At 69.5% G+C, this 57671-nt stretch carries 47 protein-coding genes and 2 pseudogenes; 22 read left to right on the forward strand and 27 right to left on the reverse strand.

Annotated elements, in window-relative coordinates; all coding sequences use genetic code 11:
* Positions 1-176: 176 nt before the first annotated feature.
* Positions 177-365 (forward strand): annotated as a pseudogene (locus BKH32_RS14390) (transposase family protein); the annotation flags it as partial.
* A gap of 199 nt (positions 366-564) precedes the next feature.
* On the forward strand, positions 565-954 hold the full coding sequence (locus BKH32_RS14395; protein ID WP_256691129.1) for a transposase family protein: 390 nt from the start codon (positions 565-567) through the stop codon (positions 952-954).
* Positions 955-1532: 578 nt separating this feature from the next.
* On the opposite strand, the gene BKH32_RS05940 is transcribed toward BKH32_RS14395, so the two are convergent.
* Together BKH32_RS05940 and BKH32_RS05945 are read right to left on the reverse strand one after the other, a co-directional pair.
* Positions 1533-2402, reverse strand: a complete 870-nt coding sequence (locus BKH32_RS05940) for a glycosyltransferase family 2 protein (protein WP_075249081.1) — start codon at positions 2400-2402, stop codon at positions 1533-1535.
* A 531-nt stretch (positions 2403-2933) separates the two neighbouring features.
* Positions 2934-4958, reverse strand: coding sequence for a DUF885 domain-containing protein (locus tag BKH32_RS05945; protein WP_075249082.1), 2025 nt, complete (start codon positions 4956-4958; stop codon positions 2934-2936).
* Between the two features lie 694 nt (positions 4959-5652).
* On the opposite strand from BKH32_RS05945, the gene BKH32_RS14400 reads away from it, so the two are divergent.
* The 3 genes from BKH32_RS14400 to BKH32_RS14405 are packed head-to-tail and all read left to right on the forward strand — an operon-like array spanning position 5653 to position 8195.
* On the forward strand, positions 5653-5787 hold the full coding sequence (locus BKH32_RS14400; protein WP_256691130.1) for a hypothetical protein: 135 nt from the start codon (positions 5653-5655) through the stop codon (positions 5785-5787).
* On the forward strand, positions 5787-6398 hold the full coding sequence (locus BKH32_RS05950) for an NAD(P)H-dependent oxidoreductase (protein WP_075249083.1): 612 nt from the start codon (positions 5787-5789) through the stop codon (positions 6396-6398). The genes BKH32_RS14400 and BKH32_RS05950 overlap by 1 nt, the downstream gene beginning before the upstream one ends.
* 3 nt (positions 6399-6401) lie before the next feature.
* A complete protein-coding gene (locus BKH32_RS14405) occupies positions 6402-8195 on the forward strand; it encodes a DUF817 family protein (RefSeq protein ID WP_256691131.1) in 1794 nt (597 codons plus the stop codon).
* A gap of 91 nt (positions 8196-8286) precedes the next feature.
* Here the strand turns inward: BKH32_RS14405 and BKH32_RS05965 are convergent, their stop codons facing one another.
* From BKH32_RS05965 to BKH32_RS05980, 4 genes are all read right to left on the reverse strand, one after another.
* Positions 8287-9177 (reverse strand): DUF5926 family protein, encoded by an 891-nt coding sequence (locus tag BKH32_RS05965; protein ID WP_075249084.1) that lies wholly within the window; start codon positions 9175-9177, stop codon positions 8287-8289.
* 147 nt (positions 9178-9324) lie between these two features.
* The gene (locus BKH32_RS05970; RefSeq protein ID WP_256691132.1) at positions 9325-10947 is read right to left on the reverse strand and encodes a DUF5129 domain-containing protein; all 1623 of its coding nucleotides are present in this window, start codon (positions 10945-10947) and stop codon (positions 9325-9327) included.
* 49 nt (positions 10948-10996) lie between these two features.
* Positions 10997-12019 (reverse strand): DUF5129 domain-containing protein, encoded by a 1023-nt coding sequence (locus BKH32_RS05975; protein WP_075249085.1) that lies wholly within the window; start codon positions 12017-12019, stop codon positions 10997-10999.
* A 290-nt stretch (positions 12020-12309) separates the two neighbouring features.
* Positions 12310-12708, reverse strand: a complete 399-nt coding sequence (locus BKH32_RS05980) for a RidA family protein (protein WP_003788269.1) — start codon at positions 12706-12708, stop codon at positions 12310-12312.
* A gap of 199 nt (positions 12709-12907) precedes the next feature.
* Between BKH32_RS05980 and BKH32_RS05985 the strand changes: the two genes are divergently transcribed.
* From BKH32_RS05985 to BKH32_RS06000, 4 genes are all read left to right on the forward strand, one after another.
* Positions 12908-13963 carry a hypothetical protein gene (locus BKH32_RS05985; RefSeq protein WP_075249086.1) on the forward strand — a complete coding sequence of 352 codons (1056 nt, stop codon included), beginning with the start codon at positions 12908-12910 and terminating at the stop codon, positions 13961-13963.
* A 220-nt stretch (positions 13964-14183) separates the two neighbouring features.
* Positions 14184-15866, forward strand: coding sequence for a phosphoglucomutase (alpha-D-glucose-1,6-bisphosphate-dependent) (gene pgm, locus BKH32_RS05990; protein ID WP_075249087.1), 1683 nt, complete (start codon positions 14184-14186; stop codon positions 15864-15866).
* 149 nt (positions 15867-16015) lie between these two features.
* Positions 16016-16546: a GNAT family N-acetyltransferase gene (locus BKH32_RS05995; protein ID WP_081376711.1), complete on the forward strand. Its 531-nt coding sequence runs from the start codon at positions 16016-16018 to the stop codon at positions 16544-16546.
* A 157-nt stretch (positions 16547-16703) separates the two neighbouring features.
* Entirely contained in the window at positions 16704-17804 is a 1101-nt protein-coding gene (locus BKH32_RS06000; protein WP_178384566.1) for a YwiC-like family protein, read from the forward strand.
* A gap of 156 nt (positions 17805-17960) precedes the next feature.
* On the opposite strand, the gene hisC is transcribed toward BKH32_RS06000, so the two are convergent.
* Positions 17961-19118: a histidinol-phosphate transaminase gene (gene hisC, locus BKH32_RS06005; RefSeq protein ID WP_075249089.1), complete on the reverse strand. Its 1158-nt coding sequence runs from the start codon at positions 19116-19118 to the stop codon at positions 17961-17963.
* A 46-nt stretch (positions 19119-19164) separates the two neighbouring features.
* On the opposite strand from hisC, the gene BKH32_RS06010 reads away from it, so the two are divergent.
* Positions 19165-19572: a phage holin family protein gene (locus BKH32_RS06010; protein WP_075249090.1), complete on the forward strand. Its 408-nt coding sequence runs from the start codon at positions 19165-19167 to the stop codon at positions 19570-19572.
* A gap of 146 nt (positions 19573-19718) precedes the next feature.
* Here BKH32_RS06010 and BKH32_RS06015 read toward each other — a convergent pair whose 3' ends face one another.
* Positions 19719-21524 (reverse strand): hypothetical protein, encoded by a 1806-nt coding sequence (locus BKH32_RS06015; RefSeq protein ID WP_075249091.1) that lies wholly within the window; start codon positions 21522-21524, stop codon positions 19719-19721.
* Between the two features lie 161 nt (positions 21525-21685).
* Positions 21686-21913: a hypothetical protein gene (locus BKH32_RS06020; RefSeq protein ID WP_075249092.1), complete on the reverse strand. Its 228-nt coding sequence runs from the start codon at positions 21911-21913 to the stop codon at positions 21686-21688.
* Between the two features lie 179 nt (positions 21914-22092).
* Between BKH32_RS06020 and BKH32_RS06025 the strand changes: the two genes are divergently transcribed.
* Positions 22093-22458 (forward strand): hypothetical protein, encoded by a 366-nt coding sequence (locus tag BKH32_RS06025; RefSeq protein ID WP_075249093.1) that lies wholly within the window; start codon positions 22093-22095, stop codon positions 22456-22458.
* Positions 22459-22859: 401 nt separating this feature from the next.
* Here BKH32_RS06025 and BKH32_RS06030 read toward each other — a convergent pair whose 3' ends face one another.
* Positions 22860-23531 (reverse strand): class I SAM-dependent methyltransferase, encoded by a 672-nt coding sequence (locus BKH32_RS06030; RefSeq protein ID WP_075249094.1) that lies wholly within the window; start codon positions 23529-23531, stop codon positions 22860-22862.
* A 216-nt stretch (positions 23532-23747) separates the two neighbouring features.
* Between BKH32_RS06030 and BKH32_RS06035 the strand changes: the two genes are divergently transcribed.
* Positions 23748-24506, forward strand: a complete 759-nt coding sequence (locus BKH32_RS06035; RefSeq protein WP_075249122.1) for a siderophore-interacting protein — start codon at positions 23748-23750, stop codon at positions 24504-24506.
* Between the two features lie 113 nt (positions 24507-24619).
* Here BKH32_RS06035 and BKH32_RS06040 read toward each other — a convergent pair whose 3' ends face one another.
* Positions 24620-25090: an XRE family transcriptional regulator gene (locus tag BKH32_RS06040; protein WP_075249095.1), complete on the reverse strand. Its 471-nt coding sequence runs from the start codon at positions 25088-25090 to the stop codon at positions 24620-24622.
* A gap of 175 nt (positions 25091-25265) precedes the next feature.
* A complete protein-coding gene (locus BKH32_RS06045; protein ID WP_075249096.1) occupies positions 25266-25706 on the reverse strand; it encodes a GNAT family N-acetyltransferase in 441 nt (146 codons plus the stop codon).
* Between the two features lie 237 nt (positions 25707-25943).
* Between BKH32_RS06045 and BKH32_RS06050 the strand changes: the two genes are divergently transcribed.
* Positions 25944-26354 carry a hypothetical protein gene (locus tag BKH32_RS06050; protein WP_075249097.1) on the forward strand — a complete coding sequence of 137 codons (411 nt, stop codon included), beginning with the start codon at positions 25944-25946 and terminating at the stop codon, positions 26352-26354.
* Between the two features lie 871 nt (positions 26355-27225).
* Here the strand turns inward: BKH32_RS06050 and BKH32_RS14410 are convergent.
* From BKH32_RS14410 to BKH32_RS06070, 3 genes are all read right to left on the reverse strand, one after another.
* A complete protein-coding gene (locus BKH32_RS14410; RefSeq protein WP_256691149.1) occupies positions 27226-27927 on the reverse strand; it encodes a hypothetical protein in 702 nt (233 codons plus the stop codon).
* 222 nt (positions 27928-28149) lie between these two features.
* Positions 28150-28551 (reverse strand): hypothetical protein, encoded by a 402-nt coding sequence (locus BKH32_RS06065; protein ID WP_256691150.1) that lies wholly within the window; start codon positions 28549-28551, stop codon positions 28150-28152.
* Positions 28552-28688: 137 nt separating this feature from the next.
* Complete coding sequence (locus BKH32_RS06070) at positions 28689-29756, reverse strand: hypothetical protein (protein WP_256691152.1); 1068 nt, start codon at positions 29754-29756, stop codon at positions 28689-28691.
* Between the two features lie 991 nt (positions 29757-30747).
* Between BKH32_RS06070 and purB the strand changes: the two genes are divergently transcribed.
* The gene (purB, locus tag BKH32_RS06080) at positions 30748-32193 is read left to right on the forward strand and encodes an adenylosuccinate lyase (RefSeq protein WP_075249101.1); all 1446 of its coding nucleotides are present in this window, start codon (positions 30748-30750) and stop codon (positions 32191-32193) included.
* 208 nt (positions 32194-32401) lie between these two features.
* Entirely contained in the window at positions 32402-34102 is a 1701-nt protein-coding gene (locus tag BKH32_RS06085; protein ID WP_075249102.1) for an RNA-binding domain-containing protein, read from the forward strand.
* Between the two features lie 253 nt (positions 34103-34355).
* Here BKH32_RS06085 and BKH32_RS06090 read toward each other — a convergent pair whose 3' ends face one another.
* From BKH32_RS06090 to BKH32_RS06125, 8 genes and pseudogenes are all read right to left on the reverse strand, one after another.
* On the reverse strand, positions 34356-35600 hold the full coding sequence (locus tag BKH32_RS06090) for a thiopeptide-type bacteriocin biosynthesis protein (protein ID WP_075249103.1): 1245 nt from the start codon (positions 35598-35600) through the stop codon (positions 34356-34358).
* Positions 35597-38238 (reverse strand): annotated as a pseudogene (locus BKH32_RS14075) (lantibiotic dehydratase). Before BKH32_RS14075 ends, BKH32_RS06090 begins: the two are co-directional and overlap by 4 nt.
* The gene (locus BKH32_RS13910; protein WP_075249104.1) at positions 38235-39461 is read right to left on the reverse strand and encodes a PqqD family protein; all 1227 of its coding nucleotides are present in this window, start codon (positions 39459-39461) and stop codon (positions 38235-38237) included. Before BKH32_RS13910 ends, BKH32_RS14075 begins: the two are co-directional and overlap by 4 nt.
* Positions 39462-39558: 97 nt before the next feature.
* Positions 39559-39762, reverse strand: a complete 204-nt coding sequence (locus tag BKH32_RS06105) for a thiocillin family RiPP (protein WP_075249105.1) — start codon at positions 39760-39762, stop codon at positions 39559-39561.
* A gap of 195 nt (positions 39763-39957) precedes the next feature.
* A complete protein-coding gene (locus BKH32_RS06110; RefSeq protein ID WP_075249106.1) occupies positions 39958-40695 on the reverse strand; it encodes a hypothetical protein in 738 nt (245 codons plus the stop codon).
* Positions 40685-42517 carry a bacteriocin biosynthesis protein gene (locus BKH32_RS06115; RefSeq protein ID WP_075249107.1) on the reverse strand — a complete coding sequence of 611 codons (1833 nt, stop codon included), beginning with the start codon at positions 42515-42517 and terminating at the stop codon, positions 40685-40687. Before BKH32_RS06115 ends, BKH32_RS06110 begins: the two co-directional genes overlap by 11 nt.
* Position 42518: 1 nt before the next feature.
* Positions 42519-43247, reverse strand: a complete 729-nt coding sequence (locus tag BKH32_RS06120) for a cyclodehydratase (RefSeq protein ID WP_075249108.1) — start codon at positions 43245-43247, stop codon at positions 42519-42521.
* Between the two features lie 66 nt (positions 43248-43313).
* Positions 43314-44705 carry a YcaO-like family protein gene (locus tag BKH32_RS06125; RefSeq protein WP_075249109.1) on the reverse strand — a complete coding sequence of 464 codons (1392 nt, stop codon included), beginning with the start codon at positions 44703-44705 and terminating at the stop codon, positions 43314-43316.
* A 263-nt stretch (positions 44706-44968) separates the two neighbouring features.
* Between BKH32_RS06125 and BKH32_RS06130 the strand changes: the two genes are divergently transcribed.
* A complete protein-coding gene (locus BKH32_RS06130; protein ID WP_075249110.1) occupies positions 44969-45694 on the forward strand; it encodes a response regulator transcription factor in 726 nt (241 codons plus the stop codon).
* A 45-nt stretch (positions 45695-45739) separates the two neighbouring features.
* On the opposite strand, the gene BKH32_RS06135 is transcribed toward BKH32_RS06130, so the two are convergent.
* Entirely contained in the window at positions 45740-46753 is a 1014-nt protein-coding gene (locus BKH32_RS06135; protein WP_075249111.1) for a hypothetical protein, read from the reverse strand.
* A 146-nt stretch (positions 46754-46899) separates the two neighbouring features.
* Between BKH32_RS06135 and BKH32_RS06140 the strand changes: the two genes are divergently transcribed.
* The 6 genes from BKH32_RS06140 to BKH32_RS06165 all read left to right on the forward strand — a co-directional run bounded on the left by BKH32_RS06140 (position 46900) and on the right by BKH32_RS06165 (position 56239).
* A complete protein-coding gene (locus tag BKH32_RS06140) occupies positions 46900-47181 on the forward strand; it encodes a metal-sensitive transcriptional regulator (RefSeq protein ID WP_075249112.1) in 282 nt (93 codons plus the stop codon).
* Positions 47182-47265: 84 nt separating this feature from the next.
* Positions 47266-47535 (forward strand): heavy-metal-associated domain-containing protein, encoded by a 270-nt coding sequence (locus tag BKH32_RS06145; protein WP_075249113.1) that lies wholly within the window; start codon positions 47266-47268, stop codon positions 47533-47535.
* 90 nt (positions 47536-47625) lie between these two features.
* Positions 47626-50430: a heavy metal translocating P-type ATPase gene (locus BKH32_RS06150; protein ID WP_075249114.1), complete on the forward strand. Its 2805-nt coding sequence runs from the start codon at positions 47626-47628 to the stop codon at positions 50428-50430.
* Between the two features lie 1111 nt (positions 50431-51541).
* Complete coding sequence (locus BKH32_RS06155) at positions 51542-52948, forward strand: MalY/PatB family protein (protein ID WP_075249115.1); 1407 nt, start codon at positions 51542-51544, stop codon at positions 52946-52948.
* A gap of 131 nt (positions 52949-53079) precedes the next feature.
* Complete coding sequence (locus BKH32_RS06160) at positions 53080-54288, forward strand: PLP-dependent transferase (protein WP_075249116.1); 1209 nt, start codon at positions 53080-53082, stop codon at positions 54286-54288.
* A gap of 115 nt (positions 54289-54403) precedes the next feature.
* Positions 54404-56239, forward strand: a complete 1836-nt coding sequence (locus tag BKH32_RS06165) for an alpha/beta hydrolase (protein WP_075249117.1) — start codon at positions 54404-54406, stop codon at positions 56237-56239.
* Positions 56240-56453: 214 nt separating this feature from the next.
* Here BKH32_RS06165 and BKH32_RS06170 read toward each other — a convergent pair whose 3' ends face one another.
* The 3 genes from BKH32_RS06170 to BKH32_RS13565 form a co-directional block, all read right to left on the reverse strand.
* Complete coding sequence (locus BKH32_RS06170; protein WP_143222736.1) at positions 56454-56945, reverse strand: hypothetical protein; 492 nt, start codon at positions 56943-56945, stop codon at positions 56454-56456.
* Positions 56946-56968: 23 nt separating this feature from the next.
* Positions 56969-57331, reverse strand: a complete 363-nt coding sequence (locus BKH32_RS13560) for a hypothetical protein (protein ID WP_143222738.1) — start codon at positions 57329-57331, stop codon at positions 56969-56971.
* A gap of 115 nt (positions 57332-57446) precedes the next feature.
* Complete coding sequence (locus tag BKH32_RS13565) at positions 57447-57668, reverse strand: hypothetical protein (RefSeq protein ID WP_143222739.1); 222 nt, start codon at positions 57666-57668, stop codon at positions 57447-57449.
* Positions 57669-57671: the final 3 nt, after the last annotated feature.

Below are 57671 nucleotides of genomic sequence, written 5' to 3' on the forward strand. Positions count from 1 at the left end.
TCTGAGTATTTCGCTGCTGGCATGGTCTCCATCCTATCGACTCACGGGAAGAAAAACTCCCCCAGTCCGAGAAACACCACGCACTCCAGTTAATAGTGTGTCGCTAAATAGGATGGCGGCTTGCTCTTGAGAGAATCTTTGGTGTCTAAGCCAATCCAACCAAGAAGCAAACCGCCATGTCGAATAGTAGCACGAGGATCACTCGCGATGATGTCCTGGACCTGTGCGAGGCCATTCACGCTTCCGGCCCCCTGCCGGTGTTCGGGGCGAGGGTGCTGGGCCTGTTCCTGTGCGTGCGCCTGACCCTGACCTACCTGCGCCACAACCTGCCCCAGGAGCTGCTCGCCGAGGCCTACAACGTCTGGCAGGCCACCGTCTCCCGAGTCATCAGTGCCTACACTCCTCTGATCGCTCGGGCCCTCCAAACGTCTGTGCCGACAGTGGAGGACCTGGACCCCACGGCCCAGCTGATCATCGACGGCACCCTCCTGGAGTGCTGGTCCTGGGCTGATCATCCTGAGCTTGACTTAAGGCAAGCACAAGACCACGGGGCTGAACGTCCAGGTGGCCTGCACCCTGTCAGGGACCCTGGCCTGGGTCTCCGACCCCCAGGACGGACGCACGCACGACGCCCAGGCCCTGCGCCGCCGCGGCCTGCTCGACGTCCCCACCACCGACCTACCCAACGGGACGCCACCACCCAAGCATATTGGCGACAAGGGGTACATCGGACTGGGAATGATCACCCCGAAAAGAAAACCCCCACACCTATCTCTTCACCCCGACGACAAGGCCTATAACAAGACCGTCAACCAGGTCCGCTACAAGATCGAGCGAGTCATCGCCAACATCAAGACCTGGAGAGTCCTACACACCGGCTACAGAAAACCACTAGACACCTTCCCAGAAACCATCACAGCCGTCCTCGGACTCATATTCACCTACACCCCATGAATAAACCTCGAGGCCTGTGCGACTTTGACCTTGGTGGCCCTTGCGCCGGCAGTTCATCTGTACCTGGGTACCAACACAGAGTCGGCACTCAGCCCTAACCTCCGGCAGACTGTCCGGCGATTCGGCGGGAGTACACGTACATAACAAGTGCCGAATAGAAGAATCTTAACCATGTGCACGTAGAGGTGAAATCCACTGCCCGACCTCGGTAGGGTCTGCGTGCGGTGAATTCACGTCGTATTAGCGGATCAACATAACGCACGTTCACACATTGCCATCATGAAAGGCAAAGTGCTAAACAGCACCTCGTTGGCTCTGCGCTGCTCACGATCCTCAGCCCCTAATACCCGGATGAACTCAGATCCACGACAATCCTACCACGATAGTCACAGCATCAATAAATCCGCCTAGTTTTTATGGAGGTGGCAATGAAAGAAAGGTTCGCTGTCTTCACCAAGCCCGAATTTCCAACAGAGTAACGATTAGTTGACAAGTCCCAACAGAACTTCCTACCCCTCGTGTCGAGGGACGATTCTGCACGTCAGGCGATGCCTTCTAAGGACAGCACGCCGCGCTCGTCAGCGGTCTCCGGTCGGCGAGTCATCGGCGTCGTGCGGCTTCTCGGCGGGCCGGGCGACGTCGTCGGCCTTGGGGGGCTGCGGCACGGCGCGGTAGGCGATGAAGTGGTCCTGCTCGGCGGCCGCCCTCTCGAAGAAGGCGCGCTCCACGCGGTGGCGACGCAGCTTGCGCCGGGTCACGGCCCGCAGGACGTCCTTGTACTGGGAGGCGCGGTGCATCGTTCCGGCCCGGTCGTTACCGGTGACGCGGTGGGTGATGTCGCAGGGGACCTCGATGACGGCCAGCCCGGCCACGAGGACGTCGATGGTCAGGCCGACCTCCACCCCCCAGCCGTCGGCCAGGGGCACCGCCTTCTCATAGGCCTCACGGCTCAGGCATCGCTGGCCGGACAGCGGCGCCACCGGCAGCCACCCGGTGGACAGCGAGATGGCCCGCCTGGCGGCACGCACGACCCGGCCACGGCCACCGGCGCCGGACTGCTTGGGGGGAACCGCGATGGACATGTCGGCCACGCCGTCGACGACCGGGGGCACCAGCTCGGCGCAGGAGGCGGCCGAGTCCCCCAGGTCGGCGTCGACGAACAGCAGCAGCCGGGCGGGGCCGTCGGAGTAGTCGCGCATGGCGACGACGGAGGCCCCGGTCTCCATGGCGGAGGCCTTCCCGCGTGAGACGGAGTGGCGGACCGTCACGGCCCCGGCGGCGCGGGCGTGATCCTGGGTTCCGTCGGTCGAGCCGTCGTCGACGACGATGACGAGGTCCACCCGCGGGATGGAGCGGCAGGCCCGAACGGTGGTGGCGATGCGCTCAGCCTCATCCTTGGCAGGGATGACCACGGCAACGCGCTGGTCGGGCCGCTTGGTGGAACTCACTCCCCCAGGGTATCCAGACTCTCGGCCTCCAGCCGATACCTGAGCGCCCCGTTATCGCGCGCCTTTTTTGTGAGGCCCGTCAAGTTCTTCTATCTCGTACCGCGCGGCGCGGAATCCTCAGGCTCCGAGCGCAGCGGACGCACGCCGGCCGGGCCCCGCGCACGTCGCGCCGGCCACTGCGACACGCCGACATGCCGCGAGGAGGACGACCATCGTTCCACGCAGACATTCCTCAGTGGTTTTGTGTCAAACCTTCATCATGGGACCACGGTCCCCGGAGAAACTGAGAAATCTTGCAGCAAAGTATCATCTTCCCTCGTTCGGACGCTGAAGTGGCCTGTTTCGGCATGTCACACCCAGTTTTCGTGGCACAGTGGGGACAAGGAGCCCGTCAACGGAGCCGGGTTCCGCCGGCGCATTTCGCGTCCTTCCGTGTGCCGGGGCGACTCCCCTGCCGCCCCGGCACGCTTTGGCCCTCACCGCAGGCCGCCCAGCCCGCAGCACTCCCCGCCTCTGCATCTTTCGTGCAGGTCAGTGCAAGGCGCTTGCGAGCAGATCGAGCCCCACGCTGCCCAGGTCGATGCCCCGGTTGTGGAAGGCGCGCAGGTCCAGCTCGCCGCCCTCGGTGCGGGCCCGCGCCTGGGCGCGGCGCCGACCGGCCCGCCAGACCCGCTCCCCCACCGCGTAGGCCAGCGGCTGGGCCGGCCACCCCAGGTGCCGGGAGACCTCGAAGCGCAGGCGACCCTCGGAGATCACGGTGTGGTGGCGCAGCACGGCGGTGACGGTCGCCCGGTTCCAGTCGCGGCAGGCCCCCGGGAGGGCGGCGACGTCGTCGGGCACGGGGAGCCGGGAGTGGACTCCCAGGTCCACGAGGACGCGGGCCAGACGCCAGCGGCGTGCCGCCAGGCGGCCGAAGCGGTCCTCGGGCATGGGCATGAGGCCGAGCTCGTCGGCGAGGGACTCGGCGTACAGGCCCCAGCCCTCGTCGCACCCGGGCACGGACCCCAGGTAGCGCTGCCAGGCGGTCAGGCGCGTGCTGGTGGCGTGCGCACCGACGTGGACGTGGTGCCCCGGGACCGACTCGTGCAGGACCGTGGTGCGCTCCATCCACGGCCACACCAGCTGCTCGCCGTCGGCCAGGGAGCGCATGACGACGCCGGGCCGGCGCTCCCCGCCGGTACCTCGCGGCTCCTCGTAGCGGACCGCGCCGTCGCCGGGCTCCCCGAGGCGCACCCGGGGGCGGCCCAGACCGTCGGGCGGGTCGAGGATCCGGCCGACGACGACGTCCCAGGCCTCGTCAGCCACCTCCTGCGCCCAGACCGTGTAATCTTCCGCGCGCAGGGCACGGGTCAGGTCGGCGCGCAGGTGCCGGTTGAGGCTGCCGGCATTGGCGCCGGGTCCCAGGACGTCGACGGCGATGGCGTCCTGCTCGGCGATGACCCGCCCCAGCTCCTCGGTGGCCCAGGCGTATGTCTCCTCGGGGTCCACCCGGGTGCCCAGGATGCGGCGCATCCACAGGGCGTGGCGCTGCGGGCCGACCCCCTCGGCCTGGGGCGCCCGCGGTGAGAGCGTCGTGCGCAGGTGCGAGGCGAAGTCCAGCGCGGCGCGGCGGGCGACGATGTCGGCCTCCTGGAGCTGGACGTGCAGGGTGGCCGGCAGGTCCTCGGGCAGCGCCTGGGTGCGGCGTCGGGCGAGGTCGCGCGCCTGCCCGGCGACGACGTCGACCTGACTGAGCGGGGCGATCGCACCGGCCTCGGCGGAGGCGGACAGGGAGGCGGCCAGCCCCTCCAGGGCGGCGGGCAGCGCCTCCAGGCGGGTGCGGTGCAGGTTCCAGGCGTCCTCCCACTTGGCCTCGGCCTCGGCGAGGTCCGCCTCCTCGGAGCCGGCGCGGTCGGGGGCCGCAGCGGGCCGGTGCAGCTGGCGAGCGATCTGCTGGAACGGCGAGGAGAGGAAACCAAGGTTGCCGCCCTCCTCCCCGGCGGAGATGAACTGGATGGAGGTCTCCAGACGCTCCAGGAGGTGGCGGCGCAGGAGCTCGTCGGAGCCGGTCGAGTGGTCGACGGCGGCCACGCGGTGGCGCAGGGAGCGCTCGGCACTGAGACGCTCGACCAGCCCCGCGGGCGAGTAGTCGGGCAGGATGGCCCCGCCGGGCAGGCCGGTGCGGGCGGCCGCCTCGGGGTCGTGGGCGCACAGGAGCAGCGCATACTCGTCGGCAAGGTCGCGCAGGACGACGCCGGCCGCCGCGGTCTCGGAAGGCGAGTGGACCGAGGAGCGGGTGGCGGCCTGGGCGGAGGTGTGAGCGGCGGGCGCTGCGGAGGCGGCTGCCTTGATCTCGCGCACGCTCAAGGGGGCGCCGGCCGTGCGGGCGGCCCGCCAGGTTCCTGAGCTCGGGTGCTGCGGATGGACCGGTGGCCGCTCGGGCGGCCCGGTGCTCACCGGACTGGTGGCGGGGGCGGGCGTGACGTCCGCCGTACCGGCGGGGGCGTCCTGCGTGTGGGAGCCGGTCGGAGGTGCAGCGGGTCCGGTTGGAGAGTGCTTCGAGGAGTGATCGGTCATAACAAGCAGGCCTTTCGCTTCGCTCGCCGCATGGCGTGCGGGCCCGGCGGCGACATTGCCGTCTCACCAGGGTGCCAGGACGCGGAACAAAGGTCCATAGGCACCGCGGATCTGACGACGAAGAGGATCGGATGAATTGGTGGGCGCCGTCAGCCCTGCTCGAAGGCGGCGGGCGCGGGCCGGCGATCAGCGGGTGACTACTGGGTAGCGGTCGAGAGACATCGATGGCGGCCGGCCGATGAGCAGGGGCGCAGCAGGCTGACGCGCATGGCCGTCGACCGCGGCGCACAGCCGCAAGCGGTACGGGTCATCAGTGCTCCTCTCATCCCGGACGGGGCGAGGCGCCCCGGCGTGGGGCGCTCGTCGTGCCGTTATCGTGCTGTGATGGACGTGACACGATTGAAGGACGCCGGGCCGGCAGTGTCAAGGATCTGCGGCCACGGTTCACCCATACCGATATCCGCGCAGGTCAGAGGCGTCTTGGCGATTGTCAAGCATCGCTGCGCTGCCGCCATTGGCAGCGCTCACAGGCGAGCGCCGCCCCGTCGTCGAGTCGCATCCACCAGGCCCGGCCCGACCGCATCGTGGCCACTCGTCATTGACAGCGAGAGCCGGGTGTGCGCAACGCAGCCCCGCACGCGCAGAATGTCCCCGACATGCCAGCGAGGTCTCGGAGACACGGCGTACGTTGGTCGTGCCCGACACCGCACGCCGTCCGCTGAGCCCGTGGCACCGGCTCTCGCGGATGCCCACCGACAGCGCCACCACCGCCGACGTCACCTTCATCCGCGCAGCCCTGCGCGCCATCGTCACGATTGGAGACAGCTGATGACAGCCAAGAAGACCCTCAAGAAGACGGGCGACCGCACTCTCATCGTCTACGCCCACCCCTACGACGGCTCTTTCAACCACGCCGTGCTCGAGGCCGCCACCTCCGCCCTGGACAAGGCCGGCCGGCCCTACGACGTCGTCGACCTCTACGCCGACGGCTTCGACCCGCGCATGCCCGCTGAGGAGCTGGCCCTGTTCAGCGAGGGCGGCACGCTGGACCCGCTGGTGAGCCACTACCAGAAGCTCATCGAGAGGGCCTCACGCATCATTGTCATCTGCCCGATCTGGTGGAGCGAGGTGCCCGCCATCGTCAAGGGCTTCGTCGACAAGGTCATGAAGCAGAACTGGGCCTACCACGCGACGGCCTCCGGGGTGAAGGGCCACCTCACCCACATCCAGCAGGTGCTGGTGCTCACCACCTCGACCGCCCCGACCTGGTTCCTGCGCCGGTTCTGCGGCAACTACGTCGGCTCGGTGTTCCTGGGCGCCGCCATCAAGCAGCTGGGCATGCGCGGACGGAGCTGGGTCAACTTCGGCAAGGTGGGCAAGGTCAGCCGCCGCCAGCACAAGAAGCATCTCAAGAACGTCGCCCGGCTCGTGGTGAAGTGATGCATGAGCCCCACCGCGAGTATTGCCGCAGAGCGCCAAGCCGACCTGGACTCGGGACGAGACGAGTCCCGAACACTGGCAGAGGTCCTGGCCATCAGCCACTCCACGCTTCTGACGCAGGTAGTGCCGGAGGCGCCCGAGGCGCTGGTTGAGGCGGCCAAGCACGCCGACTCGCTCGGCATCCTGGCCCGGATGCAGACCATGGGCGAAGCGCTGTATACGCACCTGGGTCGCTCCGCCTGTCTGGATCTCGCCGACCACTCGGCCGATACCGTCCGGGGCTGGGCGGTCTTCGCCCTGGTCGCTCAGAAGAAGGACGCCGACGTCGACACGCTGTTGGCCCTGGCGCGACCGGCCGCGGACGACCCGCACTTCGGAGGGCGCGAGTGGTCATGGATGGCAGTGCGTCCGCACCTGGCGCCCCGGCTCGACGAGGCGATCGGCGCGCTGCAGCCATGGACCTCGGAGCCCTCGGAGCGCATTCGGCGCTTCGCCAGCGAGGCGCTGCGTCCACGCGGTGTGTGGGCTCGGCACATCCCCGCGCTCAAGAAGGAGCCCGAGCGGGGGCGTGCGCTACTCGAGCCACTGCGCGCCGACTCCTCCCGCTATGTGCAGGACTCCGTGGCGAACTGGGTCAACGACGCCGCCAAGACCCAGCCCGCCTGGGCCAGGGAGCTCTGCGGGCGCTGGCAGGAGGAGTCGCCCACCCCGACCAGGACCGCCCTCTCAGGAGTCACGCGCCACCACCGAGCCGGGCATTTTTCGCGTAGCCCTACGGAATTTCTGTTGGGCACCGCGAAGAATGCCCGGCTCGACGAGAAAGGGAAAGGGTCAGAGGTTGACCTGGCGGGAGATGATGCCGGCCTTGGCGCGGCGGACCGCAGGGCTCAGCAGGCTCTCATCCACCAGGGCGACGTCACGGCACGGCATACTTCGGTCGTGCCCGATACCGCGCGCCTCCCTCTGAGTCGGTGGCGTCTGCTCCCCCGCCGCCTGGTCCAGTTCACCCTCCTGGAGCTGGCCTGCTGCGCCTTCGCCATCGCCATCTTCGTCGGGCTCGCGGCCAGTGCCCTGATCTGGAAGTACACGAATCCACCGATCGCCCGCTACGACGCCCTGCTGGTCTACGTCGTCATGGTGCAGATCGCTTTCGTGGCCCTGAAGCAGGAGACCTGGCGCGAGCTCGGCGTCATCTGCGCCTTCCACCTCATTGGGCTGGCGCTGGAGGTGTTCAAGGTCCGCACCGGCTCCTGGGCCTATCCGGACGCGGGGGTGGTGCGCATCGGCGGGGTGCCGGTCTTCTCCGGATTCATGTACGCCTCCGTCGGCTCCTACATCTGCCAGGCCTTCCGGCGTCTCGACCTGCACGTGGGCGGCTTTCGGTGGTGGCCGGTGAGTCTGTTGGCCGTGGCCGCCTACCTCAACTTCTTCACCCATCACGTCATCGTCGACCTGCGCTGGGTGATCGCGGCCGGTTTCCTCATCGCCCTGTGGGGAAGCGCCGTCCACTTCAGCGTCGGCGGGGACCGCTACTGGATGCCGACGACGGTGGCCTTCATCCTCATCGGGGGATTCCTCTGGCTGGCGGAGAACCTGGCCACGGCGTTGAGCGCCTGGCGCTACCCCGACCAGGCCGACGGCTGGCACCTGGTGCATGCCGGCAAGTTCGGCAGCTGGGCGCTGCTCATCTCACTGAGCTTCGTGCTCGTGGCCGCCGTCAAGGCGAAGGAGGGCACCCTCTACGGGCGCGGCCTGCCGCGCGTGACGCGCCGGCGCCTGCGCATCGCCGAGACCTGAGCACCACCGAGCCGGGCATTCTTCGCGTAGCCCTACGGAATTTCTGTTGGGCACCGCGAAAAATGCCCGGCTCGACGAGAAAGGGAAAGGGTCAGAGGTTGACCTGGCGGGAGATGATGCCGGCCTTGGCGCGGCGGACCTCCGGGCTCAGGGGGCTGGAGTCGGCCAGTGCGGCCTCCAGGCGCTTGCCCATGGCCTGAAGCGGCTTGGTGAGCTCCTCGGCCTCCGTGCCGGGGACGAGCTCCCACACCGGGATGGCCAGGCCGTTGGCCCGGAAGGCGCCGACGAAGCGCGCCCCCTCCTCCAGGTCGGACTCGCGCGCGGCGTGGATGCGGGCGAAGGCGTTGAAGAACTCGTCCTCGTCCTCCCCGCGCGCCCAGCGTACGAACTCCTTGGTGCCCAGTCGGCACCAGTAGGCGTGCTCGACGCCGGGCACGGGCCGGGTCGGGGCGATCTCCTCCTTGGCGCGCTCGATGGCCTCCTCAATGACCTGGCGGGCCTGCGCATCACCGGCCCCGGCCTGGGGGTCGATCCAGAAGTCGAAGGTCTCGCGCACGGAGACCACCGGCGGCTCACTGGTGTCGAGGATGTCCTGGAGGCGCGGGCCGGGCTCGGGCAGGCCATCGGCGCGCAGGGCCTGACCCTCGGGCAGCTCGAGAGTGGCCAGGACGGCTGCGGCGACGTCGCGGGAGGCGTCCCCGGAGTGCATGGAGGTCTGCATGGCCACGAGGACCTCGCCGTCAGAGCGCTTGAGCCCCTGAACGAACTCGGGAAGGAGCGTGACGAGCTGGACCTGCACCCCGCCGTACTCCTCGGTCAAGCGCACGGTGGCCGTGGCGGCCGGGATGATCTGGGCCATCGCCACGAGGTCCTCCTCGGCCGGCAGACCGGCGAAGGGGCGGGCGACGAACTCGATGCTCTGCTTGCGGGGCTTGGCCGACGCGGCGGCCGGACGGCGCCCGTGGCGCTTCTTCTTCGACATGCCCGTCAGCCTACCGGCCCCGTGGCGCCCCACCCAGGCCGACGACGGCCCGTCGCCGCCCCATGACGCGCCTCACGGAGGCTCGCACCTGCTCGCACCACCATCGAGGCCCGACAGCATCCGGCGGACCAGCCCGGCCGCCCCGGCTCAGAAGCTCGAGGAGGAGCCGGCCCCGGAGAAGCCGCCGCCGCTGTAGCCGCCGGAGAAGCTGCTTCCCGAGAAGCTGGACCCGGAGCTGCTCGACGGCGTGTAGGAGGAGGCCGTGCTGTAGCCCACGACCAGATCGGAGATCGGGGTGAAGGAGCTGTAGGACCCGCCGGCGCCGGAGCCCGAATCGAACGAGCCGAAGGCGGAGATGGCCGGTGAGGAGGGGTTGAGGCGGATCGTCGAGTGCGGGTTGTAGCTGCCGTGTCCCCCGCCCAGGTACCAGTAGCCGGCGTAGAAGGCGTCCTTGGACGAGCGCGAGTCGTAGCGCCGACGACGCTCGTCACCGTACCTGGAGGTGTCGGCGTCAATGGCCTCGCGCGCGAGCCGGGCGGCCCTCGTCTTCGTCTCGTCGGCGATCTCGTCGAGCTCGTCAAGAGCGGCCGAGGGCTGGAGCGAACCGTTCTCCAGATCGGAGGTCATGATGTCCAGGCGCTGCTTGCAGGAGTGAACCCAGTCCCGCTCCTCCTTGGAGCGCTCCGGGATCGCGCCTCTGTTGGCGACGACGGAGCTGTCGATCTGGTGGCACAGCCGCCGCAGCGACTGCAGGTCCTCCAGGACCGGCCCCTGCTCGTTGCTCCAGACGCGGTCCCAGCCGTGCGACCGGCTCAGGAAGGTCGCGGTGTTGGCGATGACGTCGTCGAGGGAGTCCAGGCCTTCGGAGCGCTTCTCCAGCTCAGTGGCCCGTTTGAACGGCGACCTGCCGAACCACTGGGCGCCATGGGGGTTGCCGAACTCCATCCATGAGCGGGTGACCTCCTCGTACTCGTCGAGGAACCACCGGTAGCGGGCCATGACCTGGGCACCGTGCGGCTCATCCTCGGGGATCGTGCCGGCCAGGAGCTCGGTGGTCTCGTAGTCGTGGGTGACCTGCGAGTAGTGACGCAGCGCCTCGTGCGCCCGACTTCGCGCCGTGAAGCCGCGCCACAGGTAGTACACGAGCCAGGTGATGCCTGCGAGGGCTGAGATTCCGGGCAGGATGTAGGTCATGATGATGCCACCGCCACCGGCCCGGCCGATGACATCGGCGGTCTTGGCCGCCATGGAGACGGTGCCCCCGTACCAGTCGGCCTGCCGGTACTGGTTCTTGGCGGCGTCCTGGATGGCCGCCTGCTGCTCCAGGGGGACCGCAACGTCCTCACCGAAGTAGCAGCCCACCTTGCGCGCCTCCGGGGCGACCGCCAGGATCACCAGGCCGTCGCTCCAGTAGTTGGGGTTCGACGTCGAGATCCACGGGACGTCAGTGTCGCTGGCATGCGAACGGGCATACTCCAACACCGAGTCATTGAGGTTGTTGACGTCCCAGCCCGGAACCGTGAGCACGGCGACGTGGACGTTGTCCCGGAATCGCATCTCCTGGATCTCCCTGGCCAGCGACTCGGCCTGAAACACTCCGGCCTCGTCATGGACCTCCACGGTGGGGCGATGACTCTCCCCGAAGGGCCAGATCACCATGATCGGCAGGACGGCGATGAGAGCCAGGCTCACCACGATGTTGGCGATGAAGGCCGTCACTGACAAGATTCCGCCAAGCCCGACGACGCGGGACTGTTTCACGTGCTTCACCGGCACTTCCTCTTCCTCGCGTGAGCCCGGCCTTCGTGGCGAGCCGACGTCAGTATCCCGGGAAGGTCCCGTCCCCAAGATATCCCACACCGGCATTCAGGGACCGCCGCGAGCAGACGTCGCCCACAGGCGCGACAGCGCTCCCCACGACGCCAGAGCTGACCGGGTTCCAGTAGCCGGCGTTCCTTCCGGGTCCGACGACGCCCGGCGAAGCGTGGGCGGCCGACCGAGGCGGCAACCCGGCAGCGGAGCCCCCGAGGGGCCGACCGGCACCGGCCGCGCAGAGCGACAGGCCGCTCCCCGCCCGGCGAACATCTGCCGCTATCCAGGCGAGCTCATCAAGGGCCGCGGAGGGTTGCAGCAGGCCTGCCGACAGCTCGGCGGTCATCTCACTGAGGCGCTGGTGGTGGGCCCGGACCAGCTCGCGCGCCTCCACCGTGCCGCAGGGGGTGAACGCGCAGGAGTCGATCCACTGGCACAGGCCCAGGAGCAGGTTGAGCTCATGAAGAACCGGTTGCTGCTCCTCGCGCCAGAGTCTCTCCCAGTCGGAGGACAGGCTCAGGAACGCGGCGTTGCTGGCGATGATGTCGTCGGTCGAGTCCAGTGCGGCCGAGCGCCGCTTGATCTCACAGACCCGCTGGAACACTCCCGGCTCGAACCACTGGGCGCCCCGGGGGCTGCCGAGGTCCTGCCACATCCGGGTCAAGTTCTCGTACTCGTCGCAGAACCAGCGGTAGTGGGCCATGACCCGGGCGCCGCGGGTCTCGCCTTCAGGGATGAGGCGTGCCTGGAGCTCGGTGGCCTCGTAGTCGTCGGTGACCCGGGAGTAGGCGCGCCGGGCCTCCCGGTCCATCCGGCGCGCGGACAGACCGCGCCACAGGTAGTAGATGATCCCGCCGGTACCGACATTGGCCAGGAGCTTCGAGACGGGGAGAAGGCCAGGCGCCCAGGCCGCCGCAGCCACTGGTGAGAGGAGCGCGACCGCCAGGCCCGCCGTCATGATGGCGCAGAAGGACAGCAGCGAGCGGATCCCGCCGAGGCGGACGACGAGAGGAAGGCGCATGGGCGACATCTTCTTCCTCTCATGAAGCCTCGAAGCGGAGTCCTGGTCGGTTGCTGGCTCAGCGGCCACCAGCCACGCCTCATCCTTACCCGCGGTCACGCCGCCTGCCATGGGGAGAGCAACACGGATCAGTCAGCCTGGCCTCCCGCAGTCATCCGGGTGGGCCTGGCCCGTACTGCACGAGGGTCGGGGCGTACTGGCCAGGGGTTGTGCGTACTGCACGTAGGCGGGGCCTTCGTGGAGTGCCCCCAACCCTCCTCCAGTAGCACCCGACCCTCGTGGAGTAGGCCGGGACCGGCTCAGGACCGGGCGGCGATGGCCTCGATCTCGACGCCAGCCCCCAGCGGCAGGGCGGCCACCCCGAAGGCGGCCCGGGCCGGGAGGGTCTCGCCGGTGAAGTAGCGGGCGTAGACCTCGTTGACGGCGGCGAAGTCGGCGATGTCGGCGAGCAGGACCGTGGTCTTGACGACGTCGTCATACCCGAGCCCGGCCTCGGCCAGAATGGCGCCCACGTTCTTGAGGACCTGCTCGGCCTGTGCCTGGATGTCGCCCTCGACGAGCGCGCCGGTGGCCGGGTCGAGCGGCACCTGCCCGGAGACGAAGACGAGCGAGCCGGCCCCCTGACCGGTGGAGACGCCCTGAGAGTAGGGGCCGACGGCGGCGGGGGCGTTGGTCGTGGCGATACGGCTGACGGTCATGGTTCCTCGTTCCTGCTGGACGCTGGGGTTCGGCCGCGTCCCCGGTGAGCGGAGCGGCGGCCCGGGTGGCAGCGCAGTAGCGCCGACGCCCGGGCCAGACTACCCATGGTCCTGCGCACCACCTGCTTCTTAACCTCGGAGGCAGCCGGCCTTTCTCAAGCCGACGCCTCCCTGCTGCTCCTACGTATGAAGGACCGCCATGAAACTGCCCAGCATCCCCTCGCGCGATGACCTGACCTCCCAGGCCCGCGGCCTCGCCGGTCAGGCCGTCTCCGGTGCCGCCAAGGCCGCCGACACGGTGTCCCGGGCCGCAGTCGACACGGGCCGGGCGGCTGCCCACACGGCCGCCCGCACGGCAGCTCAGACCTCCCAGCGCCTCGGCGTCGACCGGCTTCCGGGCCTGTCCGGCCTGTCGCGGCTGGCGCAGGATGACGGAGCCCCGGCCGACACCGACGCCGGACCACGGATCACAGGCACCCCCTTCACCCGGGCCCTTGTCACCGCCTTCGCCGCCGACCCTCACACACGCACCGCCGGGAGCTACTTGATGGGCGCAGGGCTCATGCGCACCGGCTTTCGTATGGGAGGCCGCGAGCGCAAACAGCTCAAGAACAACGGATTCGCCCCCGAGGCCACCGGCGCCAACGGCCTGCCCGAGCTCAACGTCACCGAGCTCATCCACGTGCACGGCCGTCGCGTTCCCAACATCATACGAAAAGCCTCGTCACGGTTCTTCAAGCGCAGTGCCCGCAGAATACATGACGCGGGCTTGGCCACCGGCTCGCTGCACTGGATCGGCGTCTCGGAGCAGGAGCAGGCCCGGGGGGCCATGGGGTGGACCCGCCTGTGCGTGGACACCGATCAGGGTCATCGGTTGGCCGCGCAAGGGAGGGACTGTCACCTCGATATCTTCATCGCGTCAGTGGGCCAGGCCCCCAGTGAGTACGCCGCCGACATGGCCTGCCTCCTGCCGCAGGGGCTACCGGCCGAGGCGTGGCAGGCCCTGACCGCCGACCCGACCCGCCCGGTGAAGCGTCTGCACCTGCTGGGTCAGGATCGCGTCGCGGTGGACACCGGCACGGACACCTACGCGCTCTTCCACGACGTGCCCCACCCAGTGCGTGGCTCGCTGCTCATCATGGGCAACCGGGCGAGGCGGGCCGAGCTGTGGCTGACGGACCGCGAGAACGCCGACCTCGAGTCTTTCACAGACATGCTCGCGAATGCGCTCGAACTGCTCCTGATCTTCCCCTGACGCCGGGAGAAGCGCCCCGCAGCACCCGCCACCGCAGGTCTCATCCCGCCACCCGGGACCTACGGCACTTCCGTACAGGCCTTCGCGGCGAGTCCTCCCACAACACCGTCGTCGTCGAGCGCCCCGTCCTCGCCGATCACCATGTCCGGCCTCGGAGCGGCCAGTGTTTCGCACAGCGAAACGGGCTGATTCAATCAGTGGCACGTGACACACTGTGCCCATGCACGCACGCGCAGGACAGCCAGCACAGCCCGAAGACCTCATCGACGTCGACGAGGTCGTCTCCGCCTACTACGACCTCGTCCCCGACCCCGCTATCCCGGCTCAGAAGGTCGTCTTCGGTACCTCCGGGCACCGCGGCTCCTCTCTGGACACCGCTTTCAACGAGGCCCACATCGTGGCCACGACCGCCGCCATCGTGGAGTACCGCCGCTCCCAGGGCACCGACGGCACCCTCTACCTGGGCCGAGACACGCACGCCCTGTCCGAGCCCGCCTGGCGCACCGCCGTCGAGGTGCTCGCCGGTGCCGGGGTGACCACCGCCGTCGACGCCCGTGGCGCCTACACGCCCACCCCGGCCGTCTCGCACTCCATCCTCCTGGCCAACGGCGCCGGGACCGAGGCGGGGGTGCGCACGAGCGGGCCCGGCCTGGCCGACGGCATCGTGGTGACCCCCTCCCACAACCCGCCGCGCGACGGCGGCTTCAAGTACAACCCGCCCACCGGCGGCCCGGCCGGCTCGGAGGCCACCACGTGGATCGCCAACCGCGCCAACGAGTTGCTCGCCTCCGGGTGGCAGGACGTCCCGCGGGTCCCGGTCGCCGAGGCGCTCGACGGCCCCCACATCATCAAGCACGACTACCTGGAGACCTACGTTGCCGACCTGGAGAGCGTCATCGACCTCGAGGCGATCCGCAAGGCCGGCGTGCGCATCGGGGCCGACCCGCTGGGCGGCGCCTCGGTGGACTACTGGGGCGCGATCGGTGAGCGCTACGGCCTGGAGCTCACGGTGGTCAACCCCGAGGTGGACCCGGCCTGGCACTTCATGACCCTGGACTGGGACGGCAAGATCCGCATGGACTGCTCCTCCCCCAACGCCATGGCCTCGCTGCGAGAGAAGATGACGCCCGACGCCGAGGGCAGGACCCCCTATGACGTCGCCACCGGGAACGACGCCGACTCCGACCGCCACGGCATCGTCACCCCGGACGGCGGGCTGATGAACCCCAACCACTTCCTGGCCGTGGCCATCGAGTACCTCTTCACCCACCGGCCCGGCTGGCCCTCCGAGGCCGCCGTCGGCAAGACGCTGGTCTCCTCCAGCCTCATCGACCGGGTGGCCGCTGCGATCGGGCGCACCCTCATCGAGGTGCCGGTGGGCTTCAAGCACTTCGTGCCCGGGCTGCTCGACGGCTCGATCGGCTTCGGCGGCGAGGAGAGCGCGGGGGCGTCCTTCCTGCGCAAGGACGGCACCGTGTGGACCACGGACAAGGACGGCATCATCCTGGCCCTGCTGGCCAGCGAGATCATCGCCGTCACCGGCAAGTCCCCCTCTCAGCTGCACGAGGAGCAGGTGGAGCGCTTCGGCGCCAGCGCCTACGCCCGTATCGACGCCGCCGCCTCCAAGGAGGAGAAGGCCAAGCTGGCCGCCCTGACCCCCGAGGACGTGACCGCCACCGAGCTGGCCGGCCAGGCGATCACCGCCCGGCTGGTCAAGGCACCCGGCAACGGCGCCGCCATCGGCGGACTCAAGGTCACCACCCAGGACGCCTGGTTCGCTGCGCGTCCCTCGGGCACGGAGGACGTCTACAAGATCTACGCCGAGTCCTTCCAGGGCGCCGACCACTTGGCACTGGTCCAGGAGGAGGCCAAGAAGGTGGTCGCCGCCGCTCTGGGCGGCTGACGGCCACCCCGCCGAGCCGGGCATTTCTCGCGTAGCCCCACAGAATTTCTGTCGGGGGCCGCGAGAATTGCCCGGCTCGGCGTCTGCGGGACGCGCGGAGACGGTGGCGAAGGCTCGACACCCGCCTACCGACTGGCGAAAATATGGGTATGGGCACCACTGACTCCCCGGTCCTCCACATTCGCACGGCTCGGACGGCCCGGGCGGAGCAGGCGCAGGACGCGGCCATGGCCGCCGCCCTGGAAGCCATCTGCTTCCCACCGGAGTATGCGGCCGGTCCGGCCACGATCGCCGAGCGGATGGCCACCTACACCGACCACTTCTGGCTCATCGAGGACGAGGGCGGCATGCTGCTGACGCTGGTCAACGGACCGTGCACCCACGAGCGCGATCTGAACGACAAGATGTACGAGACCCCCGCGATGCACGACCCCGACGGGGCCTGGCAGATGATCCTCGGTGTCGCCACGGCACCCGCGGCCCAGGGACAGGGGCTGGCCACCCGACTGCTGCGCACCGTCATTGAGACAACGCGCGTCCACGGCCGTCAGGGCCTGGTACTCACCTGCCTCGACGACCTCGTGCCCTTCTACGCGCGCCTGGGTTTCGTCGACGAGGGCATGTCCGCCTCCCACCACGGCGGTCTGCCCTGGCACCAGATGCGGCTCACCCTGGCCTGACTGCCCCACCGAGCCGGGCATTTTTCGCGTAGCCCAACAGAATTTCCGTGGGGCTACGCGAGAATTGCCCGGCTCGGCGTCTGTCTGCCTCCCGCCGCCCTGCCCACGGAGACATTCTGCGCGGCCGCGCGCAGGGGCGAGCGATTAGGGTGAGGGCGTGAGCCAGTCCCGCCCGTCGAGGCCGTCCAAGCACCACGTCGAGCACTCCTCCGCGCACACTGCTTCCGCGCGCCCGGCACAGGCCGCCGGATCGGCGGGCTCCCTCGCGTCTCCCGCGCCCTCCGACACCACTGCGCCGCGCCGCGCCCCCTCCCAGCAGTCGCGCCCCGGCCCGCAGGACGACATCATGCTGGCCACTGGCAAGCCCCGGCAGGCCGAGCGGCCCAAGCCGCCCACTCAGGAGCAGATCCGCCGCCAGCCCGGCCGCAAGGCCTGGGTGCCCAACCAGCACGGGGCCTGGTCGATGCTGGTGCTGCCACCGATCGTCGGCTGGGTCGTGGGCGGCTTCAGCTGGGTGAACCTCCTGTTCCTGCCGGCATGGTGGGGCAGCTACCTCACCTACTGGTCCTGGTCGCAGTGGCTGCGCACCCGCTCGGCCCGCAAGCGCGCCCTCATCATGCTGCCGCTCCTGGTCTACACCGGCTGGACGGCCTCAATGGCGCTCATCACCCTGCTCGTGGCCCCCTACCTCATCCAGTGGGCGGTGCCATTGCTGCCGCTGTTCGTCATCGCGCTGCACCAGGTGTGGCGCGGTCACGAGCGCTCACTGCTCTCGGGGCTGTCGACGACGATGGCCGCCTCCCTCATGGCGGCCGTCACCTACAGCCTGGCGGTGCGCGGCGACGGCGGCTTCCTGGGTCTGGGGACACCGAGCTCCCCCCTGCCGGGGGCCTCCCCCAGCGGTGCCCTGACGGGCTGGTCCTGGATGTGGCTGGTCACCGCGCTGACGGCCGCCTACTTCTGCGGGACGGTCCCCTACATCAAGTCGATGATCCGCGAGCGCTTCAACTACACGCTGCTGGCCGGCACGGTGGCGGCGCACGCGCTGGTGGCGGTGGTGACGTGGTGGCTGGCGTCGTCGGGGATGCTGCCGTGGGGGCACGCCGTCCTGTGGGTGGTGCTGACCGTGCGGTCGCTGGTCATGCCGCTGTGGCAGTGGCAGCTGGTGCGCACGCGCCACCGCCCGCTGCGCCCGGGGACGATGGGCGTCGTCGAGGTCGTCATGTGCGCGGCCTTCCTGGTGACCATCTCGGTGTGAAGGTGACGGCCGCCCACTCGGCTCGGACCATACGATCGACGACGTGGTGACCATCGCGATCCGAGGGCAACGGCAACCCTGGGGCCCGTTTGGAGGCAAGACGCCACCCGACGCCGTCGGCGGGGCAGTCCGAACCAGCCGCTCGGCCGTGCGGCCTCAGTGCTCGGCGCGCCAGGTGGCCGCGGCCGCCAGGACCCTCTCGTTGTCCGACATCGTCCCGACCGAGACCCGCACGCCCTCGCCGGCGAAGGGCCGCACGAGGATGCCGGCGGCGCGGAAGTGCTCGGCCAGCGCCGTCGTCTCGGTCCCCACGCCGAGCCAGAAGAAGTTGCCCTGGGTCTCGGGCACCTGCCAGCCCTGGGCGCGCAGGGCCTCCACGACCCGGTCGCGCTCGGCGGCGACGGCGGTCGAGCGCTCGGCGGTGCGGTCCAGCTCGGCCTCCCCCAGGGCTGCGGTGGCGGCGGCCTGCGCGGGCAGGCTGACCCCGAAGGGCGTGGACACCGAGCGGATGGCGGTGGCCAGGCCGGGGGCGCAGATGAGGTAGCCCACGCGCATCCCGGCCAGGGCGTGGGCCTTGGAGAAGGTCCGTGAGACCACGAGGTTGGGGGCTCCGGCCAGGAGGGTGAGGGCGTCGCCGGCCCGCGGGTCGGTGACGAAGTCGAGGTAGGCCTCGTCGATGAGGACGACGACGTCGCGCGGCACCCCGGCCACGAGCTCGGCCAGCTCCTCGGCGGTCAGGATCGTGCCGGTGGGGTTGTTGGGGGTGCAGGCCATGACCACGCGGGTGCGGGGGGTGACGGCCGCCAGCATGGCGGGCACGTCGTGGCGGGCGTCGGGGGTCAGCGGGACGCGCACGGCCCGGGCCCCGGCGACCGCCACACAGATCGGGTAGGCCTCGAAGGATCGCCAGGGGATGACGACCTCGTCGCCGGGCTCGCAGACGGCGTCGAGCAGGTGCTGGATGAGGGCGACCGAGCCGTTGCCGACGACGACCTGCTCTGCCTCCACGCCCCAGCGGCGGGCGAGGGCCTGCGTGAGCCCCTCCCCGGTCATCTCCGGGTAGCGATTGACTCCGGTGGCGGCGCGGGTGATGGCCTCGACGACTGCGTCCTGCGGCGGGTAGGGCAACTCGTTGGAGGAGAGCTTGGCGATCTGCGCCGCCGCGGCGGCGTCAGGGCGGGCCCCAGGCACGTAGGCGGGCAGGGCGGCGACGTCGGGGCGGATGCGCACTGTTGTCGAGGGGTCGGCCTGCGAGCCATGGGCGGGGGCCGCCGGCTCCGGTCCGCCGGGCACTGGGGTCGGTGCAGGAGTCATGCCCCCATCTTGGCACCGGCACAGGTTGCCCAGGCACAATGGGCCCATGGAGATCGTGGCACGAACTGTCGGAAACGCGGCCGGCCTGTGGCTGGCCACGCGCCTCCTGTCCGGGCTGAGTGTGCCCGAGGGCGTGAGCACCTCCCACATGTGGCTGAACCTGCTGGTCCTGGGCCTGGTGCTGGCGCTGGTGAACTCGCTCATCAAGCCGGTGGCGAAGTTCCTGACCTTTCCGCTCTACATCGTCACCTTCGGGTTGTTCGCGCTGGTGGTCAACGGTGCGATGCTCTCGCTGACGGGCCGGCTCACCGACCACATCGCGGCACTGGGCGCCGGCGGCTCGGTGCCGCTGGGGCTGGAGGTCTCCTCCTTCGGCTCGGCGGTGGCCGGCTCGATCATCATCTCGGTGATCTCCTCGATCATCGCCGCGATGCTCGTGCGCCGCGAGGACTGACGCCGACGACGCCGGAGGTGCGCCGGACGGCTCAGCTGATGCCGGCCGGCGTCGCCCAGTGCTTCCCGGAGCAGGCCTGCCGGGAGGCGCCGCTCGCGGGTCGGTCTTCGCCGGCTTCGCGCGCCCACAACCATGACCTCACACACCTAGTGCTCGCCCGTCGACTGCGGGCTCGGGGTGGGCCGAGGGTAGGAGGGTTGCGCCGACGGCACCTTGCCCCGGTAGGTGCTGCCGCCCTGGTAGACCCCGTTGGGGTCGGTGTTGCGCTGGATCGCGAAGGTGTACTCGGTGGCGGTTGTCCCCTGCTCGCCGGCGCCCGAGGCGTGTGAGAAGGACTTGTTCCATTCGGCCAGCTCGGGCGCCTTGTCCTCCAGCCCCTCGGCGGCCTGGGCGTAGACGCTGGAGGAGTGGGGGTAGCCGCTCGTGCTCATCTGGTGGGTGTCGAGCATGGCGACCTGCCGGTTGGGGCCGGTGGGTGTGGGGGCGGCGTCGAGCCCGGGGACGGCGTCGCCGGTGTTCTCCAGGTGGAGGGCGTGGACGTCGTCGGGGATGTCGGCTCCTGCGGTGGGGGCGCCTGCGGTGAGGACCGTGGTGATGTTGTAACGCTCCTGGATCGCGGGGTCGGCGGCGATGTTGGAGACCGTGATTCCGCCCTGGGAGTGGCCGTAGAGGGCGACCTCCTCCCCCGGTTGGATGCCGGCCTGGCGCATGGCGGTGACGACGCCGCTCTCCATGGCCGTGGGCGCGCCCCCCACACCCTCGAGGTTGGTGAGCAGGTCCTGCGGTTCGCCGTCACCGACGGTCCAGTCGGTGGTGCCGGGGACGTAGACGACCCAGGAGACACGGCCGTCGGCGTGCTCGACCCGCTGGATGGAGATGACCCCGGCCTCCTCGTAGCCCTGCCCCAGGGAGTTCTTGGAGGACTGCACCTCCTGGCAGTGGGTGATGGTCTCGGAGATGCTCTGCGGGGACTTGGACTCCTTGCCCTTGCCGGTCATACCGGGCTTGACGGCGCTGGCGAGCCCGAAGGGGTCCTTGGCGGCGGGCGGGAGCACGGTGGCTCCGCTGCCGCCGACGGGGGTGACCGTGATGCCGCTCTGGGTGCCGTAGATTCCCGCCCCCAGCGAGGCGGCGTTCGCGCCCAGAACCATGGCGACGCGCTGCATGGGCGTGAGGCTCTTGGTGTCGACGGTCTGCGTCCCCACGGTGACCTGTCCGGGCAGGCGCTGCTTCGCCCAGGGGTCGAGGCGCTGGGAGACCTGCTGGAGATAGGTTTGGACCGTGGAGGCCTCCCGCCCGGTCTTGGCGTTCTTGAGCCAGCGCGTCAGCAGGACGATCCTGACGAGGTCCTCCTTGACCCACTGCTCGGTGGTCGGGTCGCTGAGCAGGAGCTGGAGGGCCTCGACTGCGGCCTGACTGTCCTCGTTGTCCTCCAACAGCTTGTAGAGCAGCCAGCTCGCCGCCGGTGACGACGCCAGCAGCGCTGAGATCGTGGGGAACTGTGCGGCGGTGGTGGCCCCCAGCGCCATCTGGAGGAGGCCGGAGTCGAAGGCCCGGACGTCCACGGGCCCCACAAGACCATTGACGGGAGCGGCTTTCCCCTCGGCCAGGCTGTGGGCCTGGGAGCAGGCGGTGACGTCGGAGGCGATGCCACGCAGAGTATCGGCGACGGCCTGGAGCGACCCCGGCCCCATGCTCAACGCATCCAGGGCCTGAAGAGCCTCGGACTTCTCCAGATCGATTCCCCCCAGGATCGGGTTAGGAATACTAGGCGGGGAAATAGGCGGAGGCGGCGCCATATTCACTTCGGTGACCGCGTTGGCAATGAGTGTTCGCGCATCATCCAGGGAGCCGGCCGCCGAGGTGAGGCTGCTGGCCAGGGAGTCGAGGTCAGCCGTATTCACGGAGACGGAGCCGCCCGCCACCACCACCGCGGGGCCCACACCCCACATGATCCAGTTGTGGCCGCTATCCTCCGGGGCCGGCCCGGTGGGCGGGGCGGGGGAAGTCTTCGGCTTCGGGGGCGGCGATGTGGAGGACGGCGATTTCGTCGCGTGGGGGTCCTGCTTCCAGACGGGGTACGGGCCGCTGGAGCCGTCCATGGCAACCGGGCTCATGACGAGCTCGTTCCAGTCGATGAGTTTCGAGACTCAACGACACCGACCTTGGAGGAGGCCGTGTCATAGCGCGTCGCCAGCGCAGTCAGGAGCCCGGAGGCATTCGTGAGCATCGTCTGGCAGGCGGTGGAGTCCGCCCCAACCCAGCTGGCGGGGACCGACGTGGGGAACTGAGTAACGGCGGCGTCGTAGTCCGACCTGGAGCGTGACAGTGAGAAAGACATGACTCGACGGTAGGGCGACCCCGAGGCGGCCGCAGCGCCGGAGTGCAGCCCTGTGGATCAGACCTGCACTCCGGCGCCTGTGGCCCCCGGCGGGCCACACGGCCGCGCGACCAGTGGCCAGATGGGAGGATCAATACCGACGCCCGCTCGCAACGTCCCTCGGGGAAGGAGCCCCGCACATGGATCCCACAACGGCGGAGCTTCTCTTCATGGGCACGGAGTGCGAGACCAGCGGCTTCGAGGCCTTCAACGCCGTGCGAGACATGGAGAACCTCGACGCCGAGGCCGCCGTCGAGCGGACTCGCGCGATTCTGACCTGGCTGGCCTCCGGCAACATGATCGACCTGTTCCTGGGCGATCCGTTCACGTACGAGCCCGACCCCCGCGACGGCGACCCGACGGGCACCGACCTCATCCGTGCCGACAGGCTCTGGACCATGGACGGCCCCGATGACAGATGGCTCCTCTACGACACCACCCCCTGGGGCAGACTCATGCTCGAGAACTGGTGGATCGTGCACTGGGAGAAGGGCTCGACGAGCTGACGGCGACCCGGCCTCGGTCGCGCCTCCTCGATAAAGGACTCGGCCCGCGGTCCGGTCTCCCGAACCGCGGGCCCAAGCCTCGCGAGGCCCTCCTGCTACCCGGCTTCCCATAAGGCCGGGGAGGCGGGGCCTCCTTCACCAGAGCGTCCGGTTCGGGCTCCCTAAGACCCGTTCCAGACTCGGAGACCTGCCAGTCATCGGGCTCCCCAACCCTCGTGACCGGTTCCGTCCGGCGGCAGTAACTATGTAACCCACCGATCCTGAGCGGACCCCCCGAATTCCCCTATGAACACGCTGAGAAATAGGCGCCATTCCGCCGATTTTGCGTTGCCTGCACCACATTCCGGCGATTACTCAGAGTATTCCGGTACTTCTTCAGGGGCGTTCCCACGACTCGTCCATCAAACCGAGGCCGGTGGCCGGCGCAGGCACACGACGGCGTCGGCCCGCCGCCCCTCCTGACCGTCTGGCCCCGTCGCCTGCCTCTGGCGCTCCTCGCCGATGACGACCTGCCAGCCGGCCGTCGCCTCGGCCAGGCCCTCGAGGAGCTCGGCGGCCGTGTAGGTCCGGGCGTGGTGGGTGTGCCAGGGCGGGTTGACGGCGTGCACCGCCGTGAGCAGGTGCCCTCCGGGGGCGACGCGGGCGGCGGCGTCGGACAGGAGGGCCATGAGGTCCAGGGAGCCCGGCTCGTGCCCGCCGTGGACGTAGAAGCTCGTCACCAGGTCGAAGGGTCCGGCCGGCAGGCCGTCTCCGACGTCGTGCACGCGACCGGTCACGCGCGAGGCGACCCCGAGCCGCTCGGCCTGCCCGGTCAGGCGCCCGATGGCGGTGGCGGACAGGTCCAGACCGATCACCTGCCAGCCGCGCTCGGCCAGCCACAGGACGTCGGCGCCCTCGCCGCAGCCGATCTCCAGGGCGGTCCCGGGACTCCAGTCGGTGGCGAGCTCCGGTAGCCAGTCGTTGGGGCGGCCCGACCACATCTGCTCGACCGAGGCGTAACGCTCCTCCCAGCGGGAGGCGGAGTGAGCGGTGTTGGGCTGCGGATCGGAGTACTGCTGGCGGGGCTGTGTCATGCCGCGATCCTACCGACGTCGGATCACCCCGCAGGCCGCCCGACGACGGCGCCCCAGCACGTCAACCTTTCAGATTTCCCACCGCCCTATCCACCGCCGGAATTCTTTCGATATTTTCTCCGCTGTTCCCAACAGGAGATCCTAAGCAAGCCTTCAATCATTCCGGTTATGGTTCGCCTGAACTCGAGATCAGACAACCGGGAGGCGGACACGCTCATGGCACGTGGTGGGAGGGGATTCCAAGGCACAGTGCTCAAGGCGCTGCGGGCACCGGAGCACAAGCTCACGGTGGCCGGGGTGCGCGAGCTGGCGCCCTACACGGAGCTGACCGTCCACTGCCCGAGCCTGCTGGGCACCGGCGCCGCCATGCTGCCGCCCACCGCCTGGGTGCGGATGTGGATCCCGCAGGGCGGCCGTCAGCACCAGCGCGCCTACACCATCACCCGCATCAACCGCGAGCAGGCCACCGCCATCATCCTGGTCCTGCACCATGAGCCCAGCGGTCCGGCGTCGCGGTGGTCGAAGCGGGTCCGGCCCGGAGACACCGTGTCCGTCCAGCTCATGGGCGGCACCAGCTACCGGTGGCCGTCCCCGGGCGACCGGATGCTGCTGGTGGGCAACCGGGCCTCCGCGCCCGCGCTGGCCGACGCCGTCGCCGCCGCCCCGCCGAGCAGCCTGGTCACCGTCGTCATGCTGGCGCCCGAGGCCGGCTTCCTGCCCCTGGCCGCGCGCGACCACCGGCTCATCCGCGTGAATCCCGAGGTCTCCGAGGAGACGCTGCTGGCCACCGTCGACCGCACCCTGTGGGCGGACACCGGGGACCTGGCCCTGGACTGGGTGTTCATCGCCCTGGAGAGCAGCGCCACCAAGGCGGTGCGGCGCCACCTGATCGCCTCCGGACTGAGCCGGCGCAGCATCCAGCACCAGGGCTACTGGACCCGCGACGGCGCCATGGGCGCGGCCCCCGAGGCCTGAGCCCGACCGCCGGCCACCAGCCGACGTCGTCGCGCTCCTCGCCCTGCCCGCGCTGGGCCTGCTGGGTTACGTCCTGGTGCGCTAAGTGAAGCGAGCCCGTTGACGCTCCTCGTTCACAGCGGCACCGCCTCTCGTGCGGCGTCAGTCAGCTGAACAGGTAGGGGGGAGTCGGAGACGACGTCGGCCGGGAATCCGGTGAGTCTCTCAACGTCATCGACGAACAGGGCCAGGTCGAACAGGTCAGTACCGGTCGACGGCGTGACCAGAAGGTCGATGTCAGAGTCGAAGTCATCCTCCCCCCGGACTGACGACCCGAAAACGCGGAGGTTGCTGAGGCCATGACACTCGGCGCAGGCGAGGATCGTATCGGCCTGCATGGCAAGTGGGAGTGACGGTCGGTAACCGGCTGCACGCAGCACCGTTTCGAGCAGCTCGTCGGACACCGCACGCGCCCCGGACTCCACCTGCGTCACGACCGACTCGTTCAAGCCGGCACGCTGGGCCAGCTGAGCCTGTGAGAGCCCTGCATCCAGACGCGCAGCACGAACGAGTGCCGGTGCGTCATCAGTGCGGAAGCGACCCATGAGGTCAGCATATGGCACAACCAGCTGCTCGGACCCTGCGACGACGTCGGTCGAGGACGTACTTTCGGCGTGAGGACTGCGCTGTCCCCCAGATGGCTGGGGGCGGAGCCGCGTCGTTTGGAGGAGAAGGACGTCCTCGGCGCGAAACGCAGTCCTCGACATGCGCCGTTCGGAATCAGGACCGCCGCACGCATCGGTAGCGGCGGCGCCCCGGCCAGCGCGGGTCCAACGGCGCAGGGCCGATATCGAAGTCGAGCGCCCGGTAGAAGCCGACGGCGTCGTCGTCGGTCTCGGCGACAACCTGCCCCGACGCACTGGCAAGGGCATCAACGAGCGCCCGCCCGATTCCGTCGCCACGTAGCCCCGGAGCCACGGCAATGTACTCCAACACGACGCCATCGGGTCGAGACACGTAGGCAGCTACCGACGTGGGCGCGCCCCGCGGGCCCGTACCCACGACCTCCATGAGCACTAGCTCCTCAGCAATGATCCTGCGCAGCTCGGCGTCGGGCAGTCCCGCGGCCTCGCGCATAAGAGCCAGCATCTGCTCACTGGCCAGGTCCTGCTCCACCAGAACTCTGACTGCCGCTCCGTGCTGGACCCGGTCCGTCGTCATAACCGCATTATCCACTGACCCGCACGGCACCTATGGCGTCACGGACACATTGCATTCTCGCTGGTCGGAACCTACTTCACCGATCCGGGGCGAGCGCGCCGCATAGGCTGGCGGCGACCGAGGAGCGCTCCACGCCAACGTCGACGGACCACTTGTTGAAAATGCCACAAGAATCCGGCAGGATTTCGCCTGGTCATACCATTCCCCACCATGTCCGCCCCTATGAGGTCATCAACCATGCGACTCCTCCCTCCAGTCGTCTTCACGCTTGCCACGACTGTCCTGGCCCTGACGGTCGGCGGCGGCCTGTTCGGCTGGGAAACCTCCCTCCTGACGCCTTTGAGCCTGCTGACGGTCAGTCTCATCCTCCTTCAGGCCCAGCACGTTCAGCGTGCCGAGCCCTCGCAGCGCATCCCGGGCCCCTCGATCCTCGCGCTGGCCGTCATCGGCCTGGGGCTGGCGGCCGCCCTGCTCGGCCACGGCCTCTACAGCCATGAGCCCGCCGCCGCCATCAACCTGCCGTCGGCCGGCGTCCTGCTGTACGTCGTCGTGACCTCCTATCGCCGACGCCGCCCCGAGGCGCAGCCCGTCCTCGTCGCCGCCCCGACGGCTCCCCTCGGCGAGACGTCCACCTCTCAGCCGCAGTAACGGTGTCGAAAGCGCCTCGCCTCGGGCCGTCACAGTACGGTTCCACGAGGCTCGCCTCAGCGCGACTAGCATTCTGAGAGCGAAGGTTGTGGCGCAGGCGATGGCGAAGCCTCGTCGGGATGCGAGCATGGAATGTCCTCAACGAGCGGTCGGGAGAGCTTGCCGGGCAGTACGTACCCGAAGTGTGTCGCTCACCGAGACGAGCCACGAATAACAAGCCACCCACGCCCTAGAGGACGCTCCAGAATGAGGGTTGCATCCCCAAAGGCTGTAGCCCACGGGCTGGTTATATTGTCAAGATCCACGTCCTCCACGCCCCCTCGTTCGCTTTCTACTGTCGGATATTCCTCAATATGTGAGGCCGGAGCATAGGAATACTTGGAAACATACTTCCGTATAGCAGCATCGGTTGCAATGAAAGAAATGATGTACCCCCAGCCTCCAGGGAATTCTTTGGCGAAATTGGTTGCTGGGGAGACAGAGGATACTTGAGCATCTTCAGGGAGGGAATGCCCGTCTCCAATAGCAAGAATCTGGTCCAGGTGCCCCATATCTGCCGGATACGGAGCACCCGCCTGCTGGTTGCTCAGCAGCGCCGACGCGGAGGGTTGGGTATCACCTCGGCTGCGAGAACCGCCACAGGCAGCAATAGCTGCTGACGCAGCGAATGTGACTAGTCCGGCAACAAATCCCCTCCGCAGAGTAAGCATGAGAACTCCCTACCGAGCGACACAAGAGAACTTTTCGGTCAGCACCAGCTCGAAGCGTCCTGCTTGCTTTCTAAAGGCGAATGCTCTGGTCGACATCCGAAGAACTCCATTATTGCCTTGACACAGTCATGATGCACCTCAGATTGACAAGTTGGATTACTTTAACGCGGCCCACCCTGGATGACAAGCCAGCCTCTCCCTAAGGGGCGCTCGAGGAGAACATTGGCCCGTCCGAGAACACAGTTCCAAGGGTCACTAATTTCACTAAGATCGATATCTTCTAAGCCACCTTCGACTTTTAATGCCGTCGGATACCTTTCAATGAGCTCCCCAGGGTCTCCAGTCCGTTCAGTAACGTAGGCTCGTATGGAAGAATCGATGGCGGTGAAGGCGATGACATACCCCCACCCTCCAGGAAATACCCTGGCAAAGTTGGTGGCAGGCTTAATCGAAACTACGTGAGCACCTTCGGGGAGAGTCTGTCCACCCTTGAGAGATAGAATCTGGTCCAGGTGCTCCATATCTGCCGGATACGGAGCACCCTCCTGCTGGTTGCCAGATACACCAGAAGCGGACTCTTGGGGAGTATCTTCCACTAATCTACTTAATCTGTGAAAGGTGTAGGCCCCTAAACATAGGATGGCAACCATCACGGCTGAGCAGCCGACTACAAGCACCCTCAGGATGCCGCGTCGATTTGGTTTAGAAGTCATGACTCTCACTCCGAACGGAAGAATTACCTTTGAGGTCATATTCCTGAGCAAGCCCTCTCTGATGAAGTCTTTGTAGCCGCTCGTCTTTAATTTCCATGCCAAGAATTTTAGTGGACTTGCCTCCATCCCAGTTGTAGCGGTCTGCGACATGAACCTTGTAGTCGCACGTGTAGTATCCGTTAGGATGGTCTGGCGTGGGGGGATACACAGTGATAGTACCTTCGGTGGCGTGATCATATGAACCTACCGCATAATACCAGTTCAAGCTTTCTGTCGCTGTTTCACCTTCCCATTTCGTGTTGAAAGGATAGGTAATCGACCCAGTGGCACCCGAGGATTCCTGCCGCGCAGTGCGCGCTCGAATTGTATCGCTCACCGAGAGGACCCGTTGATGATGAGCCATCCGCGCCCTAAAGGTCTCTCCAGTACGAGGACACCGTCAGTGATTCCCGTGTCCCAGGGGTTGCTTATCTCATCGAAATTAAGGTCCGACAGTTGAACGTCTCCAGGTTTAGCGGATGAATATTTCTCAATAATGTCGCCTGAATGAATGGTGTGCTCCGTGACATACTGTCGTATGGCAGAGTCAGTTGCCGTGAAGGCAATGACATACCCCCAGCCTCCAGGGAATTCTTTGGCGAAATTGGTTGCTGGGGAGACAGAGGATACTTGAGCGTTTTCAGGAAGGGAATGCCCATCTCCAATAGCAAGAATCTGGTCGAGGTGCTCCATATCTGCTGGATACGGAGCACCCTCCTGTTGGGTAACAGCCACAGTGGTCTCCTGACTGGATCTTAGTGAACTTGGGTGAGTACGCATAAAGCTGCAAGCCGACGTGAACGTAACAGCAAGAAATACAAGTAATATATTTCTCGCCATCCCATACACGCAAGAAGGCTCATCTTTCCCTCTCAAGGCCCACTCCTGACCGAAGACTCCCCCGACATATCGTACTCCTTCGCCAGCCCGACCGCATGAAGTCTTTGTAGTTGCTTGTCGTCAATTTTTCGTCCAAAAATGTATGTGGACTTGTCGCCATCCCAGTTGTATCGGTCCGCCACATGTACGCGGTACTCGTACTTGTAGGTCCAGTCTGGATTATCTGCTGTGGGCGGGTATACGGTGATAGTTCCATCGGTGGCCGACTGGTACCCCCCTGTTGCGTAGAACCAATTATAGCTCTGCGCTTTCGTGGCATACTCATTTTGCCAACTGGTGTCGAAGGGGTATGTGAGCGGCTTTGTCATACCCGCGTTCTTCGCATCCTCTACCGCTTGTTTGGCTAAGTTCTCAACCTCATTCTTGGAGTGATTCTTCAATTCGGGTAGATCGTTCAGCATGCCGTCAACGTCGATGGGTTGGGGGTCTCCAGTGTTTCCGAGAAAATGCTGCAGATTCTTCGAAGCGTCCGGCCAGAACGGTGCACATGCAGTCGCAAACATGGACGCAGCATGGTGAACAGCGTGATCCTTCGCAGTGGGTTTCTCTCGACCGTACTCCCCGGACCCTTCGTTTTTGGAGTCGCCGCCGTACTGCCAGGGTTTGACTCCGGGCATCTCCGCATGCTCGCCGGCAACCGGGTCATGAAGTCCCTGCCCCTGATTATCCGGCTTGTCACCATCCTTGCTTTTCTCTCGACCAGCGTTGGAACGCCCAGTACGCTTGCCAGCACGACCAGCGCTGGAACGGTCCCTCGTGTCGCGAGTGCGGGCCGGCTGGTTCGAGTTAGGTGGGTCCCCAGACTTGTCGGCCGCCATCACCATGGTCAGGGCGGCGGCATAAGACTGGTCGACCTGGTTGGCCTGGGCCAGCGTAGCGCTCACCATGGCTTGGAGCTCGGCGACCTGCCCGGCCACCTTCGCGGCCTCGGCAGCGGCGGAGTCACCACTGCCGCCGCTCTCGCCCCCGACGCTGGCGCCACCAGAGCCACTCGCCTTGGCCTCGGGGCTGGCACTGACGCTGCCGTCGTCGTGAAGCACCACCGCAGGGTGCTCCGCAGCGTAGTCCTGACAGGCCAGCACGCTCCTGCGCACCATCTCCACACCGTCACAGGCGTCCCACGTAGCCCGGTGCATGCCACGCACTCGACCGATCAGCTCACCATGCCGCGCCTCACAGCGCCCCTGCGCCCCACGAGCCGCGGTGACACTGGGGGCCTCAGAGACGACCCGGGTCCGCGCCGACTGCGCCTCACCCCGGATCGACGTCAGCGCCCCTGACGCCCGCCCCAACGACTCAGCGGCCTGCGCCAAAGGCTCAGGATTCCACCGACACACATCACTCCAGGCAACCATCGGCTCACTCCCGTCCTGCAAGAGGGCCCGGCCGGCCGCGTCGCCCCGACCCGGCGGGCGCCAGAGACCGAGCCCCACCGGACACCGCCTGGTCATTCGCCTGATGAATCGCCGTCAAGGAGCGCACACCACTGCTGACGCCCCCATAGCAACTACCCACCGCCGCGCACGCAGCCTCCAGAGACGACACCGCCGCCTCCACCCTCCGCGCACTCATCGAACCGGGCATCGCCGAGGCGGCCACGCCCGCCCCCGCCACATCCACGCCATCCAGGTCAGCGCGCACCGCGTCCAACGACGACGACAACACCCCCAGATCACCCCACATCAAGTGAAGATCCGCCACCAGCAACACCCTTCAGAGTTCGAACGACACCAAACAACCGACTCCACCAGCGCCGGGCGAGCAGGAACCTGACCGCCCGCTCCACAGCACCTTGAGAGCCGCTCTGTGACCTTACCGTAATATTCACCGCTCGTCCTGCGAATCAGCAACGAGCATTGAGAACTGCTCGCTGATTCCGCCCCCTCAACCCGGGGACCCGCCCCTCACCACCCCTCTCACCGGCAGGATCACAAAGGAGCGGATCCGGGCTGAGCGAGTCCTTCGCAGCGGCTCCGGTCTCCTCCGGCTCCACCTCGCAGGGACCGGCGGCAACCTGCCACAATGAGCGGCATGGTCGATCTCTCCGCAGTCTCCCCCGCCATCGCCCTGGGCCCCCTGGACGGCCGCTACCGCGCCGTCGCCGCCCCACTGGTCAACCACCTCTCCGAGGCCGCGCTCAACCGGGCCCGCCTGCAGGTCGAGGTCGAGTGGCTCATCCACCTCACCGACGGCGGCGTCCTGCCCGGTGCCCCCCGCCTGAGCGAGACGGAGAAGGCCTACCTGCGCGGCGTCGTCGAGGACTTCGGGGCCGAGGAGATCGCCGAGCTCGGCGCCATCGAGGCCAAGACCCGCCACGACGTCAAGGCCGTCGAGTACCTCCTCAAGCAGCGCCTAGCCGCGGCCGCCCAGGCCCCCGGCGTCGTCGGCGCCGACGGCGGCCCCACCGTGCTGCCAGCGGTCGGCGAGATCGTCCACATCTTCTGCACCAGCGAGGACATCAACAATCTCTCCTACGCCCTGACGATCCGGGGCGCCGTCGAGCAGGTGTGGCTGCCGGCCGCCCGTGGGCTGGTCGAGGACCTGGCCGCCATGGCCCACGAGTACGCCGACGCCGCCATGCTGGCGCGCACGCACGGCCAGCCGGCCACCCCCACGACGCTCGGCAAGGAGCTGGCGGTCCTGGCCCACCGGCTGCGCCGCCAGGTGCGCCGCGTCGAGGCCACCGAGTACCTGGGCAAGATCAACGGCGCCACCGGCACCTTCGGCGCGCACGTCGTCTCCGTGCCCGGCGCCGACTGGCAGGCCGTGGGCCGCGGCTTCGTGGAGCACCTGGGCCTGACCTGGAACCCGCTGACCACGCAGATCGAGTCCCACGACTGGCAGGCCGAGCTCTACTCCGACGTCGCCCGCTTCAACCGGATCGCCCACAACCTGGCCACGGACGTGTGGACCTACATCTCGCTGGGCTACTTCCACCAGCGTCTGAGCGCGCAGGGCTCCACCGGCTCATCGACCATGCCGCACAAGGTCAACCCGATCCGCTTCGAGAACGGCGAGGCCAACCTGGAGATCTCCTGCTCGCTGCTGGACACGCTGGCCGCCACGCTCGTCACCTCCCGCCTCCAGCGCGACCTCACCGACTCCACCACGCAGCGCAACGTGGGCGTGGCCCTGGGGCACTCGCTGCTGGCCGTGGACAACATCCGGCGGGGCCTGGCCGGGCTCGACGTCGACCGCGCCCGCCTGGAGGAGGACCTCGACGCCACCTGGGAGGTGCTCGGCGAGCCCGTCCAGCAGGCGATGCGGGCGGCCGCCGTCGCCGGGGCGACCGGCATGGCCGACCCCTACGAGCGCCTCAAGGAGCTCACCCGCGGCAAGAAGGTCACGCCCGAGGGGATGCGCGAGTTCATCTCCGGACTCGGCATGCCCGACGACGTCGAGGCGCGGCTGCTCGCCCTGACGCCCGCCACCTACACGGGCCTGGCCGCCGAGCTCGTCTCCCATCTGGACGACTGAGGGCCCGCCGGCGGGTCCGGCACTGGCACAGACCGCCAGCCGGCCAGCAGTTCCTTTATGGACACATGACGTCCTTCATCGACACTCATGGTCGTTGATCGACACTTTCGGGCCCTTCATCAACACTCTACGGCCCTTCATGGACATCTCATCGACACTTCATGGACACTCTGGGACCCTTCATCGACACTTCATGTACAATTGACATGTGATTGTCGATCTGACTGACCTCACGGAAGCCCTCGCTCGTTTGGCACTGGAGGGCGGCGACTGCCTTGAGATCGAGGCGAAGACCTTCTCCGAGTACTCCCGCAACGCCCTCGGTCCCACACTGTCGGCCTTCGCGAATCTTCCTGGAGGCGGCACCATCCTCCTGGGTGTCGGCGAGGATCCGGTGTCCGTCGTCGGAGTCCAGGACCCGCACGACCTCCAGCAGGCCCTCATCTCCCAGGCCCGTCAGGGCTTCTCCACCGAGATCGCTGTCGATACGCACGCCATCACCGTTGAGGGCAAGACCGTCATCGCCGCCAACGTGCAGGAAGCTCCCGTCAACAGCAAGCCATGCCGGTGGAGGGAGACGGGGGCGGCGTACCTCCGCCAGTACGACGGCGACTACCGCATGTCACAGCAGGAGGAGCAGCAGCTCCTTCTGCGCCACCAACGTCCTCGGCAGGACTCCGTTGCCGTTCCCGGCACCTCCGTGAACAGTCTCGACAAGGATCTGGTTCAGCGCTTTCTCCGTGCGGTTCGTACCGGCTCCACCGCGCTCAGCGGCCAGTCGGATACGGAGGTCCTCCTCAACCTGAACATCCTCACCGAGGACGGAGAGGCAACCCGGGCAGGGCTGTATGCGCTGGGCCGTTATCCCCAGAGGCAGTTCCCCGGCCTGTCCATCACAGCGGCCGTCACCGACACGAATGACGCGGTCAGGGCAACGGATCGACTTACGATCGCGGGCCCCCTGCCGCAGATGCTCACCGACGCCGTCGACTGGGTCGCACGCACCACGCAGACACGCATCCGGTTCGGGGATGACGGGCATGGCCGCGATGTTCACGAGTTCCCGCTCATCGCGGTTCGCGAGCTCATCGCCAACGCTCTCGTCCACCGCGACCTCTCCGAGCCCGCGCTGTCGAAAGGGATTGAGATTCGTCTGCTGCACGACCGCCTCATCATCTCCAGCCCAGGTGGTCTGTGGGGGCTGAGCGTGGATCAGCTCGGCACACGCGACGGGAAGTCAGCGGTCAACGAGCACCTCTACACCATCTGCACCTTCGCCACGGACCACGAGGGACGGCGCGTGATCGAAGGCTTGGGCTCCGGTATTCGGGAGGTCCGTCGCGCCCTGCGAGAGGCGGACATGGAACCCGTCCGCTTTCAGGACACCGGCGTGCGCTTCACGGCTCTGCTCCCCCGAAGCGCCCTCCTCTCACCTGAGGATCTCACCTGGCTGTCCAGCCTTGAAGCCCAGGGCCTCGGCATCGAGCAGCGCCACGCACTGGTCGAGATGCGGCACGGAGAGTCATGGACGAACTCCTCCTATCGCCGTCGCTTCGGCTGTGACTCCCAGCAGGCCCGTCGTCAGCTCCAGGAGCTGGTGAACCGGGGCTATGCCGAGGCCCGAGGACAACGCGGCTCCACCTCCTACGTTCTGGCCTCCAACAGCACTCGACCGACTTCCGGCACCACAGACATGGTTGTTCCCCCAGAGATCTCCGCCCTATCCACCAACACGCCCGCCGTCTGGGCCAGCCTTGAGGACGGGCCACGCACGCGCCAGCAGATCGTCGAGACCACAGGCCTGTCACCACGCCAGGTGACGTACGCGCTCAAGCATCTCGAGGAGGCCGGATTCGTTGAGAAAGACGGTGGTCGGGGCGATACCACCACCACGTACCACCGCGCCTGATGGGCGCGCTCGCCAAACTCGTCTCCCACCTGGACGACTGAGGCCCTGCCGGCAGGTCCAGCAATGGCCGGGTGTCCACGGTGCTGACATCAGCGCGCCGGCCGTCGAAGTACCCAACGGAGATCGTTGGAATTCCGCGGTTTCTTCTCGGCGAGCGGCGCCGGTACAGGGTTAATGTCAGCGCCATGGACACCTCTGGGCCCTTCATGGACACTTCGGCGCGTTTCAGGGTTCCTGGCCAGGCGGCAAGCGGCTACCCGACGGCGGCTGAGGGCTGGGCCGGGGGCACGGCGCCCCCGGTCAGGAGCTGGCGGGCGCACAGCCCGGCGATGCACTCCTCGGCCGGGTTGAGGCCGAGCCGGTTGACGTCGATGTGCAGCAGGTCCAGGGCCCGGCGCCCACCGGTGCCCGCCCCCATGACCCCGATGGCGCGCCCGGCGTCGTCGGCCAGCTCACCCACGGCCGCGGCCGCCTGGCTCCAGGACGGGATCTCATCGAACTGGAACTCGATGACCTCCAGCAGCTGCTGAACGATCGGGCCCAGGGCACTGCCGTCGCGCAGGTGCGCGGGAAGCCTCGAACCCCACATCCGCAGGTGGGCGGAGAGCAGCTCGGCCTCGGGCAGCGGTGCGCTGCGGGCCGCCAGCGCCAGGAACCGCGCCGCCAGGGCCGCCCGCGGCACCGGCCGCGGGATCTGCCAGACCTGGTGGTCCAGGCACCATCGGCTGGAGACGTAGAAGTGGCGCTCGGCCTCCTCGACGCCGGCCACTCCCCCGTACTTGTCGTACTCGGGACCGTAGACGCCGAAGGTGATGCCGGGCCGGCTCGCGCCGATCCCCCCGGTCATCGGGTCGGAGACGAGGCGCTCCACCGTGCGCGCCTCGATCCGCTGGGCCACGGCACCCAGCTCGCGCATACTCGCGTAGGCCTCGTCCAGGACGCTCTCAACGGCCTTGAGCCGCAGCCGGATGTGGTGCCCACGCAGGTCGACGAAGCGCAGGAAGTGCGCCGAGCGGATGTCCCACTGGCCGCGGGCCCGCTCCAGCCACTGGGAGACCTCGGGCAGCAGGGCGTCGGTGTCATCCCCGCCGGCGCAGTAGATGCGCGCATACAGCCAGCCGACACTCTCATGCTGGCCGGCCATCGCCGACCCCCGCTGACGCATCGAGCTGTGCTGGGCACGCAGGTTGCCGAAGTCGGCGGCCGCCATCTCCAGGGGCTGGATCCCCGGGATCGAGCCACCCGCCTGCGGCTTCGCGCCCCCCAGGCCGACCAATCCGGCCTGACCGGCCTGACCGGCCTGACCGGCCAGACCGGACTGACTGGGCTGACCGGACTGGCTGGCCTGGTCCATCTGGCCGGCCTGCCCGGGGCGCTCGGCCTGCTCACTGGCCCGCGAGCGCCCACCGAGCCAGCGCAGCCTGCGGGAGCGGGTGAGCCGGCTGGGCTGGTTGCGCTGCTCGCGCCGGTTGGGCTGGACGTCGTCGTGGGTGCTCATGCCATGCCTCCCAGGTTCTTGGGCCACTGGAGTCCCACCAGGTACTCGGCCACCGTCGGCTCACCGTCCTGGGTGAGCCCCAGGGCCTGGCCGCGGGCCGGCAGGGCCTCGACGAAGCTGATGTGGGCGGCGCCGGGGTCGATCCAGCCGCGCAGCGCCAGCAGCGAGACTGGCGAAGTGAGGTCCACGTAGCGCGGCTTGTGCTGGTCGAAGGTGGCACCCTGGGAGGGCATGTGCTGGTGGACGAACACCTCCGTCGGTATGTCCCACTGCTTGCGCAGGTCGTCCATGTGCAGCAGGGTCGTGGTCAGGTCGCGGTCCATGAGCGGGGCGATCTGGTGGGCCGGGAAGGTCCAGGACTCGCGGCGGGTCACCAGGCGGCCGGCCACGACCCGCTCGGAGTGCATCACCTCGTCGGGCAGGGGCCCGTTCAGGTCCCGACGGCGGCTGGTCCAGTGGTCCGCGAACGGGGGCAGCCGGGACCACGGGTCGCTCAGCAGCACCAGCCAGGACAGGTAGCCGCCCAGGAGGTACTGGGGGGTCAGGCCCAGGTAGGCCAGTCCCACGGGCCCGGCGTCGTCGGCCAGGAACAGGGTGCTCGTGGCCGGGTCGTGGACGAGCCGCAGGGAGCTGAGGGGGACCGCGTCCGGCGCCCCCGGCTCACCGGGCAGGCCCAGCGGTGGCAGGAGCCCGCAGGAGACGGCCTGGCCGGTGTTGCACTCGGTGCTGGCCTGGATCTCCAGGACCCGCTCGGTGCCCCAGGAAGTGCGGATCCGCGTGGCCAGGCGCTCCCGGAATCCGGAGCCCAGGAGCCGGTGGAAGCGGGCCTGGAGGGAGCCGTTGGCGTTGGTGAAGGCGTTGACGACGGTCAGGCCCCCGCCGGCGGCGTAGGTCCGGGCGCTGGGGGCCACCGGCTGGAGGAAGGCACCCAGGTGCCTCGGCGAGCCGGAGAGCCCGCCGGGCAGGGCGGCGCGCTCCTCATCGGGGCCTGCGGCGTAGTCGAGCCCGGCGACGCGCAGCATCTCCTGGTCGCCGTCGGGGGCGTGGGAGATGGTCATGAAGAAGGCCAGCGGGTCCTTGCACACCCCGCCGTTGCCGAACAGGGAGACGAAGCGGGCCACCATGAGGTCGTAGATGTGGGAGCGGGCCACCCAGGGGTCGGCGAGCTCGCCCAGGGTCCTGACGTCCTGCTCGAAGGGGGCGTCCTGGAGGGGGTCGACCCAGCTGCGGGTCGACTCGCGGTCCTCGTAGAGGAAGCCGCTGGGGCGCTCGCCGAGCTCGCCATCGGGGAAGACGCGCTCGGCCAGGCGCACCGTGCGGTTGAGGAGCTCGGCGCGGCCGGGCCCGTCGGCGGCGCCGACGGCGTCGTCGAGCCGGGCCAGCCAGGCCAGGTCCTTGCCCCACTGGCGCTGCTGCTCCGGTGAGAGCGAGGCGGCCAGCAGCGGAAGGGGTTCTCCCCGCGGTACCAGGGCACGTGCGGCACGATGGCGCCGGAGGCCAGCAGCCGCTCCAGGCGCAGGCGCGGGTCGGCGCCGCCCACGCGCTCGCAGGCGTCGCGCACACTGAGCACGGCGTGCATGCCGCCGCCGGTGAGGGCGTCATGGGTCTCCTGGAGCCAGCGGGCGGGCTGGATGGTCTCCTGGCGGAAGACCATGCCGTTGCCGTACTCGTGCTCGCCGACGACGGTCAGCGCCTCCGTCTCGACCTCCCGGAAGGGGTACTGGCCGTAGACGCCGGCCGCCTCCGGGCCGGGAGCGGCGCTGTAGGCCCGGCGCACGGGGGCGGGCTCGAGGTAGAGGGCGCTGTCGGGGTCCAGCTCCTGGGCGGTGGCGCTCAGGATGCGGTAGGCCAGGTGGGTGGCCACCATGCGGTGGCTGCGCCCGGTGGAGGGCTGTCCCGCCTCGTTGACGGTGGTCAGTCCCGAGAAGGGGCTGGTCTTGAGGGCGGCCCGGGTGGCCAGGGTGTAGAGGGTGCGCAGGACGCGGGGGTCCTCGAGCCGGCGGCCGCGGACGGCCAGGGTGGAGATGAGGGCCGGGGCGGCGATGGCCAGGGCCTCCTGGTAGCCGGGCTCGTCGAGGCCGGCCGCCAGCAGCTCGCGGCTGCGGTCCAGGTCGACGTCGACCAGGACGGCCAGGCGGGCGCGGGTCTCCTCCTTGCGGGCCACCAGGGCGTCCCAGCGCTCCAGCAGCGCGCGCAGCGAAGCCGGCAGGGCAGCCAGGACCTCCTCGGACAGGTCGGTGGCGCGCCCCTGGAAGACGCAGCGCTTGGCGCGCAGGACCGGGCGGCGCTCGGCCTTGTCCAGGGTGGGGACGATCTCGTAGAGCGGGTCGAGCAGCTGGTCGGCGGCACCATCGAGCACCTCGTCGAGCCGGCGCAGGTAGTCCAGGGTGCCGACGACGGCGGCGCTGGTCTCGGGGACGGCCCGCACCGGGAGCCCGCCCAGGCGCACGAGGGTCGGCAGGGCCACGGCGGGCTGAGCCAGGGCTGGTAGCTCCGACTCCGATGCCGGTACCGACACTGGTACGGCGGAGGCTGGAGCGGATGGGATGGGCTCCCCGGGGGTCACGGCGGATACGGGCTGCGGCTGTGGCTGTTGGAAGGGGGAGGCACCGGCACGAGAGAGAACCGGCTGCGTCATAGGAGGAAACCTTTCAAGAGAACGTACAGCCAGTAGCCTATCCATACAACGCTCATCACGAAGGCCAGCAGTCCAAGAAGAGAGCACGCCAGCCCGTAGATGAAGTAGCCCCAGCGCACCACGGGCCGCATGACGGCCAGGGCGGGCGGCAGGGGCTGGCGCCTCAGGACGCAGCGCAGCACGAACATGGAGCGCCCGCGCAGGTTGACCGAGCCGGTGGCCGCCTCGACCGCGGCGACGCCGTCGGACTGGGTGAGGGGGTTGAGGTTGGTGATGAGCATCGTGAGCTGGAAGGCGCACAGGGTCAGGGCCACCTGGCGCACCGTTCCCGCCCAGGCCCAGGCGACGGCCGCCTCCAGGCCGCAGACGACGCCGTCGGAGAAGATGCCCGCCAGGGCCAGCATGGTCAGTCCGCGCCGGGAGCGCACCCGGTAGGAGTCGGTGCGGTCGACGTAGGCGATGGGGATCACCCAGAACATGAGCGCCACCCCCAGTCCGCGGATGGGGGTGCCCAGGTAGCCGGCGACGATGGCGTGCCAGGACTCGTGCAGCAGGATGCTCACCAGCTGGATCGCCACCGCCGTGACGAGGACGAGGACGCCCGGGCGGGGCCCCCCGGCCAGGGAGCCGAGCGCCGTGGCCCCGGCCGCGTACCCGCAGGCGGCCAGCGCCAGGAAGACCCAGCTGAGTGCGGGGGCCGGCAGGCGCTGGAGCAGGGTGACGATCGGGGCGACGATCCGGTGGTACTTGCGGGCGATGATGATGCGGGGCAGCCACCAGCCCCCGCTGCGGCGGGGCCTCTCGACCTTGAGGTGGCGGGCCTGGCGGGGCTGGGCGGCGTGGCGTCCGCGGCTGCGCCTGGTGCGCGCCGGGGCCGCCGAGGCGTCGGGTGCGGCGGGGGCGGGCTCGCCGCCCGCCAGGAGGCCCTTGTCACGCAGGTTGTCGACCAGGCCCGTGATGCGCTTGGCACCCGCCTCGTCGATGTCCTGGGGCAGCTCCTCGATGATGGTCGGCAGGGGGCGCACGCCGTCGAACTGGCCCACGATGAAGGCGGCGGCAGCGCCGAGCCGGTGGTACTTGCCCGAGTCGGAGTCGAACAGCATCGGCTGGTTGTCCATCCCGACGATGAGGCTCACGCCGCGGCGCAGGCGCGGGATCGGGTTCGTCGGGCGGCTACCAGGGCTCGTCGGCGTTCTCCTCGCCGTACTCATCACCGTGCTCATCGTGGGCTCTTGGCTCCCTCAGGTCGATTCGCGGGAATCCGGGTACCACCAGTGGCGGGTAGGGGACCCCGGCCCCCTACCCGCCACCATGGGGTCGTCAGCAGGACGTCGTCGACGCGCTGGCGGCGCAGGCCGGGCACGAGGCCGAGGCCGCACTGGCCGGGCACGAGGCCGAGGCGGCGCAGGCCGGACAGGACGCGCTGGCACTGCAGAAGGCACAACCCAGGGCGTTGCCCTCGGGCAGCTCCTCGACGCCGAAGTCACTGTCGGCGAGGGTGAGATCGATTGCGCTGTTCGTCATATGCTGTTCACCTCCTTCTCTCAGATGACTTGTAGGCAGGAGCGGGACCCCCTCGGGCCCCGGGGGTCCGGTCTGCCGGGACCGGACCCCAACCCCGCGAACGGGGTGGTCTGTGGAACTCTGTGACGCGGTATACAGTTCTGGGTCCGTCAGACGGGCGCCGGGCCGCCGGCGCCCGCGGGTGGCGGGCCGGGACTAGCCGGCCGCCTCATCGGGCGGTTCTGTCAGCGGGCCGGCGATGGTGACGGCGAACATCTGGTGGCGGCTGACGCCGTCGGAGTCCAGCAGGTGGCGCACCGCCGAGGTGGCGAAGCCTGCGAAGACCGTCCCCACCAGTCCCCGGGCGGCGGCGCGCAGGTGCAGCGAGTAGATGAGGGCGGCGCTGCGGCTCATGGTGAAGCGGTAGCCGGCCGCCCCGCCCCAGGCGTCGGCCTCATCGAGGTTGGCGGCCACCGAGACGATGGCGCCGGCGCGGGCGAACTCCTTCTGCACCGTCATGCCCTCGATCTCCTCGGTCGGCGGCAGGGGGCGGACGAGGTCGACGCCGTCGAGCCGCACCCGGTAGATGCCGGGCTCGGCCCAGCGCGGGCGCAGGAGGAGCACGAAGGGCTCCAGGGGGCAGGCCGCCGCGTCCTGGCCCCAGGTGCGCGCGTCGTCGGCCAGGGCGTCGCGGACCATGCCCAGGAGGGTCTCGGCCTCGAGCGGCTCGGTGCCGTAGGTGGTCGACGACGAGCGGCGCTCGAAGGTCTGGCGCAGGCTGTAGGGGTGAGGGGCCTGGGGGCCGGGGACGAGCGCGTCCGGCACCTGGCAGTCCAGCGGCGGGCGCGGGCGGCGCGCGGCCAGGCCGTCGGAGGTCGGCTCGGCGGGGCGATCACCTGGTCCGGCGGAGAATCCGGCGATGAGCTCGCGCAGCGTCTCGAAGTCAGTGCGCACGGCGGCCTCCCAGGTCGACGACGATGCAGGCCGGCTCCCGGGCCGGGTCGGTACCCAGCGCCCGGGCGATGCGCTGCTCGTCCCAGCGGGCCCGGGCACGCAGCGGCACTCCCAGGGCGTCGGCGACGAGGCGGATGACCTCGAAGGAGCAGCCGCAGTCCTGGACCGCGATGCGCAGGGCGAAGGAGAAGTACTTGCGGGCCACCTTGTCCACGTTGCCGGTCAGGACGATCCGGGCGCCGACGCCGTCGGGCAGGGGCTCCGCCCCGGCGTCCGTCGCTGCGTCCGTCCCCGTGTCCGGCCCGGCGCCCGCCGCCGAGGGGGCGGGTCCGATGAGGGCCAGGGCGTGGTCGCGCTCGATGTAGACGTAGGTGCCCGGGGCCGGCCGCTGCCCGGCCGCCTCCGTAACCTCCTGGCCGCCCTGCCCGCGCTCGGGGACGAGGACGTAGGCGGTCACCGAGCCGATGTTGCCGCCGGCGGCCGTCCAGCGGCGCAGCTTGGCGCTCAGAGGGGCCTGGGCGGCCGCGGCCGGCTCCGGGCCGGTGGGCTCGGCGCCGAGCGGCTCGCGCACACCGACCGACAGCGCCAGGATCGTGGCGAGCTCGGCCAGGGTGGGGCCGGCGACACCGTCGGGCTCGGCGCCGTCATCGGTGGGCGGGCGCGCGATCGGCCAGGGCTGGTCGAGGCGCTCCAGGTCGGCCGGCGGCAGGGGCGTGCGCGGGCAGACCGGCCAGTCGCGGAACTCGCGCTGGAGGCGCAGGTTGGAGGGCTTGTAGTGCTGCTGGTGGCCCTTGGAGTCGACGAAGGCGGCCGGCGGGATGGCCACGGACTGCTCGTAGCGGGCCCCCACGGGGGCCGAGGGCGCCACCGGCACCGTCTCCTCGCCCTGCCCGGCCACCGAGCAGACGGGGCAGCCGGGGCGGGAGACGACCGGGCGGTCGGAGTAGGTGAAGGTGGTCAGGTCCGTGCGCCGCGCGTCCCCGGGCAGGTGGGTGACGGTGGCGCGGGCGATGAGGGCGGCCACGGCCCGGGCGGCCAGGCCGACGATGATGTCGCGGCGGGCGGCCTCGGGGCGGGGGCCGAGCTCGGGCTCGTCGGCGCAGGCGCAGGCCAGGCAGGGTGAGAAGGCCTCGTCGACGTAGGGGCCGACCGTCACCGCCTCCTGCTCGGCGCGCACCCGCAGCAGCGCGATGCCCTCCTCCCGGCAGCGGCGCGCCACCTCCTGGGAGCGGTCGGCGCAGTCGGCGGTCTCGATGAGGACGGTGAGGGTGTCCCCGCGGCGGGGGGCGCTGTCGAGCCTCACCTCGGGCAGGGTGGGCTCCAGGGCGGCGACCATCTCGCCGGCCAGCTCGGCGTCCCCGACGACGGCGACCCGGGCGGCGGCCAGGCGGCGGGCGGCGTCCTGCCAGGAGTCGTTGACGCCGGTGGAGTCGCCCAGGCGGGAGAGCAGCCGGGCCAGCTCGGGCGCCGGGTCGCCGGGGGCGGGCTCGGTGTCCCCCTCCTCGACGATGCCGCCGGTCCACAGCAGGGAGACGGCCTCGAAGGCGGCCTGGGGGCCGATGCCGGTGACCTCGCCGATCTCGTCGAGGGTGCGGGTGCCGTCGCAGGCCTGGAGCAGCGGCCCCATGTGCTCGCGGGCGAAGGCCCCGCCCAGGACCTGGCTCTTGCGGGCGCCGTCGATGATCCAGCCGTTCTCCTCGGGCCGGGCGCGCAGGCCCAGGCGCACCACGGGCTTGCGGGGGATGCGGAACTGCAGGTCGCGGCGGGCGGCGCGGCCGACGTCGCCGGCGCGCATGACGGAGCCCGTGGCGTCCCCGGCCATCTCAGGCCACCTCCTCACGTCGCCCGGGCAGGAGGGCCGCGAGCGCGGGCAGGCCGTCGCGGCGGCCCTCGTAGCGGCCCGAGCAGGTCTCGCAGCGGTCGACGGCCACGGTCGACGAGCAGGTGGTGATGCCGGAGACGAGGTCGATGGTCCACACCTGGCCGCCGAGCGGGGCGACGTCGTCGGCGCTCTGCGTGGCCGGGTCCGGGGGGCCGGGGGCGTCGAGGGCATCCAGGGTCTGCAGGGCCAGGGAGATGAGCCCGGCGCCCAGGAGCACGTGGTGGTGGGCGTAGGCCTGCTCCAGCGGGCCGTGCTCGGAAGCGGCCTCCGGGGGCAGGGGGCGGTAGCCGTGCTGGCGGCGGCGCCGGTCGTAGCAGCGGTAGCAGGCGCTGCGGCCGGGGACCACGAGCGGCCCGCAACGCAGCTCGGTGGGGAAGAGCTCCAGGCCCAGGGAGGGCATGGACCGGGTGAAGGACAGGGTGTCGAGCTCCTCGCGCAGGCCGGTCTGGTCGGGGTCGGCGATGAGGACCGCGCGGTCGGCGTAGGGGATGTAGGCGCTGACCAGCCCGTGGTCGACCGGGATGACGACGTCGCCGTCCCCGGCGAGCCGCGTGGCGACGGCGTGCGCGAACCCGCCCTGGGGCAGGTAGGCCGTCACCGGCCCCGTGGGGGCCTGCGGTGCCGGCTGCTGTACCGGCTGCGCGGCGGGCGCGGGCGGCGTCGTGCTCATATCGGGTCGGGGCTCCTGGGAGTCGGTCGGTGAGGTGGACAGTGGCGCGGACATCAGGCTCAGGGCTCAGGCGAAGGGCTGGCGGACGGGGTTGATCCCCGCCTCGTCGTGGACGGTCAGGCCCATCGCCCGGGGCGCCTGGTAGAGGCGGGGCGTGGCGAGGTAGCGGGCGTGGTGGCTGAAGGACAGGGGCATGGCCTCGGGGATGAGGGCCTTGATGACGTGCATGCCGACCTGGCGGGCCTCGTCGGTGGTGATGTCGACGACGATGGCCTCGGCTCCGGCCCGCTCCAGGTTGGCGACGACCTGCTCGAGCGGGTCGGGGCCGGCACTGCCGGCACTGCCGCGGCTGCCGTCGGAGCCGGACGTCGGCGCCGTGAGGGTGCCGATCTCATCGAGGGCGTGGACGGGGCGCTCCCCCTCCAGGAGGAAGTCGAAGACGTGGCGCATGGACAGCTCGGCGTCGGCCAGGGCGCCACCGACCACGGTGAGGTCCTGGCCCTTGATCTCCTGGGCGCGCGGGCCGCGGGCGTGGCTGCGCAGGGCGATGCGCAGGGAGGCGAGCTCGCGGTAGATCTTGGCCAGCGCCCGCTGCGGGTCGATGTCGCAGGTGGCGGCCACCACCTGGGCCAGCTCGGGGTCGACCTGGGAGGTCTGGACGGCGTAGAGGGTGGGGACGCCGTAGTCGGTGGTGGCGTCGAACAGGCGGGTCTTCAGCTCGGTGGAGGTGCCCACCCGGTGGTACTCGGCGGCGGCCTCCCCCAGGGTGGAGGGGTCGACGTCGACCGCGGGCAGGCGCAGGCGCTGGAGCCAGGTCAGGGCGATGGAGTCGCGCTCGATGACCTCGAGCAGGCCACCCAGGACCGCCTCGCGCAGGTCGGAGTGCGCGGCGGTGCCGGTGGAGATGGGGTTGACGAACTGCTCGGAGGGGGTGCGCACCGGGAAGTTGAGGTACGTCAGCACCGCCGGGACGAAGACCTCACGGCCGCGGGTCAGGGACCAGCCGCGCACCCATCGCAGGGGGACGCGGGGGTCTGAGGCGATGAGCCCGCAGTCCGGGTCCGCCAGCTCGGTGGCCGAGCACGCCGGCCAGCGCTCCGGTCCGATCGCGGCCTCGCCGAGACCGGCGGGGGTGTCCCACACCAGCTCCTCCTCCGTCCATGAGCAGCTGGAGTAGCGCTCCATCGTCTCCACAATCGCGATGTGTCTGGCGCGATCGGCGTCGATGGCCCCGCCGGCCCCGTCGAAGTTGCCCGCCTCGGCACGGTGATTCCAGGTGCGCTGTGACCTCAGCGCCTCAGAGGGATCACCCAGAAGACCGGTCCAGATCGCGAAGACCGGCTCTCCGGCCGCTTGGGGCAGCTCGGTGGAACGGGAAACCAGGCCGAAGGGAGACTCGAGTGACGCAGCGCGCGCCAATGACGGGGCGACGCCCTCAATGAGCGCAGAGCGGTACACGGACCCTCCTTCCTGGGAACGACAGAGGAGGCACACTTGGGGAAGTGCCGTTGGCCAAGAGCCTGCCGGAATCCGCCGGGGTCTCGCATCGCCCTTTGATCTACTGCTTTCCTCACCGTTTGGATGGCTCCACCCGCCTTTCGTCGGGGCACATCTCGGGGCGTTTACACGGCGGACCTCTTTTTTCAGGTAGTTTGTTCACTGTTCCCAGCAGACCGCGCCCCCACTGATCGCGGACTGCACACATCTGCCCAAGGAGACTCATGTCTTCCCAGATTTCTCCCGATTGTGTCGGCCTGGCCCTGGTCGACGACGACGCGATGGCCCTGGCCCATCTCGAGTCCTATTTCTCCGACGTCGAGGACTTCACGATCCTCACCGCGACGCGCTCACCTCGCGCCGTGCTGCGGTTTCTGCAGTCCCACCAGGTCGACGTCCTCATCGCCGATATCCATATGGAGCAGATGGACGGCGTGGAGATGACCAGGGAGGTGCTCCGCCTCTCGCCGTCGACCCGGGTCATTCTGCTGACCACGGCGGACACCGATGAGGACCTCCTGCAGGGCCTGGGGGCCGGAGCCAGCGGCTTCCTGCTCAAGAGCGCGCCCGCCGAGGAGATCATCTCGGCGGTGCGCACCGTCCACTCCGGGGCGAAGGTCGTGGCCCCGACGCCGACGACGCGCCTGATCGACTACGCCCTGGCCTCCGTGCGCGGCGCGGACGGCAGCGTCCACCTCTCTCAGCGGGAGCGCGACGTGCTCCGCCTTCTGTGCGAGGGGGCCTCGAACCGTAAGATCGCCTCCCTGCTGGCCATCGCCGAGGCGACGGTCAAGTCTCACATCACCGGCCTGTTCCACAAGACGGGGACGGTCTCGCGCCTGGAGATCGTGGTGTGGGCCTTCAAGCACGGCTACGCCTCCAACAGCCCCATCACCATCCCGGCCACCAGCGCCCCGAGCGGCTCGACCCCGAGCTCCGCTGCGCACTGAGGCACGCCCGGTCCCCGAGGCGTCGGCCCGGGACTCATTCCCGTCTCAGCTGCTGAAGGCCCGGAGGATGATGAACAGGAGGGCGAAGAGGATCCAGCCGATGATCCTGGCCGGACTCGTGCTGGACGGCGAGGACGGGGCCGACCTCCTGGCGGTCCGCAAGGACGGCTGGGAGGTGTGGCCCCGCATCCCGAAGGAGGCCCCGGGGCCGCCTGCGACGCCGGAGGGCACGGGCGACGGTACCGGCGGCAGGCCGCCGGCGGCTGCTCCGCCCGCGACCCAGGGGTTGTCCACCGCCCAACCCGGGGCGCCTCCGACGGGCCCGGTTGGACCGACGGGCCCGGCGACCCCCGGCGTCGGGTGCGGAGCCGCGGGCACGAAGCGTCCAGGCGGCACCGGCGCCGGAGGCGGCATCGTCACCGCTGGCCGCTGCGGGGGCGGAGCGGGCGCCTGCGCGACCCGGGCCGCGGCTGTGCGCGAGGCGGTGCGGGCCGGAGCGGTATGGGCCGGAGCGGTACGAGCGGGAGCGGTACGGGCGGAGGCGGTGTGCGACGTAGCCGTACGCCGGCTCGACGGCGCCCGCCGCCCGCCCATGTCATCGCGACCGGCTGCGCCTGCGGGCTCGGCGGTGGCAGGCTCCTGACTCAGAGTGCCGCCGTCGTCGAAGAGCGGTGAGCCCATGAGCGGGTCACCCAGGACGGAGCCGAAGGGGTCATCGCCCAGGCCGATGTCGGAGGGCTCCCAGCCCGTGGGTGCCAGCGACACCGCATCATTCGCACCGTCGGCCCAGGGCGCTGCGGCCTCGGGGCCGCGATGCCCGCCACCACCGGAGCCGGCGGAGACTCCCCCCAGGCGGCTCACCCAGGCGCGCAGCTCCGGGGAGCAGCCCGGGTTGTCCGCGATGACGCCGCGCAGGTCGGGACGGTTGCCGGCCAGCACCATGAGACGGCCGGCGCCCGCCCTCGGGTCCTGGGCGAGCTGGAGGTCGGGGTCATCTGATGTGCGGTGCGCCGCGTCGGGGTCGGCGGGGCCGGGGGCGGCATGGGCAGCGGCGGTCATGGCACGAGCATCCCACGTCCCCCTTCCCCATGTCCCGGATCCGCGCCCATCCGACCGGTCGCCACCGACTGCATACCCCTCGGGGGTACTTGACCCCATTACCCCCTAGGGGTATGTTCGGTGCCGACCGAGACCACGGAGGAGAGATGGTCGGCTACACCGGATCCAAGGAGGACTACCTCAAGCGCCTGCGCCGCATCGAGGGGCAGGTGCGGGGCATCTCCCGCATGGTTGAGGAGGACATCTACTGCATCGACGTCCTCACCCAGATCTCCGCCGCCACCAAGGCCCTTCAGGCCGTCAGCCTCGGCCTGCTGGAGGACCACATGACCCACTGCGTCCTGCACGCCGCCCAGGCCGGCGATGAGGAGGGCACCGCCAAGATCCGCGAGGCCTCCGACGCCATCGCCCGGCTCGTGCGGTCCTGAGCGCCACGGTCCGCTCCGCGGCGGACCAGCGCGTTCCCGTTCCGATCCACCCGTTTTCCGCACACGCTTCTCAAGGAGTGAGAGATGACTGAGTTCACCGCCGACGGCATCGACCGCACCACCACCCTCAAGGTCTCCGGACTCACCTGCGGCCACTGCGTCGCCCACGTCACCGAGGAGCTCGAGGCGCTCGAGGGCGTCAAGGACGTCTCCGTCCTGCTCAACAAGGGCGGGCAGTCCACCGTCACCGTGCTCTCCGACATCCGCCTCGAGGACGCGGCCCTGGCCGAGGCCATCGACGAGGCCGGGGACTACACGCTCGACGCCGTCGAGCGCGACGACCGCGAGCACTGAGCCGGGGAGAGCCCCCGTCGGCGCCCGAGGCCCGGGTGCCGACGGGCGGCAGCGGACGCCAACGAACGGCAACGGACACGGAAGGCTCCCATGAGTACGACCAGCCGGGAACCGGGCGGACAGCCGCGCACCGTCAACCTCTCCATCGGGGGCATGACCTGCGCCAGCTGCGTGGCCCGGGTGGAGAAGAAGCTGAACAAGCTCGACGGCGTGAGCGCCTCGGTCAACCTCGCCACCGAGTCGGCCCGCATCACCGCCCCGAGCACGGTGAGCGTCGACGACCTCCTGGCCACGGTCGCCCGCGCCGGCTACACCGGTGCCCTGCTGGACGCCGACTCACCGGATGAGCCGGCGGAATCGGAGGCGGTACCGGCACCGTCCGCGCCCGGCTCGGACGAAGGCGGGCGCGGTACCCAGGGTGCAGACGGCCGCGCGGCGCTGTCCCTAGCGGCTGCGGAACCGGCCACCGCAGCCGGCACGCCGGCCACGCGCCCTGGCGCTGCCGACGGCACGACCGGCACCGCCGGCACCTCCCCCCGCTCCGCCTCCGGGCGGGGTGCGCCGTCCCTGGGAGCCTCGCACATGAAGCGGGCCGCCGACCTGCGCCTGCGGCTCATCTACTGCCTCATCCTGTCGGTGCCGATCATGGCGATCTCCATGGTGCCGGCCCTCCAGATGCCGGGTTGGCAGTGGACGGTGGCGCTCATGGCTCTGCCGGTGGCGGTCTGGGGGGCCTGGCCCTTCCACAGGGCGGCCTTCCGGGCGCTGCGCCACGGGGCCTTCACCATGGACACGCTCGTCTCCCTCGGGGTGATCGCCGCGACCGGCTGGAGCCTGTGGGCGCTGGTGCTCGGCGGGGCCGGGCACATCGGCATGCGCATGAGCATGGAGCTGCTGCCCCGCTCCCAGGGGCACGCCGCCCACATGTACTTCGAGTCGGCCGCCTGGGTGACCACCTTCCTCCTGGCGGGTCGCTACGCGGAGGCTCGCGCCAAGTACCGCTCCGGCGACGCCCTGCGCGCCCTGCTGGAGCTGGGCGCCAAGGAGGTGACCCGCGTCGTCCTCACCTCGCCGTCGGGCAGCCGCGACGCCATCGACGTCCTGGACGAGGACGGCGCGCCGCGTGCGGAGGCCACCCGCGCCGAGGAGCGCATCAGTATTGAGGAGCTGGCTGCCGGGGACCTGTTCCTCGTGCGGCCGGGCGAGAAGGTGGCCGCCGACGGCGTCGTCGTCGAGGGCCGCTCGGCCGTGGACGCCTCGCTGCTCACCGGGGAGTCCGTGCCCACCGAGGTCGAGGCCGGGCAGGCCGTCACCGGGGCGACCGTCAACACCTCCGGCGTCCTGCTGGTGCGGGCCACGGCCGTGGGTGAGGGGACGACGCTGGCGCGGATCGGCCGGATGGTGACGGCCGCGCAGGCGGGCAAGGCCCCCGTCCAGCGCCTGGCGGACCGGATCTCGGGGGTGTTCGTGCCCATCGTCCTGGTGCTGTCGGCCGCGACCCTGGCGGTGTGGCTGCTCACCGGGCACAGCCCGCAGGCGGCCTTCACCGCGGCGGTGGCCGTGCTCGTCATCGCCTGCCCCTGCGCGCTGGGTCTGGCCACGCCGACGGCGCTGCTGGTCGGTTCGGGCCGGGCCGCCCAGCTGGGCGTGGTCATCAAGGGCCCGGAGGTGCTGGAGTCGACGCGGGCGCTGGACACGATGGTCATGGACAAGACCGGTACGGTCACCCAGGGGCGCATGAGCCTGGACGTCGAGGCCTGCCGGGAGGTAGGCCGGCAGACCCCATCGGCGGATGCTTCCTCCGAGGCCGCCGGTGGCGCGGAGCATGCCTCAGCGCTGGTGCCAGCTGCGGCCGGCACCGGCGCTGACACTGAAGTCGCTGCGAGCACCCCAGCCGACGCCGCTGCGGGTCTGGCCCCGCTCGGGGATGAGGCGCTGCGCCTGGCGGGGGCGGTCGAGTCGGCCTCGGAGCACCCGGTGGCCACAGCCATCACGGCGGCCGCCCGCGAGCGCCTGGGCGACCTGCCGGCGCCGGCCGACTTCTCCAACCATGAGGGCCGGGGCGTCTCCGCGACGGTGGAGGGGCGCCTGGTCGCGGTGGGCCGGCCGGGCTGGCTCGCCGACGAGCTGGGCGCCGAGGTCCCCGAGGCGGTGCGCTCCGCCGTGGAGGAGGCCCAGGACTCCGGGGCGACCGCCGTCGTCCTGGCCGTGGGCGGGGCCGGTGAGACCGCGAGCACCGTGGCCGGAACCGACGCCGTCGCGGACAGCACCTTTGACGCCTCCGACGGCGTTGGCGATACGGACCGGGACACGCGGCCACTGCGGGCGGTGGGGGCCCTCGTGGTGCGGGACACGGTGCGGCCCTCCTCGCGGGCGGCGGTGGCGGCGCTGCGCGAGCTGGGGATCCGCCCGGTGCTGCTGACCGGGGACAACGCCCGGGCCGCTGAGCACGTGGCGGCCCAGGTGGGGATCGATGCCGCCGACGTGCGCGCCGAGGTACTGCCCGCCGACAAGCGCGACGTCATCGCCGACCTGCAGGCCCAGGGCGCGGTGGTCGGCATGGTGGGCGACGGGGTCAACGACGCCGCCGCCCTGGCCCAGGCCGGCACGCAGGGGCTGGGACTCGCCATGGGGTCGGGGGCGGACGTGGCCATCGAGGCCGCCGACATCACCCTGGTGCGCACGGACCTGGACGCGGTAGTGGCGGCGGTGCGGGTGTCGCGGGCGACCCTGCGGATCATCCGCCAGAACCTGTTCTGGGCCTTCGCCTACAACGTGGCCGCGATCCCGCTGGCGGCCGCCGGGCTGCTCAACCCGATGATCGCGGGGGCCGCCATGGCCGCCTCCAGCGTCATCGTCGTCACCAACTCCCTGCGCCTGCGCCGCGCCGGTTGACCGCAAGACTGACCCTCATGAACTCTTGCGATTCTCTCGAACGCCGCTTCTCGGTATCGGTTCGCGACATCGTGGGCAACCGACATGAGTCGGCTGCACGCTTCCTTCTTCCAGTTCTCGACAATTCCGGTCAAGCACTGCCGTGGTCAACACTCATCCCGAGCACACCCCTGACCGTCAACACCTCATGGGCGAGCATCAGGCACCTCACCGGCAGGGACATCGACCCTCCCTACGCAAACCTTCATCCTGAGACAGCCGAACACCTCACACACGCCCTGGCACAGGGAAGAGACCCCCTGTGCTGGTTCGCTCTGTGGAAGGGCTACGCAGAAGTACCGCAAGAGCAGCCTCCCGTTCCAGCCCCGCCACCCGACCTGCTCGACCTCATACGTACCGCCATCGAGCCGCTGACCGTGCAGGATGCGAGACCCACGGACGCGCTCCTCCTCCAAGAGCCCCTGTCCTGGCTCACCCGGCACGCGGGAGAGCAGGGATGCTGCGCTCCCCTGCTCATTCACGCAGCCGACGGCGCCTTCACCGCGGCGTGCCCCATCTACCACGACTCCATCTACCTGGGAGGGTCCAGGAGGCTCATTGAGCAGGTGATTGCGTCAAGGCCCGAGACCTTCGAGATCGAGCTGGACTCCCTCATACCGGCATACCGGGCTCCGGAGAGATCCTCGACTAATCACCCCCTCCGAGACCAGCTGCACGGCTGGTCTCGGACCACATCAGCCTCAATCCTTCGCTGGTCTGTTGGCGCGAGGTGGCGCCGGCCGCGGCGCTCCCGCTATGCTCACCGCCATGACGACTCTTTCGCCTCAGGCCCGCACGATGACGGTGCGCACCCTCGGCGAGGGTCGAATGTGCATGCGATGACAGCGCCAGCCGTCGCTGTCTGACACGTAACGGTGAGAGTCCGAGCCGATAGAGACCGGCTCGTCGCACTCCGCGGAGGGCCCGCCGCCCCCGTGTTCATCCCTCCAGAACCCCGCCACCTCGGCCGGCCCATACGCCGGCCACCCCGGGAACGTACCGCATCAATGTGATGTGCGGCGTCCTGCGCCGCTACGCATCAATGCGCCCGGGGACCCGAGAGGACCCAGCCATGCACGCCCACCTCACCCCCGTCAGCACCACCCGCGACTCCGCTGACTCCACCTGTCCGATCCGCCCGAACCTCCAACCTCCCCAGACCCCCACGGCCGTCTCCTCCCCCGCAGCCGCCTTCACCTCGGCGGACCGCTCCGCCTTCTTCTCCACCGCCCCCGCCGTCGACCCCGCCTCCTTCGACGTCGTCCCCGACCGCCGCGGTACGGCCAGCCTCAAATGGGACTCCGCCGTCAAGCGCGGCCGCCCCGAAGACGTCCTGCCCCTGTGGGTCGCAGACATGGACCACACCACCGCGCCGGCCGTCACCAGCGCCCTGCTGTGGCGCACCCGCCACGGCATCTTCGGCTACTCCGAGCCCGACGACGCCTACCACACCGCCCTGACCGGCTGGTTCTCCCGCCGCTACGGCTGGCAGGTGGAGGCGGCCTGGAACACCGTGACCCCCGGCGTCGTCCCGGCTCTGGCCCTGGCGGTGCGGGCCCTGACCGCGCCGGGCGAGGCGGTCCTCATCGAGGAGCCCGTCTACTACCCCTTCCGCGAGGTCGTCGAGGACAACGGGCGCACCGTGGCCGCCGTCCCCCTGCTGCGCGACGCCGACGGCGTCTACCGCCGCGACCTGGCCGCCCTGGAGGCCACCATCGAGGCGACCGGTGCGCGCCTGCTGCTCCTGTGCAACCCGCACAACCCGGTCGGCCGGGTCTGGAGCCGGGGCGAGCTCGCCGCCCTGGACGAGGTGGCGGCCCGCCACGGCGTCGTCGTCGTGGCCGACGAGATCCACGCCGACCTGGCCCTGCCGGGCCTGACCACCACCCCCTTCGCCTCCCTGAGCGAGGCGGCCGCCGCCCGCACGATCACCTGCACCTCGCCGTCGAAGTCCTTCAACCTGGCGGGCCTGCAGGTCGCCAACATCCTCATCGCCGATGCGCGCCTGCGCGAGGCCTTCCGCCGCGAACTCGCCGCCACCGGCTACTCCCAGCCCAACGTCCTGGGCCTGACCGCCTGCCAGGCCGCCTACGAGGGCGGGGACGCCTGGCTGGACGCCCTGCGTGAGCACATCGCGGCCGCCCGCGCCCACGTCAAGGCGCGCCTGGAGCGCATCGCGGGGATCGAGGCCGCCCCCTGCGAGGGCACCTACCTGCTGTGGCTGGACTGCTCAGGATTCCTGGAGGCTGCTGGCCTCGATGCGAGCGAGCTCGATGAGGTCATGCTGAACGAGGCCGGGCTCTGGCTCGACGACGGCCGGATCTTCGGCGCCGGCGGCGAGGGCTTCACCCGCATCAACGTCGCCTGCCCCCGCACCACCCTCGACGCCGCCCTGGACCGGTTGGAGGCGGCCGTCGCCGCCGTGACCGCCCGCGCCGCCGAGCAGGCCGGGCGCCGCCGCGTCGCCCTGTCCGCCTGAGCCGGTTCTCCCGGGTCGCGCCGAACGGGCCGGCCCGCACGCGCCCGGTCACCGGCCGCCACCCGCGTCGCCGTCGACCGTCAGTCATCATGTCTCCCCGCCACTGCCCCGCCCATGAGGAGAAAGCGCTCATGACCAGTCCGTCCGCGCCCCGGCCCGCCGCCCGCCCCGAGTGTTCCCAGCCGCCGCCCGCCCGCACCTTCCCCGTCCACCACCACCCGACGTCGTCGGCCCCGGCCCCGCAGCTGCGTCTGGAGACGCTGCTGGTGCGCTCGGGCACCGGGACCGACCCGGCCACGGGTGCGATCACGACGCCGATCCACCTGTCGACCGCCTACGGTCACCCGGGTCTGGGCGAGTCGACGGGCTACGACTACACGCGCACGGCCAGCCCCACCCGCGACGTCCTCCAGGACGCCCTGGCCCGCCTGGAGGGAGGGACGGCGGCCTTCGCCCTGTCCTCGGGGATGGCGGCCCTGGAGCTGGTGACCCGCACGCTGGCGCCCCACGGCGGCCGGATCGTGGCTCTGCGCGACCTGTACGGCGGCTCCTTCCGTTTCCTGGAGGTCCTGGCCGAGGAGGGGGCGGCGCGCGTCGACCTCGTCCTGGGCATCGAGGGGCTGCGCGGGGCGCTGACCGACCCGGCCGACCTGGTCATCATCGAGACCCCCACGAACCCGATGATGGAGGAGATCGCGATCCCCGAGGCGGCCGAGCTGGCCCGAGCCGCTGGGGCGAGGCTGGTGGTGGACAACACCTTCTACACCCCGGTGGTGCAGCGGCCCCTGGAGCTGGGGGCCGACGTCGTCGTCCACTCGGGCACGAAGTACCTGGGCGGGCACAACGACGTCATGGCGGGCGTTGCGGTGGTGGCCGACGACGCTCTGGCCGAGCGGCTGAGCCACCGGCTCAACACGACCGGGGCGACGCTGGGGCCCTTCGACTGCTTCCTGCTGCTGCGCGGGCTCAAGACCCTGGCGCTGCGCATGGAGCGCCACGAGGCCAACGCCACCGCGATCGCGCAGTTCCTGCGCTCCAGCCCGCACGTGACGCGGGTGCTCTACCCGGGGCACTCGGGCATGGTGAGCTTCGAGCTGGCCGAGTCGGTGGACGTGGCCCGCTTCCTGGCCTCGTTGCGGGTGTTCACCTTCGCCGAGTCCCTGGGCGGCGTGGAGTCGCTGGTGACGTGCCCGTCGGTGCAGACGCACGCGGACGTGCCCGCCGAGGTACGCGCCTCCTACGGGCTCAGTGACCGGCTCATGCGCCTGAGCGTCGGCGTCGAGCACGTCGACGACCTCATCGCAGACCTGGCTCGGGCCTTCGAGACCGCCACGGTCTGAACCGGGGACTGGGCCGGAGCACCGAGAGCGGAGGGTGCCGAGTCCGGCTACCCTGACATCAATCAACCAGTCTTCCGGATGGTTCATATTCGACGAAGATATGAGAATCGTGGCCATGAGACGCCTACGAACATCCTCGCCGCCCCAGACCACCTCACGACTGACCGTCCTCACCCTGCTCGGTGCGCTCACCGCCTGCAGCATGCTCGGCGCGAGTGTCACAGCCGTCGCGAGCCCGCCTACGCAGGGAGCCCAGCACGCCGTCGTCCTGGACAACAGCACGAACGCCAACAGCACCAGCCCGTCCCAGACCACCAGCAGCAACAGTTCCAACGGTTCTTCGAACGGTTCTGGGGGGCCCAAAGGATCCAGCGGGTCCACGGGGGCGAAGGTCCCCAAGGGGCTGGAGTCCTTCTACCGTCAGGATCTCAGCTGGACCGACTGCCCCGACGGCGTCACCGGCACCGCCTTCCAGTGCGCCACCGTGACCGTACCCCTGGACTACGACCACCCGCAGGGGAAGACCATCACGGTGGCTCTGAAGAAGCTGCCCTCAACGAGCCCCTCTCCTCGGGGCTCGGTCTTCCTCAACCCCGGAGGCCCGGGGGGAAGCGGTATCTCCCTCATCAATGCCCAGGCCGGGCTCTACAAGAGCGGCGGCCTGTCGGGGGTCCTGGCGAACTACGACGTCATCGGCTTCGACCCGCGCGGCATCGGCCAGTCCACCCCCATCACCTGCTGGTCCCCCGACGACGTCCAGGCGATTCTGGCCGGGCGGGCTGAGATGCCCTCCCAGCTGACGCCGGGCAGCGCCACCGACATCGTCGCGAAGGGCGCACGAGAGGCCGCAGCCTGCCAGAAGTACACGGAGGTCCCCGAGATTCTCGACCACATGGACACCCGTTCGGTGGCCCGCGACATGGATGTCATGCGGGCCCTGGTGAAAGACCAGGACCTCAACTTCTTCGGGTACTCCTACGGCACCTACCTGGGCGCCGTGTACACCGAGATCTTCCCCGACAACGTCGGGCGCGTCGTCCTGGACAGCGCCATGGACCCCGCCCTGTCCCGGCAGGAAGCCTTGGAGGGTGATGCGGCAGCCTGGGAGCAGACGCTGCGCACCTACATCGAGTCTCAGCAGGGCCAGGCCGGGTTCCCCCTGAGCGGCACGACGGATGAGGCCGTCACCCGGCTCGCAACCTTCCTCGACGGCCTGGACGCCAATCCGCTGACCGTCTCCGACGGCGGAGACCCCGTGGACCGGGCCAAGGCCACCACGGCGATCAAAACGCTCGTCGTCACCTCACCTGACAACTGGCCACTGCTCACCGAGGGACTGACCCAGGCCATGACCGCGCACGACGGCACCGTTCTGATGCGGAACGCCAAGTCCCTCTCGGGCGGCGGCGGGTCTCCTGGGACCGAGGAGCAGACCGTCAGGCTGCTCCAGTTCTTGTACGCCTTCTCGGCCAACCGGTGCCTCGACTTCCCCGACACCGGGAACCAGGCGAGCTGGGATGCGGCACTGACCGTCTACCGCAGCGACTACCCGGTCTTCCACACTCTGCTGCCCCAGCACGACGCCTACTGCCACGGCTGGGGGCACACCAGTAAGACCAAGCCCGTCAACGTCGACGTCGACGCCACGAACCCGGTGCTCGTCATCGGGATCCTGCACGACCCGGCCACCCCCTACCCGTGGTCCAAGGCGCTGGTGTCGAGGATCCGCAACAGTCACCTGCTGAGCGTCGACATGTACGGCCATGGCGCGACCGGCCCCAATTCCTGCACGACCGCGAAGGTGAACGACTACTTCGTCAAGGGAGCGCTTCCCTCCGACGGCGAGGTCTGCGCGGCGAACCCGGTGCCCCAGGCCGGACAGGAGGCTCCAGCCGGAGTTGAGACGCCGGTCGGAGTTGCGCGTCCGGTCGGCTTTGGGGCCGCCGGCTGAGGGTGAATCGCCCCGGGTTGGATGGAGGCAATGATCCTTCCGTGTCGTCACCGCCCCCATGAAACCCGGGGCGATTCCGGCACTCCACACCGGTTTGCGTGTCAGACAGGTTCATATCCGGATACACGATGCCTCCCTCCAGCACCCTCGTGCGACGAACCAGTCAACAAAGTCACACGCCCCTCCCCTTAGACGGAGCCCGCACCTATTCTCGTCACTTCGCGTGGCGGCCAGGGCCTCTGGGGCGGGGTTTGCGGGGTTCGGCCGCGTGGCGGCCAGTCGACTGCATCGGCTCATCGTCAAGGCCTGCCTCACGCGCCGCCGCCTCCGCACGAGCCCGACGCTTCTCCAGCTGCCACTCCGGATACATCGGCCCCGGCAACGGAAACGGAATCAGCCCGAGCAGCGCCACCACCACGAAGAAGAGGGCAGTACCCATTAACACCTTGGGCATGCCCCCACTACTACCTGAAGGGTACAGCAGCATCCCACAATCACCGATGGAAAACGCCACCCCCACAGCCGGAAGAATGAGCGAGATCGTATTACGACCCACATTGAACTCACCTTCACCGAAGGAGCGACCCAAATCCCCGTACCAGTGATCCGAGAACATGGCGAACCACCAATTCAGCATGGTCACCGCCCCCAGAACGAGGCATACCACTCCAGCTTGAGTCTCAGTAAAATCGACTTGCGGATACATGACGGACACCTAGGTGATCAAAACTACTTGAACAGGCTGTTAACCCAGCCACCAAACTTCTTTCCTCCCTCAGACCCCGCAATACCACCAGCAATACCACCAACAACACCGCCGATCGCCGCACCCGCAGGGCCTCCAACACAGGCCCCGACAGTGGCGCCCACTTGAGCTCCAGCCCATCCACCGGCCCATCCACCACCCGCAGTCATCGCACCTGTTGTTGCGGCGCGCGTCACCTTCTTGCCTTCACTGAGCGATGGATCCTGAGCATCTTTCTGGTACTGCTCGTAGGAACTCACTGCGAAAGAGGCAACATTGGAGGCACGACCGGCCCACTTCAATGTAGGTGCAGCTTTTCTTGCTGCTGTTACCATCTTGCCGCCCACAGAACCCTCCTGACCACCAGCCGGGCTCCAGCGCTCGAGCTTCCGGTTCTTCCAGGCATCTTTCCAGCCCTTGAGGCTTATTCACGGGGCTAGCTAACACTGGCATCTGTGCAGGTCACAGCACCTTCGACGGATGCTGTGAATAACCTTCCTTGGGTGCACGTCTACGAGTAACCATCTTCTTCGGGTTGTACTTGACGCGCTTCCCCCGTTTTGCCGAATGAGAGGTCAACGACTTGTAACTTGTCACCTTCTGCGAGACATTTGCCTTCGACGCCTTGAGACCGAATCCCTCAGCCAGCGTCTTGATATTGCCGGCTCGAGTAATGACTACCATTGC

The sequence above is a fragment of the Actinomyces oris genome (assembly GCF_001929375.1).
GTDB lineage: Bacteria > Actinomycetota > Actinomycetes > Actinomycetales > Actinomycetaceae > Actinomyces > Actinomyces oris_B.

Coding starts and splice junctions, on each gene's coding strand:
- BKH32_RS05975 (WP_075249085.1), bottom strand. CDS start 12,019: ATGTCGCCCATGCGCCTTCCTCTCGTCGTCCGCCTCGGCGGGATCCGC.
- BKH32_RS05965 (WP_075249084.1), bottom strand. CDS start 9,177: ATGTCGAAGAAGAAGCGCCACGGGCGCCGTCCGGCCGCCGCGTCGGCC.
- BKH32_RS13910 (WP_075249104.1), bottom strand. CDS start 39,461: ATGAGCACGGTGATGAGTACGGCGAGGAGAACGCCGACGAGCCCTGGT.
- BKH32_RS06040 (WP_075249095.1), bottom strand. CDS start 25,090: ATGGGTCGCTTCCGCACTGATGACGCACCGGCACTCGTTCGTGCTGCG.
- BKH32_RS06020 (WP_075249092.1), bottom strand. CDS start 21,913: ATGTCTTTCTCACTGTCACGCTCCAGGTCGGACTACGACGCCGCCGTT.
- BKH32_RS06010 (WP_075249090.1), top strand. CDS start 19,165: ATGGAGATCGTGGCACGAACTGTCGGAAACGCGGCCGGCCTGTGGCTG.
- BKH32_RS06030 (WP_075249094.1), bottom strand. CDS start 23,531: ATGACACAGCCCCGCCAGCAGTACTCCGATCCGCAGCCCAACACCGCT.
- BKH32_RS06105 (WP_075249105.1), bottom strand. CDS start 39,762: ATGACGAACAGCGCAATCGATCTCACCCTCGCCGACAGTGACTTCGGC.
- BKH32_RS06135 (WP_075249111.1), bottom strand. CDS start 46,753: ATGACCGCCGCTGCCCATGCCGCCCCCGGCCCCGCCGACCCCGACGCG.
- BKH32_RS05945 (WP_075249082.1), bottom strand. CDS start 4,958: ATGACCGATCACTCCTCGAAGCACTCTCCAACCGGACCCGCTGCACCT.
- hisC (WP_075249089.1), bottom strand. CDS start 19,118: ATGACTCCTGCACCGACCCCAGTGCCCGGCGGACCGGAGCCGGCGGCC.
- BKH32_RS14405 (WP_256691131.1), top strand. CDS start 6,402: ATGAGCCCCACCGCGAGTATTGCCGCAGAGCGCCAAGCCGACCTGGAC.
- BKH32_RS05985 (WP_075249086.1), top strand. CDS start 12,908: ATGAAACTGCCCAGCATCCCCTCGCGCGATGACCTGACCTCCCAGGCC.
- BKH32_RS06115 (WP_075249107.1), bottom strand. CDS start 42,517: ATGGCCGGGGACGCCACGGGCTCCGTCATGCGCGCCGGCGACGTCGGC.
- BKH32_RS06155 (WP_075249115.1), top strand. CDS start 51,542: ATGCACGCCCACCTCACCCCCGTCAGCACCACCCGCGACTCCGCTGAC.
- BKH32_RS06090 (WP_075249103.1), bottom strand. CDS start 35,600: ATGAGCACCCACGACGACGTCCAGCCCAACCGGCGCGAGCAGCGCAAC.
- BKH32_RS06160 (WP_075249116.1), top strand. CDS start 53,080: ATGACCAGTCCGTCCGCGCCCCGGCCCGCCGCCCGCCCCGAGTGTTCC.
- BKH32_RS05980 (WP_003788269.1), bottom strand. CDS start 12,708: ATGACCGTCAGCCGTATCGCCACGACCAACGCCCCCGCCGCCGTCGGC.
- BKH32_RS05950 (WP_075249083.1), top strand. CDS start 5,787: ATGACAGCCAAGAAGACCCTCAAGAAGACGGGCGACCGCACTCTCATC.
- BKH32_RS06120 (WP_075249108.1), bottom strand. CDS start 43,247: ATGAGCACGACGCCGCCCGCGCCCGCCGCGCAGCCGGTACAGCAGCCG.
- BKH32_RS06045 (WP_075249096.1), bottom strand. CDS start 25,706: ATGACGACGGACCGGGTCCAGCACGGAGCGGCAGTCAGAGTTCTGGTG.
- BKH32_RS05995 (WP_081376711.1), top strand. CDS start 16,016: ATGGGCACCACTGACTCCCCGGTCCTCCACATTCGCACGGCTCGGACG.
- BKH32_RS06130 (WP_075249110.1), top strand. CDS start 44,969: ATGTCTTCCCAGATTTCTCCCGATTGTGTCGGCCTGGCCCTGGTCGAC.
- BKH32_RS06035 (WP_075249122.1), top strand. CDS start 23,748: ATGGCACGTGGTGGGAGGGGATTCCAAGGCACAGTGCTCAAGGCGCTG.
- BKH32_RS06170 (WP_143222736.1), bottom strand. CDS start 56,945: ATGTATCCGCAAGTCGATTTTACTGAGACTCAAGCTGGAGTGGTATGC.
- BKH32_RS06025 (WP_075249093.1), top strand. CDS start 22,093: ATGGATCCCACAACGGCGGAGCTTCTCTTCATGGGCACGGAGTGCGAG.
- BKH32_RS06150 (WP_075249114.1), top strand. CDS start 47,626: ATGAGTACGACCAGCCGGGAACCGGGCGGACAGCCGCGCACCGTCAAC.
- BKH32_RS06050 (WP_075249097.1), top strand. CDS start 25,944: ATGCGACTCCTCCCTCCAGTCGTCTTCACGCTTGCCACGACTGTCCTG.
- BKH32_RS06015 (WP_075249091.1), bottom strand. CDS start 21,524: ATGTGGGGTGTGGGCCCCGCGGTGGTGGTGGCGGGCGGCTCCGTCTCC.
- BKH32_RS06140 (WP_075249112.1), top strand. CDS start 46,900: ATGGTCGGCTACACCGGATCCAAGGAGGACTACCTCAAGCGCCTGCGC.
- BKH32_RS13565 (WP_143222739.1), bottom strand. CDS start 57,668: ATGGTAGTCATTACTCGAGCCGGCAATATCAAGACGCTGGCTGAGGGA.
- purB (WP_075249101.1), top strand. CDS start 30,748: ATGGTCGATCTCTCCGCAGTCTCCCCCGCCATCGCCCTGGGCCCCCTG.
- BKH32_RS06145 (WP_075249113.1), top strand. CDS start 47,266: ATGACTGAGTTCACCGCCGACGGCATCGACCGCACCACCACCCTCAAG.
- pgm (WP_075249087.1), top strand. CDS start 14,184: ATGCACGCACGCGCAGGACAGCCAGCACAGCCCGAAGACCTCATCGAC.
- BKH32_RS14410 (WP_256691149.1), bottom strand. CDS start 27,927: ATGTCGCAGACCGCTACAACTGGGATGGAGGCAAGTCCACTAAAATTC.
- BKH32_RS06165 (WP_075249117.1), top strand. CDS start 54,404: ATGAGACGCCTACGAACATCCTCGCCGCCCCAGACCACCTCACGACTG.